The organism is Phenylobacterium sp. J426, from assembly GCF_024699945.1.
Classification (GTDB): domain Bacteria; phylum Pseudomonadota; class Alphaproteobacteria; order Caulobacterales; family Caulobacteraceae; genus Phenylobacterium.
Window position 1 is genome coordinate 2,651,474 of record NZ_JAJOMY010000001.1, and the last position, 56,206, is coordinate 2,707,679.

General features: G+C 69.0%; 48 protein-coding genes, 1 tRNA gene and 6 pseudogenes (1 of these 55 only partly in view). 35 read left to right on the forward strand and 20 right to left on the reverse strand.

The window, feature by feature from the left end; genetic code table 11:
- The first annotated feature begins 64 nt into the window (after positions 1–64).
- The gene (locus LRS10_RS13995; RefSeq protein WP_257839168.1) at positions 65–2,416 is read left to right on the forward strand and encodes an acyltransferase; all 2,352 of its coding nucleotides are present in this window, start codon (positions 65–67) and stop codon (positions 2,414–2,416) included.
- 241 nt (positions 2,417–2,657) lie between these two features.
- On the opposite strand, the gene LRS10_RS14000 is transcribed toward LRS10_RS13995, so the two are convergent.
- Positions 2,658–2,897: a hypothetical protein gene (locus LRS10_RS14000; RefSeq protein WP_257837814.1), complete on the reverse strand. Its 240-nt coding sequence runs from the start codon at positions 2,895–2,897 to the stop codon at positions 2,658–2,660.
- Between the two features lie 402 nt (positions 2,898–3,299).
- Here LRS10_RS14000 and LRS10_RS14005 point away from each other — a divergent pair, with 402 nt between their 5' ends.
- From LRS10_RS14005 to LRS10_RS14025, 5 genes are all read left to right on the forward strand, one after another.
- The gene (locus LRS10_RS14005; RefSeq protein ID WP_257837815.1) at positions 3,300–3,788 is read left to right on the forward strand and encodes a hypothetical protein; all 489 of its coding nucleotides are present in this window, start codon (positions 3,300–3,302) and stop codon (positions 3,786–3,788) included.
- Entirely contained in the window at positions 3,785–4,135 is a 351-nt protein-coding gene (locus tag LRS10_RS14010; protein WP_257837816.1) for a hypothetical protein, read from the forward strand. The genes LRS10_RS14005 and LRS10_RS14010 overlap by 4 nt, the downstream gene beginning before the upstream one ends.
- A 328-nt stretch (positions 4,136–4,463) precedes the next feature.
- Positions 4,464–4,961, forward strand: a complete 498-nt coding sequence (locus tag LRS10_RS14015; protein ID WP_257837817.1) for a hypothetical protein — start codon at positions 4,464–4,466, stop codon at positions 4,959–4,961.
- Positions 4,962–5,037: 76 nt separating this feature from the next.
- The gene (locus tag LRS10_RS14020; RefSeq protein ID WP_257837818.1) at positions 5,038–5,451 is read left to right on the forward strand and encodes a hypothetical protein; all 414 of its coding nucleotides are present in this window, start codon (positions 5,038–5,040) and stop codon (positions 5,449–5,451) included.
- Positions 5,420–5,599, forward strand: a complete 180-nt coding sequence (locus tag LRS10_RS14025) for a hypothetical protein (protein WP_257837819.1) — start codon at positions 5,420–5,422, stop codon at positions 5,597–5,599. Before LRS10_RS14020 ends, LRS10_RS14025 begins: the two co-directional genes overlap by 32 nt.
- 37 nt (positions 5,600–5,636) lie before the next feature.
- Here the strand turns inward: LRS10_RS14025 and LRS10_RS14030 are convergent, their stop codons facing one another.
- The 7 genes and pseudogenes from LRS10_RS14030 to map all read right to left on the reverse strand — a co-directional run bounded on the left by LRS10_RS14030 (position 5,637) and on the right by map (position 13,044).
- Positions 5,637–5,957 carry a hypothetical protein gene (locus LRS10_RS14030; RefSeq protein ID WP_257837820.1) on the reverse strand — a complete coding sequence of 107 codons (321 nt, stop codon included), beginning with the start codon at positions 5,955–5,957 and terminating at the stop codon, positions 5,637–5,639.
- Positions 5,958–6,051: 94 nt separating this feature from the next.
- Positions 6,052–6,534 (reverse strand): annotated as a pseudogene (locus LRS10_RS14035) (RadC family protein); the annotation flags it as partial.
- Between the two features lie 38 nt (positions 6,535–6,572).
- Complete coding sequence (locus LRS10_RS14040) at positions 6,573–7,109, reverse strand: DUF4402 domain-containing protein (RefSeq protein ID WP_257837821.1); 537 nt, start codon at positions 7,107–7,109, stop codon at positions 6,573–6,575.
- A gap of 215 nt (positions 7,110–7,324) precedes the next feature.
- A complete protein-coding gene (locus LRS10_RS14045; protein ID WP_257837822.1) occupies positions 7,325–10,912 on the reverse strand; it encodes an ABC transporter permease subunit in 3,588 nt (1,195 codons plus the stop codon).
- 19 nt (positions 10,913–10,931) lie between these two features.
- Positions 10,932–11,811: pseudogene (locus LRS10_RS14050) on the reverse strand (ABC transporter ATP-binding protein).
- A gap of 83 nt (positions 11,812–11,894) precedes the next feature.
- Complete coding sequence (locus LRS10_RS14055; RefSeq protein ID WP_257837823.1) at positions 11,895–12,218, reverse strand: hypothetical protein; 324 nt, start codon at positions 12,216–12,218, stop codon at positions 11,895–11,897.
- Between the two features lie 4 nt (positions 12,219–12,222).
- On the reverse strand, positions 12,223–13,044 hold the full coding sequence (map, locus tag LRS10_RS14060; protein ID WP_257837824.1) for a type I methionyl aminopeptidase: 822 nt from the start codon (positions 13,042–13,044) through the stop codon (positions 12,223–12,225).
- Positions 13,045–13,181: 137 nt separating this feature from the next.
- Here map and LRS10_RS14065 point away from each other — a divergent pair, with 137 nt between their 5' ends.
- Both LRS10_RS14065 and LRS10_RS14070 read left to right on the forward strand, forming a co-directional pair.
- Positions 13,182–15,284, forward strand: coding sequence for a S9 family peptidase (locus LRS10_RS14065; RefSeq protein ID WP_257837825.1), 2,103 nt, complete (start codon positions 13,182–13,184; stop codon positions 15,282–15,284).
- On the forward strand, positions 15,281–15,982 hold the full coding sequence (locus LRS10_RS14070) for a DUF4336 domain-containing protein (protein WP_257837826.1): 702 nt from the start codon (positions 15,281–15,283) through the stop codon (positions 15,980–15,982). Before LRS10_RS14065 ends, LRS10_RS14070 begins: the two co-directional genes overlap by 4 nt.
- Here the strand turns inward: LRS10_RS14070 and sfsA are convergent.
- Entirely contained in the window at positions 15,963–16,682 is a 720-nt protein-coding gene (gene sfsA / locus LRS10_RS14075) for a DNA/RNA nuclease SfsA (protein WP_257837827.1), read from the reverse strand. The two genes, LRS10_RS14070 and sfsA, sit on opposite strands and share 20 nt — an antisense overlap.
- Positions 16,683–16,742: 60 nt before the next feature.
- Here sfsA and LRS10_RS14080 point away from each other — a divergent pair, with 60 nt between their 5' ends.
- From LRS10_RS14080 to LRS10_RS14125, 10 genes and pseudogenes are all read left to right on the forward strand, one after another.
- Positions 16,743–17,507 carry a competence/damage-inducible protein A gene (locus tag LRS10_RS14080; RefSeq protein ID WP_257837828.1) on the forward strand — a complete coding sequence of 255 codons (765 nt, stop codon included), beginning with the start codon at positions 16,743–16,745 and terminating at the stop codon, positions 17,505–17,507.
- 100 nt (positions 17,508–17,607) lie between these two features.
- On the forward strand, positions 17,608–17,826 hold the full coding sequence (locus LRS10_RS14085) for a hypothetical protein (protein ID WP_257837829.1): 219 nt from the start codon (positions 17,608–17,610) through the stop codon (positions 17,824–17,826).
- A 164-nt stretch (positions 17,827–17,990) separates the two neighbouring features.
- Positions 17,991–18,701, forward strand: a complete 711-nt coding sequence (locus LRS10_RS14090) for a ParA family protein (protein WP_257837830.1) — start codon at positions 17,991–17,993, stop codon at positions 18,699–18,701.
- A 164-nt stretch (positions 18,702–18,865) separates the two neighbouring features.
- Complete coding sequence (locus LRS10_RS14095) at positions 18,866–20,080, forward strand: efflux RND transporter periplasmic adaptor subunit (RefSeq protein ID WP_257837831.1); 1,215 nt, start codon at positions 18,866–18,868, stop codon at positions 20,078–20,080.
- Positions 20,081–20,084: 4 nt separating this feature from the next.
- Positions 20,085–23,257, forward strand: a pseudogene (locus tag LRS10_RS14100) (efflux RND transporter permease subunit).
- 66 nt (positions 23,258–23,323) lie between these two features.
- Entirely contained in the window at positions 23,324–24,103 is a 780-nt protein-coding gene (locus LRS10_RS14105) for an SDR family NAD(P)-dependent oxidoreductase (protein WP_257837832.1), read from the forward strand.
- Complete coding sequence (locus tag LRS10_RS14110) at positions 24,103–24,486, forward strand: enoyl-CoA hydratase-related protein (protein WP_257837833.1); 384 nt, start codon at positions 24,103–24,105, stop codon at positions 24,484–24,486. Before LRS10_RS14105 ends, LRS10_RS14110 begins: the two co-directional genes overlap by 1 nt.
- A gap of 7 nt (positions 24,487–24,493) precedes the next feature.
- Positions 24,494–24,901, forward strand: coding sequence for an enoyl-CoA hydratase-related protein (locus tag LRS10_RS14115; RefSeq protein WP_257839169.1), 408 nt, complete (start codon positions 24,494–24,496; stop codon positions 24,899–24,901).
- A gap of 236 nt (positions 24,902–25,137) precedes the next feature.
- Positions 25,138–25,632, forward strand: coding sequence for a rhomboid family intramembrane serine protease (locus LRS10_RS14120; RefSeq protein ID WP_257839170.1), 495 nt, complete (start codon positions 25,138–25,140; stop codon positions 25,630–25,632).
- On the forward strand, positions 25,626–26,378 hold the full coding sequence (locus LRS10_RS14125) for a sulfite exporter TauE/SafE family protein (protein WP_257837834.1): 753 nt from the start codon (positions 25,626–25,628) through the stop codon (positions 26,376–26,378). The genes LRS10_RS14120 and LRS10_RS14125 overlap by 7 nt, the downstream gene beginning before the upstream one ends.
- Here LRS10_RS14125 and purU read toward each other — a convergent pair.
- Complete coding sequence (purU, locus tag LRS10_RS14130) at positions 26,375–27,217, reverse strand: formyltetrahydrofolate deformylase (RefSeq protein ID WP_257837835.1); 843 nt, start codon at positions 27,215–27,217, stop codon at positions 26,375–26,377. The two genes, LRS10_RS14125 and purU, sit on opposite strands and share 4 nt — an antisense overlap.
- A gap of 77 nt (positions 27,218–27,294) precedes the next feature.
- Here purU and LRS10_RS14135 point away from each other — a divergent pair, with 77 nt between their 5' ends.
- The gene (locus LRS10_RS14135; protein WP_257837836.1) at positions 27,295–27,675 is read left to right on the forward strand and encodes a hypothetical protein; all 381 of its coding nucleotides are present in this window, start codon (positions 27,295–27,297) and stop codon (positions 27,673–27,675) included.
- Positions 27,676–27,763: 88 nt separating this feature from the next.
- Positions 27,764–27,849: transfer RNA gene (locus LRS10_RS14140), tRNA-Leu, on the forward strand.
- A 3-nt stretch (positions 27,850–27,852) separates the two neighbouring features.
- Here LRS10_RS14140 and LRS10_RS14145 read toward each other — a convergent pair.
- The gene (locus LRS10_RS14145) at positions 27,853–29,211 is read right to left on the reverse strand and encodes a PLP-dependent aminotransferase family protein (protein WP_257837837.1); all 1,359 of its coding nucleotides are present in this window, start codon (positions 29,209–29,211) and stop codon (positions 27,853–27,855) included.
- A gap of 29 nt (positions 29,212–29,240) precedes the next feature.
- On the opposite strand from LRS10_RS14145, the gene LRS10_RS14150 reads away from it, so the two are divergent.
- On the forward strand, positions 29,241–29,693 hold the full coding sequence (locus LRS10_RS14150; protein WP_257837838.1) for a DUF983 domain-containing protein: 453 nt from the start codon (positions 29,241–29,243) through the stop codon (positions 29,691–29,693).
- A gap of 3 nt (positions 29,694–29,696) precedes the next feature.
- Here the strand turns inward: LRS10_RS14150 and LRS10_RS14155 are convergent, their stop codons facing one another.
- Positions 29,697–30,287, reverse strand: a complete 591-nt coding sequence (locus tag LRS10_RS14155; protein WP_257837839.1) for an FKBP-type peptidyl-prolyl cis-trans isomerase — start codon at positions 30,285–30,287, stop codon at positions 29,697–29,699.
- 490 nt (positions 30,288–30,777) lie between these two features.
- Here LRS10_RS14155 and LRS10_RS14160 point away from each other — a divergent pair, with 490 nt between their 5' ends.
- The 3 genes from LRS10_RS14160 (at position 30,778) to LRS10_RS14170 (ending at position 34,748) form a co-directional block, all read left to right on the forward strand.
- The gene (locus tag LRS10_RS14160; protein WP_257837840.1) at positions 30,778–31,221 is read left to right on the forward strand and encodes a hypothetical protein; all 444 of its coding nucleotides are present in this window, start codon (positions 30,778–30,780) and stop codon (positions 31,219–31,221) included.
- Between the two features lie 2,162 nt (positions 31,222–33,383).
- Entirely contained in the window at positions 33,384–33,635 is a 252-nt protein-coding gene (locus LRS10_RS14165; protein ID WP_257839171.1) for an amidohydrolase family protein, read from the forward strand.
- A gap of 84 nt (positions 33,636–33,719) precedes the next feature.
- On the forward strand, positions 33,720–34,748 hold the full coding sequence (locus LRS10_RS14170) for a hypothetical protein (RefSeq protein WP_257837841.1): 1,029 nt from the start codon (positions 33,720–33,722) through the stop codon (positions 34,746–34,748).
- On the opposite strand, the gene LRS10_RS14175 is transcribed toward LRS10_RS14170, so the two are convergent.
- A complete protein-coding gene (locus LRS10_RS14175; protein ID WP_257837842.1) occupies positions 34,745–35,464 on the reverse strand; it encodes an N-formylglutamate amidohydrolase in 720 nt (239 codons plus the stop codon). The two genes, LRS10_RS14170 and LRS10_RS14175, sit on opposite strands and share 4 nt — an antisense overlap.
- A gap of 68 nt (positions 35,465–35,532) precedes the next feature.
- On the opposite strand from LRS10_RS14175, the gene LRS10_RS14180 reads away from it, so the two are divergent.
- Both LRS10_RS14180 and LRS10_RS14185 read left to right on the forward strand, forming a co-directional pair.
- A complete protein-coding gene (locus tag LRS10_RS14180) occupies positions 35,533–36,450 on the forward strand; it encodes a transglutaminase family protein (protein WP_257837843.1) in 918 nt (305 codons plus the stop codon).
- Between the two features lie 15 nt (positions 36,451–36,465).
- Positions 36,466–37,272 carry a transglutaminase family protein gene (locus tag LRS10_RS14185; protein WP_257837844.1) on the forward strand — a complete coding sequence of 269 codons (807 nt, stop codon included), beginning with the start codon at positions 36,466–36,468 and terminating at the stop codon, positions 37,270–37,272.
- Here LRS10_RS14185 and LRS10_RS14190 read toward each other — a convergent pair.
- Together LRS10_RS14190 and LRS10_RS14195 are read right to left on the reverse strand one after the other, a co-directional pair.
- Positions 37,269–38,234, reverse strand: a complete 966-nt coding sequence (locus LRS10_RS14190; protein ID WP_257837845.1) for a TonB-dependent receptor domain-containing protein — start codon at positions 38,232–38,234, stop codon at positions 37,269–37,271. The two genes, LRS10_RS14185 and LRS10_RS14190, sit on opposite strands and share 4 nt — an antisense overlap.
- Positions 38,192–39,172 (reverse strand): hypothetical protein, encoded by a 981-nt coding sequence (locus tag LRS10_RS14195; protein ID WP_257837846.1) that lies wholly within the window; start codon positions 39,170–39,172, stop codon positions 38,192–38,194. The genes LRS10_RS14190 and LRS10_RS14195 overlap by 43 nt, the downstream gene beginning before the upstream one ends.
- A gap of 104 nt (positions 39,173–39,276) precedes the next feature.
- On the opposite strand from LRS10_RS14195, the pseudogene LRS10_RS25190 reads away from it, so the two are divergent.
- Positions 39,277–39,594: pseudogene (locus LRS10_RS25190) on the forward strand (transcriptional regulator); the annotation flags it as partial.
- 715 nt (positions 39,595–40,309) lie between these two features.
- On the forward strand, positions 40,310–41,371 hold the full coding sequence (locus LRS10_RS14200) for a hypothetical protein (RefSeq protein WP_257837847.1): 1,062 nt from the start codon (positions 40,310–40,312) through the stop codon (positions 41,369–41,371).
- Here LRS10_RS14200 and LRS10_RS14205 read toward each other — a convergent pair.
- Together LRS10_RS14205 and LRS10_RS14210 are read right to left on the reverse strand one after the other, a co-directional pair.
- A complete protein-coding gene (locus LRS10_RS14205; RefSeq protein WP_257837848.1) occupies positions 41,368–41,877 on the reverse strand; it encodes a superoxide dismutase in 510 nt (169 codons plus the stop codon). The genes LRS10_RS14200 and LRS10_RS14205 overlap by 4 nt on opposite strands.
- 91 nt (positions 41,878–41,968) lie before the next feature.
- A pseudogene (locus tag LRS10_RS14210) lies at positions 41,969–42,085 on the reverse strand (hypothetical protein); the annotation flags it as partial.
- Positions 42,086–42,223: 138 nt separating this feature from the next.
- Here LRS10_RS14210 and LRS10_RS14215 point away from each other — a divergent pair.
- Genes LRS10_RS14215 through LRS10_RS14225 form a run of 3 tightly spaced genes read left to right on the forward strand, consistent with a single transcriptional unit; the run spans position 42,224 to position 45,424 of the window.
- Positions 42,224–44,347 carry a TonB-dependent receptor gene (locus LRS10_RS14215; protein WP_257839172.1) on the forward strand — a complete coding sequence of 708 codons (2,124 nt, stop codon included), beginning with the start codon at positions 42,224–42,226 and terminating at the stop codon, positions 44,345–44,347.
- Positions 44,347–44,721, forward strand: coding sequence for a PepSY domain-containing protein (locus LRS10_RS25195; protein ID WP_374570007.1), 375 nt, complete (start codon positions 44,347–44,349; stop codon positions 44,719–44,721). Before LRS10_RS14215 ends, LRS10_RS25195 begins: the two co-directional genes overlap by 1 nt.
- Positions 44,648–45,424, forward strand: coding sequence for a PepSY domain-containing protein (locus tag LRS10_RS14225; protein WP_257839173.1), 777 nt, complete (start codon positions 44,648–44,650; stop codon positions 45,422–45,424). Before LRS10_RS25195 ends, LRS10_RS14225 begins: the two co-directional genes overlap by 74 nt.
- Before the next feature lie 15 nt (positions 45,425–45,439).
- Here LRS10_RS14225 and scpA read toward each other — a convergent pair whose 3' ends face one another.
- Positions 45,440–47,599: a methylmalonyl-CoA mutase gene (scpA, locus tag LRS10_RS14230; RefSeq protein WP_257839174.1), complete on the reverse strand. Its 2,160-nt coding sequence runs from the start codon at positions 47,597–47,599 to the stop codon at positions 45,440–45,442.
- 159 nt (positions 47,600–47,758) lie between these two features.
- Positions 47,759–49,018: pseudogene (locus LRS10_RS14235) on the reverse strand (methylmalonyl-CoA mutase family protein); the annotation flags it as partial.
- A 104-nt stretch (positions 49,019–49,122) separates the two neighbouring features.
- Between LRS10_RS14235 and LRS10_RS14240 the strand changes: the two are divergent.
- Complete coding sequence (locus LRS10_RS14240; RefSeq protein WP_257837850.1) at positions 49,123–50,370, forward strand: mechanosensitive ion channel; 1,248 nt, start codon at positions 49,123–49,125, stop codon at positions 50,368–50,370.
- A gap of 3 nt (positions 50,371–50,373) precedes the next feature.
- Here the strand turns inward: LRS10_RS14240 and LRS10_RS14245 are convergent, their stop codons facing one another.
- Complete coding sequence (locus tag LRS10_RS14245; protein ID WP_257837851.1) at positions 50,374–51,624, reverse strand: acetyl-CoA C-acetyltransferase; 1,251 nt, start codon at positions 51,622–51,624, stop codon at positions 50,374–50,376.
- A 132-nt stretch (positions 51,625–51,756) separates the two neighbouring features.
- Here LRS10_RS14245 and LRS10_RS14250 point away from each other — a divergent pair, with 132 nt between their 5' ends.
- The 3 genes from LRS10_RS14250 to LRS10_RS14260 form a co-directional block, all read left to right on the forward strand.
- Positions 51,757–52,761: a nitronate monooxygenase family protein gene (locus LRS10_RS14250; RefSeq protein WP_257837852.1), complete on the forward strand. Its 1,005-nt coding sequence runs from the start codon at positions 51,757–51,759 to the stop codon at positions 52,759–52,761.
- A gap of 97 nt (positions 52,762–52,858) precedes the next feature.
- Positions 52,859–55,237, forward strand: coding sequence for a TonB-dependent receptor (locus tag LRS10_RS14255; protein WP_257837853.1), 2,379 nt, complete (start codon positions 52,859–52,861; stop codon positions 55,235–55,237).
- Positions 55,238–55,429: 192 nt separating this feature from the next.
- Positions 55,430–56,206: the 5' portion of a sulfate ABC transporter substrate-binding protein gene (locus tag LRS10_RS14260; RefSeq protein ID WP_257837854.1), read on the forward strand. It continues 288 nt past the right edge of the window; the window shows 777 of its 1,065 coding nt (coding positions 1–777); its start codon is at positions 55,430–55,432; the stop codon falls past the right edge of the window.

Below are 56,206 nucleotides of genomic sequence, written 5' to 3' on the forward strand. Positions count from 1 at the left end.
GCGGATGAGCTATTTCAGTCCAGCGAAGGCGCGGCCTCGCGTCGGTCGAGATGTAGGCTTGACCGTGGCCGCTGGGCGTCCGCTTGAGCTCGGCGCCTACGCGTTGGGCGCCTTCTTCCTGGCGGCGTTCATGTTGACCCGCCCTACGGTGTTCGGTGAAGTTTACGCCAGCGTGGGCATCCCGCTGTTGTTCATGGGCGCTGCTGCCGCTGCTTTAGCTGCCACTCGGGGTGCTGGCGGATCCCGTGATGCACTTCCGCAGCTCGCGATCTACCTTGCCGCAGGGTTCTACTACTTCGCATCTCGGCTCCTACGAGCAGACCAGAACACCGGGTTCGCTATCGGGGAGTTCGTGGTGGTCGGGGTCGCTGTCGCCGCCATCGCAGCCCTATCATTGTCACCGCGGAACCTTAGGGTCTTCTTCGACTGCTTCTATGGCCTGATGTTCGTGATGGCGGCCTCGATGGTCGCCACCTTCGCCCTTCAGATGAGCGGGCGAACGCCGAGCCAGCTCGTGGTCGGCAACTTCGACTACAATTATCTTCCTGGTACCGGCCGCATCTTCGCTCCATTCACATTCGCCTACGGCAGCACGGTGGAGATCTACGGCCGCAACATCGTGAGGCTTTGCGGGCTCTTCCGAGAGCCCGGAATTGCGCCGGCGTTCCTCTGCTGGGCTGCCGGCTGGGCCGCGGCGCGGCGTTGGTCGTGGTTGTTTATTGTGACGCCCCTTCTAGGAGCAGTCGCGTCGCTATCCAGCCTAGGGCTGGTGCTCGCCGTGATCGCACTTGCCGGTGTCGTCCTGCTAAGGGTGCGGGCGAGCTGGCGCGTCTATCTCGCAGCGATGCCCGTCGGCGCCATCCTGATCTGGGCTGCTTACTACGCCCCGTACATCGGGCTAGCCGTAAAGACCGAAGGCGACACGGAATCGGCGCGAGAGCGCGCATTCCTGATGCGAGACGTTTTCGAGACGCAGAACTGGCTACTCGGCGATGGGCTAACCGGGTATCGCAACGAGACGATCAATCTCATCACCTCGATCTCTCACAGTGGGCTGGTGTTCGTTGGGCTCTACTTGGCGTTCGCCGCCTTCGCGCTGTGGAAGAACCATAGGTTCTTCATTCCCGCCCTTCTTCCGGCAGTCGTGACAGCGGTGGCGTCCCAGCCAATCGCCATGACCGCGCCGATGGCGGTAATCTTCGTGTCGTGGGCTGCGTTGACCCCGCTCGCAGCGCCACCATTGGCAAGGCGCGAGACTCGGGAGAGACCGCCGTTGCAACCCCGCAAGGCCTGTCGCAGCCGCGACCGCAGCAAGGCACCAGCGGGTGCGGCGAGGCCCCAAGTGAGCAATCAGCAGTCGCAAGCCAATTCCCATGTCGTGGAACTACAAAGTCTCCGGGGTATCGCGGCGACTATCGTCATGCTGCACCATTGCCTGCGGGCCATTGAGTGGGGGCCAGTCGGCCACTTCGTCGGCGACATCCTCCTCAACGCGCATGCCGCTGTGGTTATCTTCTTCGTTCTAAGCGGATACGTGCTCGTAAGGTCCCTGGCTGCCCGCTCCTTGACCACAGCCGGCGTCCTCGAGTTTTACATTCGCCGGATATTCCGCATCTACCCCGCCCTCTGGATCGGCGTGTCGCTCGGCCTGCTCTATTTCGTGAGCCTCGCAACCTGGCCTGCGCCGAATACGACGGACTGGTTCCGGACCCTCTATGTGCCTGAACAGGGAAGCGCCGTTGCGTTGGTCGCGACCTTTACGGCGGCATCGGTATTCCTGCTCCCCACGCTCTGGACCATAAAGGTCGAGCTGGCAGCCTCTGTCCTGCTCCCACTCTTCGCTTGGGTTGTCCGGTCGTGGGCTGCGCTCGCCGCCTTGTTGCTCATTACCGTCGGCCTGAGCTTCGCGATCGATAGCAGGGCGGTCATTGTTTACCTGCCGGCGTTTGTGGTGGGAGCGGCTTTGACAAGGCTCCCACCATTGACGGGTACGACGGCCGTCTGGGCCGGGACAGCGGCAGCGCTAGTACTGATGTTTGGGAGGTATGTTGCTTCCTTCGACTACCATCATCCGCTGCCGGCCTTTGTGGAGGCGGTTGCGGCCGGCGTAGTGATCTTGGCGATCTTGGGCGCACGTCCGGCATGGATGAGGTGGAGCGCCTTCACTCTCATCGGGGATTGGTCATACAGCATCTACCTCCTGCATCTGCCGATCCTTTATTTCTTCACAAAGCTCGCCGTGAACCTATGGAGCGGGCCACTATGGGTGCTCGCCCTGCTAGTCACCGTCGCAACGTGTGGCGTGACGATCCTGCTGGCGAGGACCGTTTACGAACGGGTCGAACTACCGGGCAGTCACCTCGGAAAGCGCTTCAGCCGAGCGGCGACTGATAACTTGCGCCTGCGTACCGCCTAACGTCCCTCGCTCCCGGCAGCCGACGCGGAGCCGTTCCTGATCCCGCGCCGGCCTATCGAGCAGTGTACGCACGGGGGGTGTTTCCTACCCGACGGCGCACCTAAGCTGAACGGCGGTCCGGGAGCAAGGTGGCCGGCGCGGGCCTTGGTGCTCGCCCGCGCCGGCCTGCCGAGCGGGCTTCCAGTGACGGGGATAACTCGGCGTGCTCAGCAGGCTCACCGTACACCTGCCTGGTCAAGCGTCAGTCCTCGACCGCCGTGTTCCGGAAGTAGTCCTCGCCGGGCCCGTCCGGTCCGACCATCCGTACGACCGGCTGTCCCGGCTCATCAGGGTAGGTGAGCTGTAGCCGTCCGCCTTCAGGCGCGGCCCAGTCCAACAGCACCTGGTCGAGCACTTCCACGTTCTCGGCCTGGCCCGGGATCATCACCAGGAACTCCGGATCGAACGCCGAGAGCGCTTCGATCAGTTCGCGCACCTTCATAGATCGCTCCCGTTCCGGCCCGGCGTCGGGCGCTTCACCCGCACAGTATCAACACCATCGGAGGGGGATGATGTGGACGCATCCGCACTGCTGCCTGCCTTTTGGGGCGGTTGTGGCGCCTTCATCTACGCTGGCCCTCGCTGGGTCGCCTGCCTCGTAGCGTCTCGTGAGAAAGGCGTCGGCAGTTGGGTCTGCCTCATTGAGCTGACAGTCGCCATCGGTGTGGGTGCGGTTGCGGCCTCAGCCTTCTCAGCGCTCGCGCATCGGCTGACCGGCATCCCGGACGCCAACGCCATCTCGGCCATGATCGGCCTGCTGGCCAACCCGCTCACCCCCCACCATCGTCAAGCGCGCCACGGACCTTGCCGGAAGCGCGCGCGTCGGAAAGATCGGAGACGGTCCATGATCCTGGACATGGTCGCAGGGGCGCTCTGCGGCGCTGTCGCGCTGGGCGCTTTCAGCATTCACGTCATCTCCAGCCGCCACCGACGCAACTGGATGACGATACCGCAGTACGTCCGTCGAGGCGTCCTGCTCTGCGGGGTCATGTTCACCTGGAGGTCGGTGAATTTCTTCAGCATCGCGGAGAGCGCCGAAGGTCTGGGCCACATCAACGCCGAGGGGATGATGGCTCTGGTGGTCATCACCTACACGATCTGGGCGCTGGCGGTCTGGCTCTTCCGCGCCACGTTGCCGACGCCCGGCTGGGATCGGGTGGAAGACACGCAGCACAAGCTGCGCGAGGAGCCGGGTCTGGCTCCCGTGATGATGACGCTGCCAGACGTGGTGAAGGTGGCGCAGGCGAGCGGCTTGCCGGCCGTTGGTCCAGGCGAGCCGCCTGAGGCGGTAATCCGCGAGGGTAAGCGCCGGTCGATGAGGGCGAAGCCATGAACCTGCCTCGCCCTCAGATGCAGTCCATTCTTGCTCTGCTGTCGCTCCTGATGTTCGGCCTGCTCGTGGCGGCTCTGATGTTCAGGGTCGTGCCAGACCAGAACCGCGAACTCGTCTCCACCGCGCTCGGCTTCCTCGCCGGGAACATGGTTGGCCCCGCATTCCAGTGGTTCTTCGGGTCGACGGCTGGCAGCGAGCGGAAGACGCAGGCGCTGGTCGCCGCCGCTCACCCAGCCCCCGCCGCCGGCACAGCCCAGATCACCGCCGCACCTGACGTGAAGGTCGAGGCCAAGGTGACCGAAGCCGAGGACGGCGAGCTTCCGCTCGGCCAGCGGGTGCAACCGTGAGCGAGGCCCTCGACCACCTCCAGGCCGCAGAGGACGCTCACAGGGCCGCCGGAGAGGCCCTCGCGCGGCTCCGGGCTACCATAGTAGCCCCCCAAGGCCCCCGAGCCGCCCCCCTGCGCCGCCTCCGGCCGCTCCCGAGCCGCTGTATGGCCTGCAGAACCCCGCCGCGTTCTTCGACCACGTCCGCAAGCACCCGCCGCTCGGCCCGACGCTGAGCGAGGATGAGGTTCGGGGGTGCGAGAGCATCCTGTCGGCCGCCGCCGGCAAATGCCCCACGTCCTGGGCGGCTTACTGCCTCGCCACAGCCGCGCACGAGACCGGCGGGGCGATGATCCCGAACGTGGAGAACCTGAACTACACCACGGCCGAGCGCATCTGCGCCGTCTGGCCGAGCCGCTTCCCCACCGTCGCCAGCGCCGCGCCCTTCGTCCGCAACGCCAAGGGCCTCGCCAACCACGTCTACAACGGCCGCATGGGCAACCGCCCCGGCTCAAACGACGGCTGGGACTTCCGGGGCCGAGGGCAAGCCCACATCACCGGTCGGGAGATGTATGCCAAGCTCGACGCCGAGCTCGACCTGGGCGGCGAGCTGGTCCGCAACCCAGACCTGGCCCTGAGGCCCGACATCTCCGCCCGCATCCTCGTGATCGGCATGATCAAGGGCCTGTTCACCGGAAAGAGCCTGAACACCTACATCGCCGCGATCCCGACGACGCAGCAGTTCGTCAACGCCCGGAAGATCGTGAACCCCGACAGCAACGGACCCAAGGTCGCGACCCAGGCCGAGATGTTCTTCGCCGGGCTGAAAGCGGGCGGCTGGCGGTGATCCGCCGGGCCTTCCTCCTGCTGCTCCTGGCGCTGGTCTGGCCCTTCTACGTCCCTCTCGCACGAAAGGCTCTAGGATGCTCGCCACCGCGTTCCTCTGGATCCGCTCGAACCGCCTGATCGCGGGCCTGGCCGGGGTGGGCGTGGGCCTGCTGCTGCTCGCCCTGGCCTGGATGCTCGCCGTGCATGTCGGGGAGCGCCGTGAAGCCGCCCGCCAAGCCGAGCGCCGCGTCGCCGCAATCACTGACGCCGTGACGATCGACTCCGCCGCCAAGGAGGTCGCCGCCGAACAATGCCTCGCCGACGCCCGGCGAATGGCCGAACTGCAACGGGAGCTGGAGAAAGCCGATGACCAGGAAGACGACAACCGCCCTAGTGCTGCTCGCCTCGCTTACCTGTGCCGCGTGCGCGCACAGCAAGCCGGAGGTGCATCAGGCTTACCCCCCGCGTGCAGACCTCATGTCGGCGCCGGAGCCGCTGGTTCCCGATGAGGCCCTGACGTCGGAGAAGGCCGCCAACGACTACAGCGCCGCCGTGCTGACGTGGGGCAGGGGCCTCGAGGCCCAGGTCGACCGCATCTGCCGGTGGGCGGTGTCCGTAGGCATGCGCGACATCACCTGTCCCGCGCCGAACCGATGACCACGCCGGCGGGCCTACGCATCACACACCCGCGACGCTAGACGTCGCCCAGGAGCCCGCCCGGTCCAGCCGTGGCGGGCTCCTTCTTTTCCGCCTCAAGCATCGCCCGATAGCCTGCGTGCCGGGCGGACCTGTCGTCCAGGCCGTCGACGATGCCCTCTGAGCCGCCGCACTCGCTGCACTTCAGGCGCTCAGCGAAGGCGCCCACCGTGGCCGTCTGCGGCAGCTTCGGCAGCTCACCAGACGCCCACTCTGCGACGTGTCCGCAGGCGCACCTGGCGCGCAGTTTCCAGCCCCGTTCGGCCATGTAGCCGATGGTTCTATCGCGAAGGTGCATTCCGGGGATAGCGAAGGGCATGGCGGCCGTCAGACTCGGATGATCGCCCTAGGAGGCGACGGGTTGGCACAGATGGAGAACAGTTGGGCGGCCGCTAGTGTTTTCAACGGCATAGCATCACCTCGTCGGCGATGAGCTGGTTCTTCTTGTCGAGGAAAAGCACCCGGAACTGTTCGCGGCTCTCGTGGGCGAGCGCAGCCTTCACATAGGCAAGCAAGGCGTTCCACGAGGAGATCACCGGACGCCGGGCGACCTGCTCCTTGGCGGTGCGCAGGGTCGCCTCGTGCAACAGCTTGAGATCGAGCGCCAGCGTCTCCCCGACGCCTTTGACGGTGCGCAGTTCCTCGGGCGTCGCGCCCAGGACGGCGCCCAGCGAGCCGAAGCGGGCGAGCAGCTGCTTCGCCAGCGGCTTGACGTCCTTCTTCGGGATCGAGCGGAAGATGAACAGCTCGAGCAGTTCGTAGTCGGGCAGGGCGGCGAGGCCGCCGGCGAGGGCCCGCTGGCGCAGACGGTCGCGATGCCCGAGCACGTGTAGCGGCGGCCCCGCCCACAGATCAGGCGAGCCGAAGGCGTCCTCTGTCCCGGGCGCGTCGCGCATGAGGACGAATGTTCCTCATGTGTTCCAGATTGGCAAGCCTAGTTGTAGGCGACGGTGACGTTGAAGGTGCCGCTGTAGGCGCCGGTGGGCGTGCTGCTGCTGAGGCTGAGCTGGCCGCCCACGCCGAACGAGGCGGTCCCGGTGGAGCCGGACGGCCCGCTGAGCTGGCCGCCGCCCATGGTGGAGTTCAGGCTGACGGTGATCGGGTCCAGGCCGCCGCGCGTCATCGTCATCGAGCCGGGTACGGTGACGGTGATGTTCATGTTGCCCTCGCCGGTGACGGTGAAGGCTGCGCGGGTGGGCGTGGCGTTCGCACCACCGGTCACGCCCGTGGCGTTGCCCGTGACGGTGCGGACCCCGGTGGTGGCGTCGATGATGACGTTCCCAGAGCCGGAGGAGGGACGCATGATGGTGCCGAACGTCAGGTCGGTCGTCTTCGACAGCTGCAGCGGCTGGGTGACGTTCATCGTCCCGGTCACCGAGGTGCTGCTGCTGGTCTGCGCGAGCGCCGGCGCGGCCGCGAGCGAGAGCGCGACCGCGGCGGTGAACGGAACCAGGCGGACGAATTTCGACATCGGCATCAACTCCCGGGCGTCCCGGAATGAACCGGTCCGCAGCGTGGCCATACTTACCCGTAGAATTACGGGCAAGTTCCGGGCCAAGGAAACTCCGGGAAAACCCCAGTTTGGGTACGAAATGGAGCCTTCGCGGGGTCTCTAAGGTAGAGCTGTGGCGCTAGCAGCAACTTTCGGTAGGGAAAGGTTGGCACAGATCTTCCGCGCGACTCTTCCTAGCCGCCCGTCACGCGGATCGCGTTGTCGTCCGAGTTGCGATCGATCTGCTTGTTGTATGGATCGATGCCCGCGAACACTGGCTTGCGGTCGACGATGACGCGGACGGTCTGGACGCCGTCCTGCAGGGGCGTCAGCCGGAAGTAGGCCACGTCCCTGGACGAGAAGCCTGCCTTGCCCGGCTCGGCGGTGAAGACGCCCACGTCGAACAACTGGCCCGAAAGTGAGGCCGGCGTCTCCTTGCCCTGGCCGTCGGCGTACATCTTGCGGGCCTCGAGCGTCAGCGTGACGTCCCAGCGGCCGTCGGGGCGCTGGGCCGCCTCGGCCGTCTTGGTCTTGAGGTCGTAGACGGTGATCTTCTCGAAGAGGTCGGTGATCAGCTGCTGGGCGACGGGATCGCTTCCGGCCTGGCTGCGGAGGGCGTCGACCAGGTCCTGCGATCGCGGATAGGGCGCGCCCTTGAAGGCGTACTGCTGCAGGATCTGGCGCAAGGCGGCGTTGACCTTGGCCTCCCCGATGCGGTCGGCCAGGAGGTACATGACGATGCCGCCCTTCTGGTAGTGGATGTAGCCCTGGTCCTCGACGCGGATCAGCGGCAGTTCCTCGACCACCTCGCCGCCGCGGCTGCGAAGATAGGTGTCCAGTTCGCGCTTCAGGAAGCGCCGGATGCCGTCCGGGCCGTGGATCTTCTCCATCACCTTCAGCGCCGAGTAGGAGGCCAGGGTCTCGGAGAGCACGGTCGCGCCCTGCATGTCGGCGCCGATCACCTGGTGGGCCCACCATTGGTGGCCCAGTTCGTGAGCGGTGACGTAGGTGACGTAGTCGATCTTCTCCTTGTCGCGGTTGTCGGCGATGAACCCGATCGCTTCGGAGTAGGGCATGGTGTTGGCGAAGGCCTGGGCGAAGGTCGCGTAGCCCGGGAACTCGAGAATCCGCGCCTGGCGGAACTGGTAGGGACTGAACTCGGCCTGGAAGTAGTCGAGGCCGACTTCGAGGGCCTTCAGCATCCGGTCCACGTTATAGGGGTGCTGGGCGTCATAGTAGATCGCCAGCTCGACGCCCTTGTGGTCGACCTTCCGGATGGCGTAGCGCGCCGACTGCACCGAGAAGAAGTTCAGCACCGGCGCGTCGGTGCGATAGCGAACCGTGCGGCGATCGCCGGTCGTGACGTCGGAGACCTTGTAGCCAGGGGCGACCGGGGTCTGGTCGGCGACCGTGGTGACGGTGATGTCGGCGTTCACCCAATCGGCGTTGGCCAGGTAGTTGCGGGCCTGGGCCGAACGGTCCTCCAGCCTGGCGGGGCGCAGTTCGGGCGGCAGACCGTACTTCCGGCGCTTGGCCCGGTCGCGAAGCGTCTGCTGGCGGTCCATGCCGACGATGGGCGCGAACTCGAAGTTGTTCACGAAGGTCCCGTTGTCGACGAGCCGGGTCGTGTTCCCCCGGTTCTTGAAGCCCCTCTGCTGCATCACCGTGGTGAATTCGAGCGTGGCGGTCTGACCCGGCTGCAGCGGCTGGTCGAGGGTGAAGATCCGGTAGTTGAAGCGATCGAAAGCCTGCATCTTCGCCGGCGCCGAGAGCGTGAGCTGCTCGGCCCGCGTGTCGCGGTCGAGGCGGATGTGGATGTCGCGGATCGGGCCTCCGCTGTCGTTGACCAACGCATAGCGCCCCTTCGTCACCAGCCGCGGCGCGCCAGGATCCAGGTCGAGGTTCAGGACGACGTCCGTCAGGGACGGCTGCGGCAGGGTCTCGTACTTGAGGAAGGCCTTCTCGTAGTCGGCCTGCCATTTCTCCTGCTCGAGGGCGGTGCGATACTCGTTCCAGACGTTGGTGTTGAGGAAGATCCAGCCGCCGAGCCCGGCGAAGGCCGCGATGGCCACCGCCCCGACGACGCCGGCGGGGCCGGCGAGCCGGCGTGGCAGACGCTTCAACCGCGGCAGCAGCCGGGTCTCGGTCCCGCGCCGCCAGAGGCCGTAGGAGAGCACCAGGAGCACGATGGCGAAGGCGCTCCAGTAGGCGCGGAACCACGCGGCCGCCTTCCAGTAGTCGCCCTGGCCGTTCATGTCGGAAAGCGGCACCGCGGGCGAGCCGCCGTAGTTGTAGAGGTTGTGCTCGAGCCCGATGTTGCCGAACGTGATCGAGGCGATCAGGTAGAGCAGCATCAGTCCCCAGCCGATGAACTTGTGGGGCGTGACGGCCTGGAAGAAGATCGCCAGCACCGCCAGCAGGGTCCAGTCAACGGCGTTCGGCACGATGTACCAGGCCAGGTACTGCCAGAGTCCGATGTCGGTGTAGCCCTTGGAGAGCTGCACGATGACGCCGGCGACGGCGCTGACCGCCAGGGTGGCGAACAGGACCAGCGCCAGGGCCAGCGTCTTGGGGACGAGGAAGGCCCAGTCGGGCACGGCGGTGGCGTCGACGATCTCGTTGGTTCTGCGGTCGCGTTCGCGCCAGACCAGCTCGCCGGCGTAGTAGATGGCGATGATGATGATCACGAGGGTGAAGGCGCCGTTCAGCGTCTGGATCACCCAACTGGTCACCGGGAAGATGTCGGTCCCGCCGCGCTCGGCCCCGAGGAACAGGCTGCCCGCCGAGTTGAACAGGCCGAGCAGCAGCAGGACGACGAAGGCCGGGCTCTTGAACACCTGGCCCATTTCGAAGCGCGTCCGCTTTCGCAGCTGGGCCCAGGCCGAGGCGGCGCCGTAGGTCGGCGCGGGCAGCGGGCCCGCCGGCGCGGCGGGCGCCTCCGCCTCGGCGGCTGCGCGCAGCTTTTCCATCCGCCGCGCCTTCCGGCCCTTGGTCTCGAAGCGGAAGACGGCGTAGGCGACGACCAGGAAGACGACGGCCACGCCCAGCCAGATCAGGCGGTTGTAGAGCAGCGGGCCTTCGAAGGCGGGCAGGGTCGTGTTGGACTCCGCGGCCGTGAAGTAGCGGGTCGCAAGCTCGAAGGCGGCGAAGCCGAACGGCTCGACCAGGGCGGCGATCTGGCGGCGCTCGGGATCGCGCAGCGCCGCGTTCATCACGATGTACAGCACCAGGAACGCGGCGACGCCCACGTAGGTGGCCATCATCGAGCGCGTCGCCGTGGCGAGCGCGAAGAAGATCGCCGAGACCAGCAGCAGGCTGGGCAGACCGATCAGGAAGTAGGCGTAGGCGTAATAGGCCGGATTGTTCGGCCCGAGAGTCTCCGGGTCGACCCACGGCATTACCGAGCCCACCAGGATGCCCAGCGGCACGAAAAGGAAGCTCAGCGCGGTGGCCAGATAGGCGCCGGCGAAGCGGCCGAACAGGTAGTCGAACTTGCGGATCGGCGTGGACCGGATGATCGGCCCGTAACCGGTCTCGTCATCGCGCACGACGATGTTGGCCACGAAGGCGGTGGCCACGAACATGAAGAAGACCGACATGACGAAGACGGTCTCAGCGATGGCCTGAGGCGAGTTCTTGTGGACGTTGCCGCCGGAGCCGATCTGGATCTGGTCGATCGTCACCGACGCAAAGACCAGCAGGAAGAAGATCAGGCCGGCGATCCAGAAGATCGGCTGGCGGATCTGGTAGCGCAGCTCGAAGGCCGCGATCTTGCCGAACATGGCGCGGGTGTCCTTCGGATCAGGCCGCGCGCCGCGAGGCGGTCAGCGTCGAGAAATAGACGTCCTCCAGCCCGCCTTCGACGGGCGTGAAGCCGGGGCCGGGCGCGCTCTCGGAAAGCACGTGGACCACGGTGCGGCCGCCCGACAGCCGGGTGGAGATCACCTCGTGGCTCTGGCGCAGGGCGTCGAGGTCGTGGCGGTCGATGGTCCTGGTCCAGATGCGTCCCTTGAGGTCGGCCATAAGCTGGCTGGGCGCGCCTTCCTTGAGGATCCGGCCGCCGGCGAGGATGGCCATGCGGGGGGCAGAGGTCGGCCACGTCCTCGACGATGTGCGTGGACAGGATGACGACGACGTTTTCGCCGATCTCGGCCAGAAGGTTCAGGAAGCGGTTGCGCTCCTCGGGGTCGAGGCCGGCGGTGGGCTCATCGACGATGATCAGCTGGGGCCGGCCGATCAGCGCCTGGGCGATGCCGAAGCGCTGGCGCATGCCGCCGGAGTAACCGGCCACCGCCTTCTTGCGGACGTCCCAGAGGTTCACCTGATGCAGCAGGGCCTCGACGGTCTGCCTGCGCTCGGCCTTGCCGGAGACGCCCTTCAGCACCACCATGTGGTCGAGCATGTCGTAGGCGTTCACGCGCGGATAGACGCCGAAGTCCTGCGGCAGGTAGCCGAGGGTGCGGCGGAGCTTCTCGGGCTCCTGGATGACGTCGATGTCGCCGAAGCGGATTTCGCCGGAGGTCGGCGTCTGCAGGGTGGCGATGGAGCACATCAGCGTCGACTTGCCGGCGCCGTTCGGACCGAGCAGGCCGAACATCCCCTTGCCGATCTCCAGATCGACGCCGTCCAGCGCCCGCGTGCCGTTGCCGTAGACGTGCGTCAGGTTCTTGATCGTCAGCATGATTGCCACCCCTCGTTGCAAGCGAGGCTGCAACGGCGCTGTTACGGCGGCAAGTGAGGAGGTTGTAACCTTTGGTCGCTGTGTCAGCCGGCGGGCGGCGGGTCGCCCGCCACGACGCGGCGGTGTTCCACGTGGCGAGGCCGGTCGAGCAGGAAGCGGTCGTCCTCGGGATAGTAGACGGCGATCTCGGGGGTCGGGCCGGCGAAGCCGTGGATCGCGTCCATGTCCGTCCACCAGGAGAGGGTGGCGACCTCGCTGACGCCGTCGCCGAGGTCGCGGAAGACCATCTGCCAGCCGAGGTTGCCGGGCGTGGCGCGGTAGGCGGCGCCGCCTGTGGTCGCGATGTAGGCGGCGTACTCCGCCTCGTCGGCCGTACGGATGCGGCCGGTCCACATCCTGAGGATCATCGGGCTAGGCGGCGCCCTGGATCGGCGGCTTGAAGAGGCCGGCGGGCGAGGCGGTGAAGATCTCGTAGCCGTCCTCGGTGACGCCCACCGAGTGCTCGCACTGGGCGGACAGCGACTTGTCGCGGGTGACGGCGGTCCAGCCGTCGGAGAGCAGCTTCACCGGGTGCTTGCCCAGGTTCACCATCGGCTCGATCGTGAAGAACATGCCGGCCTTCAGCACCGCGCCCGCGCCGGGCTGGCCGAAGTGCAGGATGTTGGGCGCATCGTGGAACACGCGGCCCAGGCCGTGGCCGCAGAAGTCGCGGACGACCGAGCAGCGCATGCTTTCGACATAGGCCTGGATGGCGTGGCCGATATCGCCGGTGGTGGCGCCCGGCTTCACGACCGCCAGCCCACGCTCGAGGGCCTCGTAGGTGACGTCCACCAGGCGCCGCGCGCGTGGGGCTACGTCGCCGACGCCGTACATGCGCGACGTGTCGCCGTGCCAGCCGTCGACGATGACGGTGACGTCGATATTGGCGATGTCGCCTTCGCGCAGCACCCGCTCGCCCGGGATGCCGTGGCAGACGATGTGGTTGGGGCTGATGCAGGTGGTCTTGGTGTAGCCGCGGTAGCCGAGACAGGCCGGAATGGCCCCATGATCCAGGATGAACTCGCGCGCCAGATCGTCGAGCGTTTCAGTCAGCACGCCGGGGACGACGTGCGGCGTGAGCATGTCGAGGCATTCGGCGGCCAGGCGGCCGGCGCGGCGCATGCCTTCGAAGTCTTCGGCCTTGTGAAGCTTGATCTGGCCGGTGCGGTGCTCGGCGTCGAGGGTGTCGGTCATCGGATACTCAGGCTGGCGGTCGGGCCTATGTCGCTATCCTAGCACGGAAGTTCAACCATTCCCGATCCCGGCGGCGGCTTGCGAAACGGCGCCGCCTCGTGCCAGCGTCCGCGCCAGCTCGAGTTGGGGACTATCTGATGCGTATCGCGATGTTCGCCGCCGCCGCGGCGCTGCTGGCCGGAGCCGCGTGGGCGCAGCCGCCCGCGCCGCCGAAGGCCGCCAAGAAGCCGTTCGAGGTGACTGCGCCCGCGGGGACGCGCATCGACGAATACTACTGGCTGCGCGATGACACCCGGAAGAACCCGGAGATGCTCGCCTACCTGAACGCCGAGAACGCCTACGCCGACGCCGTGCTGGCCAAGAACAAGCCGCTGAAGGAGGCGCTGTACAAGGAGATCGTCGGCCGGGTGAAGCAGGACGACGCGTCCGTGCCCTACCGCGAGCGGGGCTACTGGTACTACACGCGCTTCGAGACCGGGAAGGACTATCCGATCCTGGCGCGGCGGAAGGGCGCCATGACGGCGCCCGAGGAAATCCTGCTCGAACAGAACGCCATGGCGGCGGGCAAGGGGTACTTCAACGTCGGCCAGGCGGTGGTCAGCCAGGACAACCGGCTTCTCGCCTGGGCCGAGGACACCGTCGGGCGGCGGCAGTACGTGCTGAAGGTGAAGGATCTCGCCACCGGCCAGGTGCTGACCGACACGGTCGAGAACATCGAGCCGGACATCGTCTGGGCCGACGACAACAGGACGATCTTCTACATCGAGAAGGATCCGGTGACCCTGCTCTCGAAGCGGGTGAAGGCGCACGTCCTGGGCACGCCGGCCAGCGCCGATAAGCTGGTCTATCAGGAAGCGGACGACAGCTTCTACATGGGCCTGGGCCGGACCCGGTCGGACAAGTACGTCTGCATATACCTGCAGAGCACGACGGCCACCGAGCAGCGCTGCACCTCGGCCGCCGCGCCAGGCGCATTGCAGGTGGTGGCGCCGCGGGAGCGAGACCACCTGTACCAGGCTGATCACCTGGGCGGGCGCTGGGTGATCCGGACGAACTGGGACGCCAAGAACTACCGGCTGATGCAGGCGCCGGACGGCCGGTTCGGCGACAAGCGCACCTGGACCGACTTCGTCCCCCACAAGCCGGATGTCTTCATCGCCGACTTCCGCCTGTTCGACACCTTCACGGCGATCGAGGAGCGCTCGAACGGGCTGAAGCGGCTGCGGCTGCTGAAGCCCGACGGCGGCTCGGACTTCGTGGCGGCGGACGAACCGGCCTACACCATGGGCTTCGGGACCAACGCCGAGGCCGATGCGAGGGCGCTGCGCTACACCTACACCTCGCTGACGACACCCCTCTCGACCTATGAGCTGGATCTGGCGAGCGGCAAGCGCACCCTGCTGAAGCAGACGCCGGTGATCGGCTACGATCCCAACCAGTACGTCACCGAGCGGGTCTGGGCGCCGGCCCGGGACGGGACGAGGATTCCGGTCTCGCTGGTCTACAGGAAGGGCTTCAAGCGCGACGGGACGGCGGCTTTGTTCCAGTACGCCTACGGCAGCTATGGGATCTCCAGCGATCCGGCGTTCAACCTGCCGGCGGTGAGCCTGCTGGATCGCGGTGTGGTCTACGCCATCGCTCACATCCGCGGCGGCCAGGACATGGGGCGGCAGTGGTACGACGACGGCAAGCTGCTCAAGAAGATCAACACCTTCACGGACTTCATCGACGTCACGCGCTACCTGGTTGCCGAGAAGTACGCCGCCAAGGACCGGGTGGGCGCGATGGGCGGCTCCGCTGGCGGCCTCCTGATGGGCGCGGTCAGCAATATGGCGCCACAGGACTACCGCGTGATCGTCACCCAGGTGCCGTTCGTCGACGTGGTCACCACCATGCTGGACGAGACGATCCCGCTCACCACGAACGAGTTCGACGAGTGGGGCAATCCCAAGGACCCGACCTACTACCGCTACATGCTGAGCTACTCGCCGTACGACAACCTGAAGGCCCAGCCCTATCCGGCGATGTTCGTGGGCACCGGCCTCTGGGATAGCCAGGTGCAGTACTACGAGCCCGCCAAGTACGTGGCGCGCCTGCGGGACAAGAAGACCGACGACAATCCGCTGGTCTTCCGCGTCAACATGGAAGCCGGCCATGGCGGCAAGTCCGGCCGCTTCCGCCGCTACGAGGAGGCGGCGGAGTACTACGCGTTCGTGCTGGATCAACTGGGGGCGAAGTGACCGCCCCGGCGCTCCGTCAGTTCGGTCCCGAGATCTGGCTGGCCGACGGAGCGCAGGTCGAGGTCGTCGGCTTCCACTATCCGACCCGGATGGCGGTGATCCGGCTGGCGGCCGGCGGCCTGCTGGTGTGGTCGCCGGTGGCGCTCTCAGACGGGCTCCGCAACGAACTCGCCGCGCTCGGCGAGGTGCGCCACCTGATCGCGCCGAACACGCTGCACGACAGGTGGCTCGCGGACTGGCAAGCGGCCTTCCCCAGCGCGACGCTGCATGCCGCCCCTGGGCTTGAGCGCCGGCGCCCCGATCTGCGGATCGACGCCGCCCTGGCCGACCTGCCGCCGCCCGCCTGGGCGGCCGAAATCGATCAGGTCGTGGTGCCGGGCAACCGGATCACGACGGAGGTGGTCTTCTTCCACCGGCCGAGCGGGACGGTGCTTTTCACCGACCTGCTGCAGCAGTTTCCCCGGCGCTGGTTCCGCGGATGGCGAGCCCTCGTCGCGCGGCTCGACCTCATGACCGGCGACGAGCCGGCCGTGCCGCGCAAGTTCAGGATGGCGTTCGTCGATCGGCCCGCCGCGCGGGCGGCGGTGCGGCGCATCCTGGAGTGGCCCTCGAGCAAGCTCCTCGTGGCGCATGGCGCGCCGGTGGTACATGACGTTGGCGCCGTCGTCGCGCGCGCCTTCAGGTGGCTCGCGGTCTGAGGTCGCGCCACGGCAGCCTACCGGCCAGCGTCACCCGGCTTTCATCGATCTCGCAGCCGTAGACGAGCACCTCGACGCCTTGGGCGGCGACCTCCTGCAGGGCGGCGTGGAACTTCGGGTCGCAGTCGGCGGCGGTGGCGAAGCGGTCGCAGTCGGTGCGCTGAACGACGAAGAGCACGACGGCGCGGTCGCCCTGCTGGGCCATTTCGGCCAGCTCTCGCAGGTGCTTGGTCGAGCGGGCGGCGACGCAGTCGGGGAACTCGGCCAGACCGGGCTCGCGCATCAGGTGGACGTTCTTGATCTCCAGCCAGCAGGGCGGGCGCTCTGGATGCTCCAGCAGGAAGTCGACGCGGCTGTTCTCGCCGTACTTCACCTCGCGGCGGTGCGTGGCGTAGCCGGAGACCTCCGGGATGGCGTCGGCCGCCAGCGCCTCGGCCACCAGCCGGTTCGGATGCAGGGTGTTGATGCCCACCACGCCGCCGTCGGCTTCCACCAGCTCGAGCGTGTGCGCCAGCTTGCGCTTCGGGTCGTCGGATCTCGACAGCCAGCAGGTGAGGCCTGGCGCGTTCAGGCCCAGCATCTTGCCCGGGTTCGGGCAGTGGGCGGTGAGCGCCGTGCCGTCGTCCAGCACCACGTCGGCGAAGAAGCGCTTGTAGCGCTGCACCAGGCGGCCGCGGACGAGCGGTTGCGGGAAGTCCATGGAAGGCTTTAGTCCGGTTCTCTGACGATGCGGGCAGGCATGTAGGACGAGGCGCGGCGGATGGCGAGCGACAGCGAGGAACAGGTCAGGGCCGCGGTGCTGATCATCGGCGACGAGATCCTCTCGGGCCGGACCCAGGACACCAACCTCCGCGACATCGCCCGGTACCTGGGCGTCCTGGGCGTTGACGTCGCCGAGGTGCGGGTCGTGCCCGACGTGCTGGAAGAGATCGTCGAAGCGCTGAACGCCCTGCGCCGCCGCTATGACTATGTGCTCACGACCGGCGGTATCGGCCCGACCCACGACGACATTACCGCAGACGCGGTGGCGGCGGCCTTCGGCGTCGAACTCTTCGAGCACCCCGAGATCATCGCCATGATGGAGGCCCGGTTCGGCGACCAGCTCAATGCGGCGCGACGGCGGATGGCGCGGGTGCCCGTGGGCGGGGACCTGGTGAAGAACCCGGTGCAGGGACCACCCGGCTTCACCATCGGCAACGTCTTCGTGCTGGCCGGCGTGCCGCAGATCATGCGCGGCATGCTGGAGGACGTCGGGCCGCGGCTGCGCGGCGGACGTCCGGTGGTGTCGCGCACCGTGCGGGTCGAAGGCTCCGGCGAGGGAGCCCTGGCGGCGCCGCTGGAGATCGTGGCCAAGGCGCACCCCAACATGTCGCTGGGCAGCTATCCGTTCTTCACGCCCGAGGGCTACGGTTCCAACCTGGTCCTGCGGGGGCGGGACCCGGCGGAGGTCGAGGCGGTGGTCGGCGAGCTTATCGCGACGCTTGAGGCCTCGGGGATCGCCGGAGCCCGAGAGGTGGAGGCCTAGAGGTCCGCCCTGCGACGACAGGTTGATTTGTTGCGCAACCTCCGTTCGACTATCGTGAAATCAGAGTTCCTGTTGTGGGGAAGGTGAGATGATCGTTTCGATGCTGGCCGCGAGCCTGCTGCTGGTCCAGGGCGCGCCCGCCGCGGCGAATACCGACACCGCCGAAAAGGATCCGGTGATCTGCAAGAACGAGGCGGCGGCGGGTTCGCGCCTGCCGAAGAAGGTGTGCGCCACCAAGAGCGAGTGGGAACGCCGCAAGCAGGAAGACCGCGACAATCTGGAAAAGAGCCAGCGCAACCGGCCGATGCTGGGGCAGTAGCGCCCGATCCGGCGCGACCTGTGATTGCGAGGGGCCATGAAGGCCCCTCTTTGCGCTGTGGATAACTTGTGCGCAAATGGCCGTGCTTGAGGGCGACGGCCGAGTAGATCGCCCCTGGCCGGACGGGCGCCCGCGGCGTCCCTGGGGTGGAATGGGGCGGCCCAGTGAAGACCCTCGCCGTGATGTCCCGCAAGGGCGGCGCCGGAAAGACGACGCTTGCCGTCAACCTGACGCTGGCCGCGCGCGCCATGGGCGTGAAAGCGGTGCTCGCCGACGCCGATCCGATGCGCAGCGCCTGCGAAGTGCTCAAGGGGCGTGAGGAGGCGGCCTCGGTGCTGTTCGAGACCAGCGCCGCGAAGCTGTTCGCCCTGACCCAGGCCTGCGCGCGGGCCGGCGTCGAGCTGCTGATCATCGACACCCCGGCGGCGCCGGAGGCCGACGTCGCCGAGGCGGTGAAGGTGGCGGACCTGTGCCTCGCGGTGGCGCGGCCGACGTACCTGGACCTCGCGGCCGCCGTGCTTTCGGTGGCGGTGATCCAGCGCCTCGGTCGCGAGGGGCTGATCGTGCTCAACCAGTGCGCCCCGGCGCGGAATGGCGTCGAGCCCCCCGGCGTGCTGAAGGCCTTCGAGGCCCTGCGGTTCGCCAGCCTGCCGGTGGCTCCCACGGCGCTCCGGGCGCGGGTGATCTACCAGACCGCGTTCGCCCAGGCCCGCTCGGTGCTGGAGATGGATCCCGACGGCGCGGCGGCGGCGGAGGTGCGGGAGTTGTTCGCCCATGTCTGGCGCCAGCTGAACGGCGAAGGCCGGGCTCCGATGCGAACGGCCAACGACGACCTTCGCCGAGCGGCCGGCTTGAAGCTGCTCCCGATCGGCTGACGCCGGCGGCCCGCGACGCGTTCTCTGAACGCCGGAAGATAAATTTCCGCCACGGAAGCGCCGGGGTCTGGACACAAAGGGTTCGGGCGCCCAGCTAAGCCACAACGAGCGCTGCCGCTGACGGGCGGGCGCCGAAAACAATCCTGCTTGGTGTTGAGGTTCGTATGTCGGGGACGGTCCGCACGGCCGTTGTGGCCTTGGTGTCTCTGGTGCTCGCAAGCTGCGGGCCCAAACAGGCGGAGCCGATCCAGGGTCCGCCGCCGGTGTCGGTCTCGGCGCCCCTCCAGCGGCAGGTCGTGGATTGGGACGAGTTCGTCGGCCGGTTCGAGGCGATGCAGGAGGTGGACGTCCGCCCGCGGGTCTCGGGCTACGTCCGCTCGATCCACTTCCGCGACGGCGATCTCGTGAAGCAGGGCCAATTGCTCTACGTCATCGATCCGCGTCCCTACGAGGCCGAGCTGGCGCAGGCCCGCGCCCAGACCCGTCAGGCCGAGGCGCAGGCGGCCCGCGCGAAGCTGGAGCTGGACCGGGCGCAGAAGCTGCTGGAGACGGGCTTCGTCTCGAAGTCGTCCTATGACGCGCGACTGGCCGAGAGCCGCGCCGCCGAGGCGGCCGTGGCCTCCGCCCGCGCGACCGAGCAGGCGCGCGCCCTGGACGTGCAGTTCACCCGCGTGACCGCGCCGATCGCCGGACGGGTCTCCGACCGCAGGGTGGACGTCGGCAACCTGGTGAGCGCCGCCGGCGCGGAGCCCAGCCTGCTGACCACCGTGGTCTCGCTGGACCCGATCCACTTCACCTTCTCGGGTTCGGAAGGCGTCTACCTGAAGTACCAGCGGCAGAACCGGGAGGGTACGCGGATCAGCTCGCGCATCGCCTCGAACCCGGTCGAGATCCAGCTGCAGGACGAGACCAGCTATGCCTGGCGCGGCCAGATGGACTTCGTCGACAATGCGCTGGACACCGGCTCGGGCACGATCCGCGGGCGGGCGGTGGTGCGCAATCCGGACCTGTTCCTGACGCCCGGCATGTACGGCCGCATGCGCCTGCTGGGCTCGGGGGCCTACAACGCCATGCTGGTGCCGGACGCCGCCGTCATGGCCGATCAGTCGGACAAGATCGTGCTGGTGGTGGGCGCCGGCAACGCGGTCCAGCCCCGCAAGGTCGAGCTCGGCCCCATCGTCGACGGCCTGCGCGTGATCCGCGCTGGGCTCACATCCGCCGACCGGGTGATCATCGAGGGCCAGCACCGCGTGCGCCCGGGCGACAAGGTCGTGCCGCAGCCCGGCCGGATCGTCGCCAGCGCGCCGACCGCGCCGAAGCCGCCCGGGGTGCTGACCCAGCCCGCGGCCCAGGCGACCGCCGCCGACGGCGCGGAGTAAGGGCATGCGGTTCTCCCGCTTCTTCATAGACCGGCCGATCTTCGCGGCCGTCATCTCGGTGATCATCGTGCTGGTGGGCCTGTTCGCCTACCCGACGCTGCCGATCGCCCAATATCCCGAGATCGCCCCGCCCACGATCACCGTGAACGCGGTCTATCCCGGCGCCTCGGCCGAGGTCATCGCCGACACGGTGGCCACGCCGCTGGAGCAGGAGATCAACGGCGTCGAGGACATGCTCTACATGTCCTCCTCGTCGACCTCGGACGGGCGGCTGACCGTCACCATCACCTTCAAGCTGGGGACGGACCTGAACGCCGCCCAGGTGCTGGTGCAGAACCGGGTGGCCTCGGCCGAGGCCCGGCTGCCGGAGGAGGTGCGCCGCCTGGGCGTCGTAACGCGCAAGGCCGCGCCCGACCTCTTGATGGTCATCCACCTGTTCTCGCCGGACGGCTCGCGCAGCCCCGAGTACATCTCCAACTATGCGACCCTGCAGCTGCGCAACCAGCTCGCCCGGCTGGAAGGCGTGGGCGACGCGCAGATCTTCGGCGCGCGCGACTATGCGATGCGGGTCTGGATCGACCCGGACAAGGCGGCCGCCCACAACCTGACCGGCGGCGAGATCGTCCAGGCGCTGCGGTCGCAGAACGTCCAGGTGGCGGCCGGGACGGTCGGCGCGCCGCCGTTCTCGGAGAACGGCGCAGCGTTCGAGCTGAACGTGTCCACACAAGGCCGCCTGATCGATCCGGCGCAGTTCGAAAACGTGATCATCAGCGCCAACGGCGGCCAGGTGGTGCGCGTGCGCGACGTGGCGCGGGTGGAGCTGGGCGCCCAGGACTACAACATCAACGCCTATCTCGACCGCGGCCAGAAGGCGGTTGTCATCGGGATCGCCCAGCGGCCGGGCTCCAACGCGCTGGCTACCGCCGAGGCGGTGAAGGCGACCATGGAGAAGGCCAGCGAGGGCTTCCCGCCGGGCCTCCAGTACACGATCATCTACAACCCCACGGAATACGTCGCCGAGAACATCAAGGAGGTCCGCAAGACCCTCATCGAGGCGGTGATCCTGGTGGTCCTCGTGGTCATCGTCTTCCTGCAGACCTGGCGAGCGGCGGTGATCCCGGTGATCGCGATCCCGGTGTCGCTGGTCGGCGCATTTTCGGTGATGGCCGGCTTCGGAGCCTCGCTGAACAGCCTCTCGCTGTTCGGCCTGGTGCTGGCCATCGGCATCGTCGTCGACGACGCCATCGTCGTGGTCGAGAACGTCGAGCGGAACCTCGCGGCCGGCATGAGCCCGAAGGAGGCCGCCTACAAGACCATGGAGGAGGTCGGCGGGGCGCTGATCGCCATCGCCCTCGTCCTGGTGGCGGTATTCGTGCCGACCGCCTTCATCACCGGCATCTCGGGCCAGTTCTACAAGCAGTTCGCACTGACCATCGCCAGCGCCACGGTGATCTCCTGCATCGTCTCGCTGACGCTGTCGCCGGCCATGGCGGCGCTGCTGCTGCGGCCGCACGACCACCACGCCCCGGAGCCGACCGGCTGGCGCAAGCCTTTCGTCCGCTTCGGAAAGTGGTTCAATCACACCTTCGACGTGCTCAGCGCGCGCTACGGCAAGCTGACCGCCCACACGGTGCGTCGCGTGGCGCTGATGCTGATCGTCTATGGCCTGCTTCTGCTGCTCACGGTCTGGCGGTTCGCCGCCACGCCGACGGGCTTCATCCCGGCGCAGGACCAGGGCTACTTCATCGCTGTGGTGCAGCTGCCGCCCGGCTCGTCGCTGTCCCGCACCGACGCCATCGTGCGGCGGGTGACGAACGAGGCGCTGGACACCAAGGGCGTCATCCACGCCGCGGCCTTCACGGGCCTCGACGGCGCGACGTTCACCAACGCGCCCAACGCCGGCACCATCTTCCTGACGCTGACCGACTTCCACGAGCGCGGGAGGCAGGGGATCGACGACGCCAAGGTGCTGGACGAGCTGCGGGCGAAGCTGGGGTCGATCCCGGGCGCGAACGTGCTGGTCATCCAGCCGCCGCCCGTCCAGGGCATCGGCACCGGCGGCGGCTGGAAACTGATCGTCCAGGATCGCGCGGGCATGGGCTATCGCGCGCTCGAGCAGGCCACCGTCGACCTGATGATGCAGGGCAACCAGAAGCCCGAGCTGACGAGCGTCTTCACCCTGTTCAACACCTCGACGCCCCGGCTCTGGGCCGAGATCGACCGCGACAAGGCGGAGCTGGCCGGCGTACCCCCGAGCGGGTGTTCGACACGCTGTCGACCTACCTGGGTTCGGCGTTCGTCAACGACTTCAACTATCTCGGCCGGACCTATCGCGTGACCGCCCAGGCTGATGCGCCGTTCCGCGACGAGGCCTCGGACATCATGCGGCTGCAGACGCGGTCGGACAGCGGGGCCATGGTGCCGCTGGGCGCCCTCGCCACCGTCCGGGACGACTCCGGCCCCTATCGCGTGGTCCGCTACAACCTCTATCCGGCCGCCGAGCTGCAGGGCGACACCAAGCCCGGCGCCTCGTCCGGACAGGCGCTGGCGGCCGTCGAGAAGATGGCCGAGGAGCGACTGCCGGAAGGCTTCGGCACCGAATGGACCGAACTCGCCTACGCGCAGAAGGAGGCCGGGAACACCGGGCCGATCGCGTTCGGCCTGGCGGTGGTGTTCGTCTTCCTGCTGCTGGCGGCGCAGTACGAGAGCGTGACCCTGCCGCTGGCGATCATCCTGATCGTGCCGATGTGCCTCTTGGCGGCGATCCTCGGCGTGAACCTCAGGGGCCAGGACAACAACATCCTGACCCAGATCGGATTGGTGGTGCTGATCGGCTTGGCCGCCAAGAACGCCATCCTGATCGTCGAGTTCGCCAAGCAGGCCGAGGACCGCGGGCTCGACCGCTGGAGCGCGGCCGTCGAGGCGGCGCGAACGCGCCTGCGGCCCATCCTGATGACCTCCTTCGCCTTCATCCTGGGCGTGCTGCCGCTGGTGATCGCCACGGGGCCCGGGGCGGAAATGCGTCAGGCCCTGGGGACGGCGGTGTTCTTCGGCATGGCGGGGGTCACCGCCTTCGGCCTGCTGTTCACCCCGGCCTTCTACGTGCTGTGCCGCGGGCTGTCGGAGCGGCTGATGCGCCGGCGCGGACACCAGGCGGTCGAGGCGCCCGCGGAGTAGGGCCGCTTGACCTCCCCTGGGTCGCCCGCGCAAGTGACGCGCAAACATCCAAGGGGAGAGACGAGCATGGCGTTCAAACCGTTCGACCTGACCGGCAAGGTGGCGCTGGTCACCGGCGGCAACGGCGGCATCGGCTTAGGCATGGCCGAGGGCCTGGCCGCGGCCGGGGCCAAGGTCGCCATCTGGGGCCAGAACCCGGAGAAGAACGCCAAGGCCGAAGCCACGCTGAAGGCCTACGGCGGCGAGGTGCTGGTGCAGCAGGTGGACGTGGCCGACGAGGCCGCCATCGTCGCCGGCGTCGCCGAGGTGCTGAAGACCTTCGGCCGGCTGGACTTCGTGTGCGCCAACGCCGGCATCGGCGGCGGCGCGCCGTTCGAGGAGATGACCACCGAGAAGTGGCGCCGGGTCACGACGGTGAACCTGGATGCGGTCTTCTGGACCTTCCGCGAGGCGGCCAAGCACATGGTCGAGCGCGCGAAGGCGGGCGACCCCGGCGGGTCGCTGGTGGTGACCTCGTCGACCTCTGCGATCCACGGCGCGCCCCGCAACCAGGCCTACGCCTCGACCAAGGGCGCCGTGCTGTCGATGGTCCGGGGCCTGGCTGTCGAATACGCCCGCTACGGCATCCGGGCGAATTCGATCCTGCCCGGCTGGATCGCCACCGACATGACCCAGGGCCTGCAGGCCAACGACAAGTTCAACGACAAGGCCATCGGCCGCGTGCCGATGCGGCGCTGGGGCGAAGGCGCGGACTTCTCGGGCATCGCGGTCTACCTGGCGTCCGACGCCTCGAAGTTCCACACCGGCGACAGCTTCGTCATCGACGGCGGCTATACGATCTTCTGATGGGCGGGGACCGCTACGCCCGCTACGTGCGGCTGAAGTTCGAGCGCCCGGCTGACGGCGTGCTGCGGATCGTCATGAGCAATCCCGGCAAGCTCAACGCCACCGATCAGCAGATGCACTGGGAGTTGGCCGAGATCTGGCGGACGATCGACGACGACCCCGAGGTGCGCTGCGCGATCCTGACCGGCGAGGGCGCCGCGTTCTCGGCCGGCGGCGACTTCGAGATGATCCAGAAGATCGTCGACGACTTCGAGATGCGGGTCCGGATCCTCAAGGAGGCCCGGGACATCGTCTACAACGTGATCAATTGCTCGAAGCCGGTGGTCAGCGCGATGCGCGGGCCGGCGGTGGGGGGCGGGGCTGGTCTGCGGGCTGCTGGCTGACGTCTCGATCGTCACGCCCGAGGCCAAGATCATCGACGGCCACACCCGGCTCGGCGTCGCGGCCGGCGATCATGCGGCGATCGTCTGGCCGCTGCTGTGCGGCATGGCCAAGGCCAAGTACTACCTGCTGACCTGCGATCCGCTGAGCGGCGCCGAGGCCGAGCGGATCGGGCTGGTGTCGCTGTGCGTGCCGGACGACGACCTCGACGCCAAGGCGCTGGAGGTGGCGACCAAGCTCGCCAACGGCGCCCAGCAGGCGATCCGCTGGACGAAGCTGTCGCTGAACAACTGGCTGCGGCAGGCCGGCCCGACCTTCGACGCCTCGGCGGCGCTCGAGATGCTCGGCTTCACCGGCCCCGAGGCAGCGGAAGGGCTCGCCTCGCACCGCGAGAAGCGGAAGCCGAAGTTCGTCTGAGGTTTGCCGTCTGGCGTCCGGCTCGCCGCTGCGCAAAGGTGCCGGAGTGGCTGATGTCGAAGATGGGAAGCAGAGTGGGGCGGCCCTGCAGAGGGTGACCGACGGCCGTCTGAGCTGGCTGCACGTTCACCGCAGCGAGCGGCCCGCTGCAGCCGTCGGCGTGCTGCTGGGGGTGACCTGGGGCGCAAGCCTGTTTACGGGCGGAGCGGCGGCCTGGGGCGTGTCGGGGGGCCGCGCTGGCCGAGGGGCGGTGCTACACCCTCCTCAGCCATATGGTCAGCCATGCTGGGGTCGGCCATCTCGTCCTGAACGTCCTCGCCCTGGCCGCGCTCAGCCCGCGGCTGGTCCGAGGTCTTGGGACCGACCGCAGCGGCTGGCTTCGTTATGCCGCGGCGCTTGTCCCGAGCGGGCTCTGCGGCGCGGCGCTGTATCTGCTGCTCCATCCGACCGGCGCGGTCCCCATGGTCGGGGCATCCGGCGCGATCTTCGGCGTCTGGGGCGCTGCGGCGCGCCTGCCGCCGGACGGGGGCGATGTCCTTCCGATCCGCTCGCGACAGGTCGTGCTGGAGGTCCGCAGCGCCGTGCTCGCCAACCTCATCCTCCTTGTGCCCGTGACGCTGCTCGATCTTGCCTTCGACATGACCGGCGGGCTGGCGTGGGAGGCTCACCTCGGCGGGTTCCTGTTCGGCCTGCTGGCGGCGCCGCACCTTGTTCGCCGGACCCCATGCTGACCGACCCGCTGTTCTACGCGCTCGCGGTCCCGGCGGTGGTGATGATGGGCCTGGCCAAGGGCGGGTTCGCGGGCGTGGGCGCGGTGGCCATGCCGCTGCTGGCGCTGGTGATCTCGCCGGTGCAGGCCGCCGCCATCCTCCTGCCGATCCTGATCGTGCAGGACCTGGTCGGCGTCTGGGCCTTCCGCAAGACCTGGGATCGCGGCGTGCTGGCGGTGATGCTGCCGAGCGCGGCGGTGGGGATCTTCCTGGGCTACCTGCTGGCGGCGCAGGTGTCGGCGGTGGTGGTGCTGGCGGTGCTGGGCGCGATCTCGATCCTGTTCGCCGCCCACCGGCTGTGGAGCGCCCGGGGCGGCCGGGTGACCGCGCCGTCAAACGCGCCCTGGCCGGTGGGCGCGGCGCTGGGTGTCGCCTCGGGCTTCACCAGTCAGATCGCCCACGCGGGCCAGCCGCCGTTCCAGATGTGGGTGCTGCCCAAGAACCTCTCGCCCGCGAGCCTCGTGGGCACCACGGCGATCTTCTTCGCGGTGGTGAACTGGGTGAAGGTCCCCGCCTATGTCGCGCTCGGCCAATTCACGCGCGAGAACCTGGCGACCTCGGCGGTGCTGGCACCGGTCGCCATCGCCTCGACCTTCGCCGGCGTCTGGCTGGTGCGGCGGGTGAAGCCCGACCGCTTCTATACGATCATCTATGTGCTGATGATCGTGGTCGGCGCCCAGCTCCTGTGGGAGGCCTGGCGGGCCTAGTCCGTGAACACCACCGTCTTGCGCCCGTTCAGCAGGACGCGGTCTTCCAGATGCCAGCGGACGGCGCGGGCCAGCACCCGGCGCTCGATGTCGCGACCCTTGCGGATCAGGTCGCGCGGATGGTCGCGGTGACTGATGCGCTCGACGTCCTGCTCGATGATCGGACCCTCGTCGAGATCGGCCGTGACATAATGGGCGGTGGCGCCGATCACCTTCACGCCGCGGGTGTGGGCCTGGTGGTAGGGCCGCGCGCCCTTGAAGCCCGGCAGGAACGAGTGGTGGATGTTGATGCAGCGCCCCTCGAGCTTGCCCGAAAGGTCGTCCGACAGGATCTGCATGTAGCGGGCGAGCACGACCAGCTCGGTGTCGGTCTCCTGGATCAGCTTCCAGAGCCGCGCCTCCTGCTGAGGCTTGGTCTCGGCGGTGATCGGCAGGTGGTGGAAGGCGATGCCGTGCAGGTCGGTGTGCGGATAGGTCGACGCCGGGTGGTTGGAGACCACTGCGGTGATGTCCATCGGCAGTTCGCCCTGGCGCCAGCGCCAGATGAGGTCGGCCAGGCAGTGGTCCTGCTGGGAGGCGAGGATCATCACCCGGCGGCGCTCGCCGCGGGCCCGCATCTGCCAGGTCATGCTGTACTGCTCGCCCAGCGGGGCGAAGGCTGCGCGCCAGCCCTCGACGCCGGTGTCGCCCGGATCGAAGACGACGCGCATGAAGAACCGGCCGGTCTCCTCGTCGTCGAACTGTTGGGCGTCGAGGATGTTCGCGCCGCGCTCGAAGAGCAGGGCGGAAACCCGGGCCACGATGCCGGGTTGGTCGGGACAGGACAGCGTCAGGATCATCGTGCGCGCGACCTCGCAAGCGAACGCAAGGCGGTCAAGCTCGTTGAGCCGTTGCGGGTGCGGCGAGCAGGCTTAAGGTGGCGGGCATGAGTTATGTGGAAGGCCGCTTCTCGGATCCCCGGAGCAAGCGCTGGGCGCTGACCGTCCTGGCGCTCCTGACCCTCGGCAGTTTCCTGCACGGCATGTTCCGGGACGTGGAGTTCCGTCCGCCCTGGGCGTCACGCCTTGTCGCCGCGCCGCAGCCCGCTGCGCCCCTGCCGCCTACGCCCCAGCCGGCCCCGGATACGGCTACCCAGGCGCCGGATCCGAAGGCTGAAGCGCCGGTCGCGGACGCTGGTGACGCGGGCGCCGGCGCCCGCCCCGAAGGCCCAGTCTGCGGAACCGGTCGCGCCGCCGCCGGTGGAGCCCGCTCCGCCGGCGATCGTTGTCGCGCCCGCGACGCCGGGCCCGGCCCCTGAACCGGCGCCCGCGGTGACCCCGCCGGAGGACCCGCCCACCTGAGGCCTATCGACCGCCGCGTCGATAGCGGCTAGGCCTGCGCCGGCCGGGGACATGGCGGAACTGGTAGACGCAAGCGACTTAAAATCGCTCGGGCCTCGCCCGTCTGGGTTCGATTCCCAGTGTCCCCACCACCTTCAGATCAGATCGCCGAGCCGCCGCAGCGCCGCCTCGAGCGCGCTGCGCCGCGCCGCCGCGCCGAGCGAGATGCGCACGCCGTTCGGCGCGTCCGGCGAAATCGCAAACGCCTGGCTGGTGATGAGGGAGAGGCCTCGATCCTGGGCCGCCCGTCGCAGACGGTCGGCGGAGGCGCCGGCCGGCAGCGGCAGCCAGACGTGCGGGCTCTCGGGGGCGCCGATCGCGGACGGCGCGGCCTCGGCGGCGAGGGCGCGACGGGCGATGGCCTCGGCCCGCACCGCCGCGAGCAGGGCGTCGGCGGTCCCCTCGCGGATCCAGGTTGTGGCGACCGCGGCCATCAGGGGCGCCGTCATCAGGGCGGTCGCCCGCAACGTATCCACCAGCCGGGCGGCTTTCGCAGGCGGGGCGGCGACATAGGCGATGCGCAAGCCGGGGGTCAGGCACTTCGCCAGGGTGCCGACATGGAACGTCCACTCAGGCGCGAGCGCTGCCAGGGCCGGCGAAGGGTCTGCGCGAAGGCGGCTGTAGGGGTCGTCTTCGACGATCCACACCCCTGCTGCGGCGCAGATGCGGGCCACGTCGGCGCGCCGACTGACGCCCATCGTCGTCGCGGTCGGATTCTGCATCGTCGGGACCAGGTAGACCGCCGCGGGACGGGCGGTCCGGCAGAGGCGCTCCAGGGCCTCGGGGCGTGGCCCCTCTTCGTCCGCCGGGCAGGGCAGGAGGTTCAGGCCGAGCTGCGCTGCGAGGCTGCGGAAGCCTGGATAGGTCAGAGCCTCGGCGACGATGGCGTCGCCCGGCCGCGCGATGCTGCCGAGGACCGCGGCGAGGGCCGCCTGGGCTCCGGGCGCGACGAGGATGCGGTCGGGAGCGACCTCGCCGACATGCGGCGCCAGCCATTGCGCGCCGGCGATCCGCTGGCCCAGCGCGCCCGCTCCGGGGTGGTAGGCCATCAGCGTCGCGGCGTCGGTGCGCTGGAGCAGCGCCGCCGAGGTGTCATGCAGCAGCCGCCCGAGCGACAGTCCCAGAGGCGGGGGCGGGAGGTTCATGGAGAGGTCGACCGCGCCGCCCTCCTCCTCCTGGCGGTGGGCCCGGACATAGGTGCCCCGGCCGACCGTGCCTTCCACAAGCCCGCGGTCGCGGGCGGCGGCATAGGCCCGCGTGACGGTCGTCAGGTCCACGCTCAGCTGTTCGGCGACGGTCCGCTGCGGCGGCAGGCGGTCGCCCGGCTGCAGCTCGCCGTCGCGGATCGCCTCGGCCAGCGCGGCCAGTATGGCTTGATATAGGGGGCCTTCGCGCCGCACCCGACCTAGCCAGGTGGTGGCGATCCTGTCGGCGGCGACGCTTGCTTTCGGCATGGGCGATCCATACATTATTCGGCGATTGTATGGATCGCAACGTCGATTGTATGGAGAGCCGTCCGGTGACCCAGTTCAACACGCCGTCCACCCTGGTTGCGGGCCTGCGCTGCCGCTGCCCGCGCTGCGGCGAGGGCAAGGTGTTCCAGGGCTTCCTGACCGTCGCGCCCGAGTGCGAGGTCTGCGGCCTTGATTTCAGCTTCGCCGATCCCGCCGACGGTCCGGCCTTCTTCGTGATGAGCGGCGTGGCCATCGTGGTGACGACGTTCTGGGCGATCTGGGCGGTGATGGCCCAGCCGCCGATCTGGGCGCAGTTCGCCGTCGTCTTTCCCGCGCTGATCGGCGGCTGCCTGGGCGCGCTCCGGCCGGTGAAGGCCTGGCTGGTCGCCGAGCAATACGTCCACAAGGCGGCCGAGGCCCAGTGGTCGAGCCTGGGCGCGCACGGCAAGGCGCCGAAGGGCTACAAGCCCAACGGCCGCTGAGGCTCAGTCCTCGCCCGGGATGTCGATCAGTTCGATGTCGAAGAGGAGCGCGCTGCCGTTCGGGATCGGATCGCGGTTGCGGTTTCCGTAGCCGAGGTCGGCGGGGATGGCGAACAGCCAGCGCTCGCCCTTGCGCATCATCGGCACGCCTTCCTGCCAGCCCTTGATCAGCCGGCCGAGCGGGAAGGTGGCGGGCTCGCCGCGATCGCGGGAGCTGTCGAACTTGCGCCCGTCGATGAACGTGCCGGTGTAATGGATGGTGACCGTGGCACCGGGCGCGGGCTTCGGCGCGGACTTCGGCGCGCGCCGGACGACCTTGTATTGGAGGCCGCTCTCCGCGGTCTTCCAGCCCGGCTGGCGCGCATTCCAGGCCAGGTAGGCCGCTTGGCCCTGTTCCCAGCGGACTTGCGGATCGGCGGACGGCGCGGGCGGCGGTCCGGACGGCGCCGTGGCGCAGGCCGCGAGCAACAGGCATCCCATGACTGCGGCGCTCAAGCGGATCATTCTTCCCCGACTCCCCTCGTCTTGAGCGAACACCGTCGTGTTTACGGCCGTTGCGCGCAAGGCCCGGCTTGATACCAATGACGCCGCCATAAGAGGGGGCGTCCATGAAGTCCAAGCTTGCGTTGTTCGTCGCGGCCTCGATCGCGGCTCTGCCGGCGGCGGCCCAGCAGCCCGTCCAGCCCACTCCGCCGGTCCAGGCGACGCAGGGGCCTGAGGACCAGGCGATCAATCCGGCCGCCGGGCGCGATCTCCCCCGCCACGAGCGGCGCCGCCGCTTCAGCCCCGTCCGGCGACGGCAAGGCCGCCAAGTGGGACGTGAACAATCCGCCGACCGTCGGTCAGCTCCGGCAGATCCCGATCGCGGTGGACGAGGGCACGTGGATGGACCTGGACGTCAGCCCCGACGGCCGGAGCATCGCCTTCGCCCTGCTGGGCGACATCTATGTCATGCCGATTACGGGCGGAACGCCGACGCGGATCGCCGAGGGACTGGCCTGGGAGGTGCAGCCGCGGTTTTCGCCGGACGGGCGGCGCATCGCCTTCACCTCGGACCGCGGGGGGCGGCGACAACATCTGGGTCATGAACGCCGACGGCTCGGACAAGCGTCAGGTGACCAAGGAGGAGTTCCGGCTGCTGAACCAGCCGAGCTGGAGCCCCGACGGCCGCTTCATCGCGGCGAAGAAGCACTTCACGACGGGACGCTCGCTGGGCACCGGAGAGGTGTGGCTGTATCACGTCTCGGGCGGGGGCGGCGTGCCGCTGGTCAAGCGGCCCAACGAGCAGCACCAGAAGGAACTGGGCGAGCCGACCTTCGCCCCCCGACGGCAAGGCGATCTATTTCAGCCGCAACATCACGCCGGGGCCGATCTTCGAATACGCCCAGGACTCCAACACCGACCTCTTCAACATCGAGCGCTACGAGCTCGCCACGGGCGAGACCTCCACGGCGGTGGCGGGCGCCGGCGGCGCCGTGCGGCCGCAGCCCTCGCCGGACGGCAAGAGCATCGCCTTTGTCCGTCGTGAACGCACCAGGTCGGGGCTCTATGTGAAGGACCTGACGTCCGGCGTGGAACGTCGCATCTACGCCGACCTGGACCCCGACATGCAGGAGACCTGGGCGGTCGTCGGCATCTATCCGAACCTTGCCTGGACCCCGGACTCCAAGAGCCTGGTCTTCTGGGCCGGTGGCAAGATCCGCCGGGTGAACGCCGACGGCTCGAATGCGCAGGTGATCCCGTTCCGGGTCAGCGACAGCCGCACGGTGATCTCGGCGCCGCACCCGAAGATCCCGGTGGCGCCGGACCGCTTCACGACGAAGATGACCCGCTTCGCCGCCGTCTCTCCCGATGGCCGCCAGGTGGTCTACGAAAGCCTTGGCAAGCTCTATGTGAAGCCCATGGCCGGCGGCGCGGCGAAGCGCCTGACGCGCACGAACGACGACAGTCTCGAACTGTGGCCGGCCTGGTCCCGGGACGGGCGCACCATCGCCTTCGTGAGCTGGACCGACCAGGGCCTGGGTCGGATCAAGACCGTCGCCGCCACGGGAGGCGCGTCCAGGGACGTGACGAGCCAGCCCGGCCATTACGCGCGGCCGCAGTTCTCGCCGGACGGCGGGACCCTCGTCTTCGAGAAGAACGAGGGCGGCTTCCTCACCTCGCGCGCCTGGTCGGAGAACCCCGGCGTCTATCGCGTGGCCGCGAGCGGAGGGCCGATCGAGCGCGTGGCCCGCGACATGGGCTCGCCGCACTTCGGGGCCGCCAGCGACCGGGTGTTCATGGTGGGCTCGGAGAAGGGCAAGCAGCAACTCGTCTCCACCAACCTCGACGGCGAGGCCAGGCGGGTCCACGCCCAGGGCGAGCTGGTGAACGACTACATGGTCTCGCCCGACGGACAGCACTTCGCCTTCCGGCAGAACTACGAAGTGAACGTCATGCCGCTGATGCCGGGCAGCCAGGAGGTGGCGGTCGACATCAAGGGCGGGCCGATGCCCGTCACCAAGGCGAGCTCGGGCGGCGCCCAGTGGATGCATTGGTCGCGGAACGGCGGGCAATTGCACTGGAGCATGGGGCCGACCGTCTACACGGTCGCGACGCCGACGCTCTTCCGCACGGCTCCGGCCGGCGAGGACGCGCCGAAGTTCGAGCCCCCGACCTCGGGCGTGTCGCTGGCGACCGAGGTGGCGGCGGTGAAGCCGACCGGGACCGTCGCGCTGACCGGCGCGCGGATCGTCACTATGGCCCGCGAGGACGGCGGGATCATCGAGGATGGTGTCGTCGTCATTCGCGGCGACCGCATCGCCGCCGTCGGCCGCCGAGGGGAGGTGCAGGTCCCGGCGGGCGCGAAGACCGTCGACGTCAGCGGGAAGACCATCATCCCAGGGCTGGTCGACGCCCATGCCCACGGCCCCTACGGCGTGGACGAACTGGTGCCGCAGCAGAACTGGTCGCTGATGGTGAACCTCGCACTCGGCACGACCACCATCCATGACCCCTCGAGCCGTGCGGCCGAGGTGTTCGCCGCCCAGGAGCTGCAGCGTGCGGGCCGGATCGTCGGTCCCCGGATCTTCTCGACCGGCGAGGTGGTCTATGGGGCCAAGTCGCCGCGCAACTACGCCGACATCAACAGCCTGGACGACGCGCTGGCCCATGTGCGGCGCCTCAAGGCCCAGGGCGCGCACAGCGTGAAGAACTACAACCAGCCGCGCCGCGACCAGCGGATGCTGGTGGTGGAGGCGGCGCGCCGCGAGAACATGCAGGTGGTGGCCGAGGGCGGGGCCCTGTTCGGCCAGGACATGACCATCGTCGCCGACGGCAATTCGACCCTCGAGCACAACATCCCGCAGATGCGCCTCTACGAGGACGTCCTGAGCTACATGGGCCAGGCCGACACGGAGTACACGCCCACGCTGGTGGTGACCTTCGGCGGCTTGGCGGGCGACCCCTACTGGCGGGCGCACACGGATGTGTTCAGCCAGCCGGTGGTGGCGGCCAACACGCCACCGGCTCAGCTCGCGGCCGAGACCGTGCGCCGGCCGATCGCGCCGGAAGGCGACTACGTCGACGACGACAGCGCCCGGGAGGCCCACAAGCTGGCCAAGCGCGGTGTGCTGGTCTCCATCGGCGCGCATGGGCAGCAGGCCGGGATCGGCCCCCCACTGGGAGCTCTGGTCGTTCGTCCGCGGCGGGATGAGCCCCGTCGAGGCGCTGCGGGCCGGCACGATCGTGCCGGCGCAGTCGCTCGGCATGGACGCCGACATCGGATCGCTCGAGGCCGGCAAGCTGGCCGACTTGGTGGTGCTGGACGCCGACCCGACGGCCGACATCCGCAACTCCGAGAAGGTTCACCGGGTGATGGTGGGCGGCCGGATGTACGATCCGCTGTCCATGAACGAGGTCGTGACGGGCGAGAAGGCGCGCGCGCCGTACTGGTGGGAGTGAGCTGAAATAAGCCTGCAAGCTTCCGCGCCCATCACTTCGCGCGGGCCGCCATACCGCAAACGGCGCCCGCGAGAGGAGACGGATATGCAGAAGGTTGGGTATGCTGCGGCGGTCGCCGCGCTCGGGCTCTGGGGTGCGCCGGCGCTCGCCAAGGACGTGGGCGGCGTCGCCTGCACGAATCCGCCGCCCGCACGCTGCATCGGCGAGGCCTGCGTAACCGGCGGCGCGCTGGCGGAGCTGGGGAACGTCACCGACGCCAAGACCGGCCGCCAGTTCTGGCTGGACTATCCGTGCGACCTGAAGCCGGGTGAGAAGGTGGTGTTCGTGCTGAACCTCCACGGCGCGGGCTCGTTCGGGAACTGGCAGCGCCACTACTTCCCGGCGGCCGACTACAAGGAGAAGTACCGACTGGTGGTGGCGACGCCGACCGCGGCGACGGCCACGCCGGTGCGGCGCTGGGACGGGGCGGCCGACGACGCTCACCTGCAGAACATCACGAACTGGGTGTTCGACACCTTCGGCCAGAAGAACATCAAGAGCTTCTGGCTCGCGGGCCACAGCCAGGGCGGCATGACCTCAAACCGCATCGTCTGCACCGACTTCTTCAAGGACAAGGTGGACGGCTGGCTCAGCCTCTCCGGCGGCCGGGTCGGCCAGGCGCCGTTCGTCACCCAGTTCGGGCCCCCGAAGGCCGACGGCTCGCCGCCGGACCCCCGGCCGCGCGGCTCGCTGCCGGCCCAGGCAGCGCCGGCCTGCGACTTCTCCCACATCTTCACCGTGGGTGAATACGAGATCGAAAGCCTCCCCGAGACCTCCCCGCTGGCCGAGCGGTTCGGCTGCACGGCCCGCGTTCGCCGCAAGGACATCGTGGACGAGAAGGCCGGCTACGTCTGGGATTACCAGCGGGCCGGCTACAAGGTCTGGGGCATGAAGGCGCGGCCGGGCGTGGCTCATGAGTGGGTGTTCGACAAGTGCCGCGACGGGCGGGTCGTCGCCGACGTTGTCCGGATCGACAAGGGGCACACCGAGGGGCTCGAGCCCCGCGTGACCGAGGAACTGGTGAAGCTGATGGTGCAGGCGAAGGGCGGCAAGGCCCAGGCCTCGGCCGACTAGTTCAGATCGGCGAGCGCCAGGGGCAGGAGCCGGGCGAGGCGCTCGGCCACCGCCTCCTGGCCTTTCGCCTCGGCCAGAAGGTCCTGGCGCACCTCGAGCTCCACATAGTCGAGGCCGCGGCCGTGGGCGTGGTGCGGCACGGTGAAGTCCGTCCCGTCCATGCGGTAGGGTTCGTTGTCGCCGACCGGGTGGAGGTCGGGCTCCGCACGCAACCGCGCCAGCATTGCGACCGACAGTGGGGAGTCCTCCAGATGCAGGACGCCATACCGCCAGGGGCGCACGAAGCCGTTCATCCGAGGGGTGAAGGAGTGAAGGGCGACGATCACCGGCCGGTCGGCCCGTTGGTCCAACTGGGCGGCGATCGCGTCGTGGTAGGGGCGGAACACCTCGTCGACACGAGCCTGCCGGTCCGCCGGGGCCAGGCCGATGTTGCCGGGGATCTCAGTGCCGTCACTGATCTCGGGGCAGGCGTCCGGCCGTGTGGGGTCGCGATTGCAGTCGATGACCAGCCGCGAGTAGCGCTGGGCGACGAACACGGCGTCCAGCCGCTCGGACAGCCGCGCGCCAAGGCCGGCGACGCCGATGTCCCAGGCGATGTGCCGATCCATCTCCGCCGCGGGAACGCCCAGTCCGTCCAGGGCGGGAGGTATTTCGCGGCCGGCGTGATCGCCCAGCAGCACGAACGGGGCGCGGCCGCCCGGATTCGTGACGATCACCGGCGAAGCGTCACCTGGGACGAGCCGTCGCGTCGACCGCGTCGTGGAATCGCGTCCACGCTTTTGCAATGCCGGTCGTCTCCATCCGCCATCTGACCACCTACCGGTACCGCAACCCGGTCTCGTTCGGCGAGCATCGGATGATGTTCCGCCCCCTGGAGGCGTTCGACCAGAGGGTGTTGTCGGCCGAACTCGAGATCTCACCCGAGCCTGGCCTGTTCCGGCACGTGCACGACGCCGGCGGCGCGAGCGTCGGTGTCGTGCGCTTCGATCGCCGTTCGGACCGGCTGAGCTTCGAGAGCCGCATCCTGTTGGAGCACGCGCCGCACGGCGGCTTCGACCTAGAGGCCGAAGGCGCCGTCCTGCGCGATGGGACCCCGCTCTACGACGGTCACGAGATGGCGGAGCTGGCCCGCTCACTGACCCGCTGGCGGCCCGATCGCGGGGAGGTTGCGGCCTGGGCGCGCAGCTTCCTGCGGCCGGTCGGGCCGACCCGCGTCTCCGAGGCGCTGACCGAGATGACGCATGCGATCCGCGAGGGGTTCGCCTACCGCCTGCGCCTCAGCGGCGCACCTCAGACGCCCGTGGAGACCCTGGAGAGCCGGACCGGGAGCTGTCGCGATTTCGCCGTGCTGATGATGGAGGCCGCCCGCAGTCTGGGTGTCGCGGCGCGGTTCGTGTCCGGCTACGTCTACTCGACCTCGCCCAAGGGCCGGACAGGCGGCGGGCACACGCACGCCTGGATCCGCGCGTATGTGCCCGGCTGCGGCTGGATCGACTTCGATCCCACCAACGGCATCATCGGCGGCGCCGATCTGATCCGGGTCGCGGTCGCGGCCGATCCGCGGGAAGCCCTGCCTCTGCACGGCACCTGGACCGGTGAGGCCGGTGACTACCTCGGCATGGATGTGGAGGTGGCCATCTCGACCCCGCCGGCGGTCGCCGCGAAACTTCAGGCCGTTTCGGGGGTTGCGCTAGCTCGTTGAGGCAAGGGTTCGTCGATGCGCATAAGGGCCGGCTACGAGATCAGCTACGACTGTCCGGCGCCGACGCCCATGCTGCTGATGCTGAACGTGCGGCCCGAGCGTGCGGCGGACCTGGAAACGCCCGACACGATCCAGACCGACCCGGTCGTGCCGGTGCGGCTGTACGTCGACACCTTCGGCAACGTTTGCGGCCGCCTCGTCGCGCCGGCCGGTCGGATCACCTTGCGGTCCGGTTTCGTGATCCGCGACGACGGGCAGCCGGACCCGCAATGTCCCGAGGCCATCCAGCACGCGGTCGAGGACCTACCCGACCAGCTCGTCGAATACCTGCTGCCCTCCCGCTACTGCGACACTGAGCTTCTGAGCGACCTGGCGTGGCGGACCTTCGGCGATACGCCGCCGGGGTGGGAGCGCGTGCAGGCGGTGGTCGACTACACCCATGCCCGGATCGCATTCGGCTATCACCATGCCCGGGCGACGCGGACCGCGCACGAGGCTCACGAGGAAGGCTGCGGCGTCTGTCGCGACTACGCACACCTGGCGATCACGCTCTGCCGCTGCCTCAATATCCCCGCGCGCTACTGCACCGGCTACCTCGGCGACATCGGGGTGCCCCCGGCCGACGCACCCATGGATTTCAGCGCCTGGTTCCAGGTGTGGCTCGGCGGGGAGTGGCGCACCTTCGACGCGCGTCACAACCGGCCGCGGATCGGGCGAATCCTGATGGCCGTCGGCCGGGACGCCACGGACGTGGCGATCACCACCCATTTCGGCCGGGCCGGGCTGGCCGGGTTCAAGGTGGTCACCGAGGAGGCGCCCTAGCCGCCGAAGTTGAGGCTCAGCATCGCCCGGACGGTGGGCGCGGTGACGGGCCAGATGAGACCGGACGGCGAGGCCCACCAGCCCTCTGCGCCGGTGACGTTGGACGCCAGCACCCGGAGCTGCGCGGGGCGGCCGCCAAGATCGAAGCGGCGGCGTGCGCCGATGTTGAGCTGCACCTGGGACGGAGTCTTGAAGGTGTTGCGGGTATCCGCCCACCGATCCGACCAGTAGCTGAGCTGCGCGTCGACCGACCAGCCCGCGCCGAGCTGCCGCTCGACGCTCGCATTGGCGACGAGGTCGGATATGCCGGCGGCGCGGTCGCCGACGACGCCGGCGTCCACCAGCGGGCCCGAAACCCGGGGCCGGAAGGCGACCGCGCCGAGCACGATGCTGGTCTTCTCGTCCAGCTGTCCGGCCAGCGACCCCTCTACGCCGCGATGCGAGACCTCGCCGACGAAGCCGAAGGAGCCATCAGCCCGCGAGCCGGTGGTGGGTTTCGAGACCTCGAACAGCGCGCCGATGAAGGTCAGGTCATCGGTCAGGGCGTGACGGACGCCCAACTCGTGCTGTTCGGCCTCGACGGGGGCGAGAACCTCGTTCGCATTGGTCGCGCTCTGCGGCGCGACGCCGGACTCCTCCAGGCCGGTGACCCAGCTGGCGAAGACCGAGGTGCGTGGGCCGAGGCTCCAGACCGCGGATGCGTTGTACAGCGTGGTCTCGTCCACGCCGCGCGTGCGCAAGCCCGAGAAGGTGCGGACGTCCTTCTCATAGCGGGTGCGGTGGGCGCCCAGGCGAACCTGCAGCCGATCGGCCCACACGAGGCCATAGCCGATGGAGGCGGTGACCTGATCGACGGTGTCGCGGCCGCGCTTGCCGCGCCAGACGGGCTCCACGGATGGCGCCACGTCGGTGGCGAGCGTCAGCGGGCCGAGGGGCACGGCGAGCGGGCTGGCGAGATCCACCTCGCTGTGGCGCCCCCCTGACCGAGGCGCTGACCAGGTGGCTCACCGCGCCAGCCCCGAACACCCGGCTGACACGCGCCTCCGCTGAATCGGCCGTGTTGGTCTTGCCCGGGCTCAGCATCAGCGTGCCGACGGCGGGCGCCGTCGGCGCGGGTCTCGATCAGCGTGAAGTCGGTTCGGTCGGCGTCGAACACCGAGTGGAACGCCGAGAGGTCCACCGACCAGGCTCCGAAGGCGCCCGCGTAGAGCACGCCCATGTTGGCGTTCAGCGCCTCGACCCGCGCCCAGTCGGGGGAATAGGCGTGCTGCGCGCGGGCGGGCGGCGGCGTCGCGCCATCCAGCGGCTTCATGGCGTAGTCGCCGTCATAGTGGCGCTTGTAGGCTGTGGCGAAGGCGCGGACGGTCTGGCTCCCGGTGACCCGCCAGCGACCCACGAGCCCTATGTCGACCGCTTCGCCCTCCGTGCCCGCGCCCCACCGCGCCACGGGCCGCCAGACGAGCCCGCCTGTCAGACCAAAACGATCCGCGCCGTCCTGCCACGAACCGTTGAACTCGACCGCCTGGGTCCCGTAGTCCCGAAAGCCTGCGCCGACGGAGAACGTGTTCGAAGCGCCGGGCTCCCTCAGGCGATAATTCACGACGCCCGACGGTGCGGGGTAGGCGAGGCGGGCGGCGTTCACGCCGACGCGGACGCTGACGCCCGCGAGCACAGGATCGTTCAGCCCGACGGCGCGGCTGAAGTAGGCGTCGTTGATCCGGTAGGCTCCCGAGTTGTTGAGGTCGAAGCCGCGGACCTGCCCCTCGTTGTAGAGGCCGATCTGCTCGATGCCCACGCGTTCGCCGAAGGCGTCGGCCGCCGAACGGAGGGCGTTGTCCTGGGCCGCCGCGGGACCCGCGACAGCGGCGCACGAAAGAAAGAGAACGCTGATACGTGACATCCGTGTAATTCCGGCGAACGGGGGTGTTCAGACCGGACGGTTTGTCGGATGTTGCCGCGGGGACGGCGTGGCTGCGGGCGTGATTTATTCGTGATGGTTTGGCGATGAACGAGCACGTCGCGGTATGGCCGAAGCTGACGCTGGCCCGCGAACTGCCCTTCAGTCTGGCCGGCACCCTGGTCCGCCCCGCGGCGCTCGAGGTCGAGACCGAGGGGCGAGTCGCCGCGCTGGAACCGCGGGTGATGAAGGTGCTCGTGGCGCTTCATCGTGCGCGCGGGCAGCCCGTCAGCCGCGATGAGCTGATCGACCTCTGCTGGCAAGGCCGCATCGTCACCGAGGGTGCGCTGAACCGCTGCGTCGCCCAACTTCGCAAGGCGCTGTCGGACAATCCGCGGATCAAGCTCGATACCATCCCGACGGTCGGCTACCGGCTGCAGGCCAGCGGCGAGGTGCGGCGGCTGGGAAGAGCGGAGGCGGCGTCGAGCCCGCCGGCCGAGCCGCCAGCAGCGGGCGCCGTTCCGTCGCGTCGCCGCTGGATGGTCGGCGGCGTCGTCGCGGCGGCCCTGGCTGCAATCCTTGGCGGGCTGGTGCTCTTACCGCGGCCGGTGGCCTGGGCGACCCAGGCCTATCATCCTCTCACCGCCGAACTGGGCATGGAGACGCACCCCGCGATCTCGCCCAACGGCCAGCAGCTGGTCTACGCCCAGCGGCCCGACTCCACGGTCGGCCGCGACCTCTACATCCGCGGCGTCGAGCAGGGCACGCCGGTGCGGATCACGACCGACCCTGCGGACGACCACAGCGCCTCGTGGTCGCCCGGCGGCGATCGGGTGGTGTTCGTGCGGAGCTATCCTGACGGCGCCTGCGCCCTGGTCGTCGTCCCCGTGCCGATCGGGCCGGAGCGCATCGCCGCGCGGTGCGAGTCCTCCACCTACACCCGGGTTGGCTGGCTCGACGCCAACACGCTGGCGATCGGCGACAAGCCCAAGCCTAGCCTGCTGTACCGCATCCGCTCGGTCGACCTCACCAGCGGCGCCGTGCGGGATCTGACAAGCCCGCCGGTGGAAACGCTGGGGGACTCCGATCCCAGCGTGTCGCCGAATGGCCGTTACATCGCCTTCCGCCGCAGCCGGCTTCATGGGCGCCGACGACCTCTACCTCAAGGATCTCAAGACCGGGCGCGAGCGGGCGCTGACGACCGATGGTTGGAAGGCGGCGGGCTATGTGTGGTCCGCCGACAGCCGCCACATCTTCTATTCCTCGAACCGCGGGGGCGAGTTCGGGCTCTGGACCATCGACACCGCGCGGCGGGAGCCGCCGAGGCGGATCGGCCTGGGCGTGGGCCAGCTCACCTTCAGCCGCATGTCGATCGACCGCCGCAACCGTCTGGCCGTCGAGGCGCCGCGGACGCGCACCAATCTCGCCGCGATCTCCGCCGACGGCTCGGTCCGGCCCATCACCGACGCCATGGGCGGCGACTGGGATCCGGAAGGGGCGACCGATGGAACCGTCGCCTATGCCTCGATGCGGAGCGGCGGCTCGGAGCTGTGGGTGACCCGGCCCGACGGGCAGTCGGTGCGCCTGACGAGCCTAGGCGGCTCCTATGTCCATTCGCCACACTGGTCGCCCGACGAGCAGAGCCTGGTGTTCGTCGGCGTGAAGGGCCGGCGGGCGGAGCTCTACACCATCGGCCGCGACGGCTCGCGACTGCGGGCGATCACGCAGGATGGTCAGGACAAGCTGGATCCCGTTTGGGGGCCGGACGGTCAGATCCGCTATCTCGAGCGCGTCGGGCCGCGCTACCGGGTGATGCAGCTCGATCCGAACGGCGCAAGCGGTCCCACGTTCACCGGCCGCGAGGGCTTCTGGGCGCTTCGGATGGCGCCCGACGGCCGGCTGTTCGGACAGCCTGTGAACATGGACGCGGCGGCGCCGCTGGACGGCCGCGGCCCCTCGGCGCCGGTAGGCCCCAACGACACGTGGACGGTCGGCCGCGACGGCGTCCTGGTGAAGCGCGCGCGGGGGGCGTCGCCGGCGGCCGTCTGGCTGCATCCGTGGAGCGGTCCGGCCCGTCGGCTGGCCGAGGTCCCGACGATCACCGGCGAGATCGGCGCCGGACCCGGGGGCCAGGTGCTGATCTCGCGCAGTCTCGACGAGCAGGTGGACCTGGGGCTCTTCGACCTCAGCGCGGGGCGCTAGGCGAGTCCCCCGAGGTCGGCGGCGCCGCCGGCCGTGTCTTGTTCGGGCGCCGGATAGCGGAACCCCTGGCCCTGGCCATTTGCGGCGGCGAACTGCTGCTCGACGAAGGCCCAGTTGATCGCCTGGTCGAACCAGCGCTCGAGGAAGCCCTTCCGGTCGTTCTTGTAGTCCAGGTAATAGGCGTGTTCCCACACGTCGCAGACCAGCAGCGGCGTGCCGTCCTCGTGCACGATGGGCGTGTCGCCGTCGTGGTACGAGGTGACCTTCAGCCCGTCGGCGCCGGCCACCAGCCAGGCCCAGCCCGAAGCGAAGTGGTTCACGCCCTCGTTGACGAAGGCGTCCTTCAGCTGCGCCAGACCGCCGAACGCCTGCTCGATGGCCGCCGCCAGCTCGCCGGACGGCGGCTGATAGTCGGGCGTCATGCACGCCCAGAAGAAGGCATGGTTCCAGGCCTGGCCCGCATTGTTGAAGAGCTTCTGGTCGCCCGTGCGCCGCGCCTCCCGCACCACCTCTTCCAGCGGACGGCCGGCGAGACCTGCCTTGGGGGGCGAGCTCGTTCGTCTTCTCCACATAGGCCTTGTGATGCTTGCCGTGGTGGGTGTGCAGGGTTTCGGCCGATACGACGGGTTCGAGCGCGTCGTGGGCGTACGGAAGCGGGGGGCAGGACGTACATGGCGGTTTTCCCTGGATCTGCTGAGGCGAAGATGCAGCCACGAGGCGCGGGGCGCCTGTCGACTGTCCAACACAGCTGGGGTGCAACCGTTCCGGCCTCAAGGTTTTGCAATTGACTTGCAACTGCGCAGGCTTATGAGGCTGCGAACCATTTGCAGGTTGGAGTAGGTCGGGGTGCGGATGAAGTCTCGGGTGTGGTTGGCCGGTGCGGCCCTGTCGGCTCTCGTCGCGGGCGCGGCGCGCGCGGACGATGCGGCCCCCACCGATATCTCCGAGGTGGTGATCACCGCCCTGCGCGTCGAGCAACCCCGCGCCGCCACGCCGGCCACCGTCCAGGTGATCGGCGAGCAGGAGCTGACCACCCAGCAGACCCTCTCCCATAGCGCCGTCGAGGCCGTGGCGGCGCTGGTGCCGTCGTTCTCGCCCACGCGCCAGAAACTGTCGGGGGCGGGCGAGACCCTGCGCGGGCGCTCGCCGCTCTATCTGGTCGACGGGATTCCGCAGTCGACGCCGCTGCGCGACGACAGCCGGGACGGCTTCACCATCGATCCGTTCTTCATCGACCGCGTGGAGGTGGTCTTCGGCTCGAACGCCATCCAGGGCATCGGCGCGACCGGAGGCGTCATCAACTACGTCACCGTGCCGACGCCCCAGGAGTCCGACGGCTGGGCCGGCAAGGTGATGGGCCAGACCACCTTCGACGACGAGGGGGAGGGCGACAGCTTTGGCTACAAGGTCGCCGGCTTGGTGGGCCGTGACTTTGGCCGGTGGGACTTCACCGCTGGGGCGGCCTACGAGACCCGCGGGGCGTTCTACGACGCCGACGGCCTGCGGATCGGGCCGGACAGCACCCAGGGCGACATCCAGGATTCCGACAGCTGGTCGCTGTTCGGCAAGGCCGGCGTCGATCTCACCGACAGCCGCCGCATCGAGGTGATGGCCAACCACTTCGAACTGCAGGGCGATGGCGACTACATCGTCGTCAACGGCAGCCGCGCGACCGGGCGGCCGACCAGCGGCTGGCGCGGCAAGCAGCTGGGCGAGGCGCCGCGCAACAAGGTGAGTTCGATCGCGATCGCCTACCGCGACGGCGAGTTGCTCGGCGGCGCGTTCTCGGCGCAGGCTTTCGCCCACGACTACAAGGGCACGTTCGGCGGCGGTCGCGAGGGCACCTTCCAGGATCCCCGCATCGCGCCGGTCGGGACGCTGTTCGACCAGTCGGAGAACAACTCCGAGAAGCTCGGCTTCAAGCTTGACTACGAACGCGGCATCGACGCCGTGCCGGGCTTCAGGTTCCTGATCGGCCTCGACGGTCTCAAGGACAAGACCTACCAGGCGCTGATCCTCACCGGCCGGAAATGGGTGCCGGAAACCACCTACGAGAGCCTCTCGCCGTTCGTGCAACTGCGCCAGGCGCTGTTCGACGATCGGGTGCACCTGTCGGCGGGCGTGCGCCAGGAGAACGCCACGCTGAAGGTCGACGACTACACCACCATCTTCGCCGCAGGCGGCGGCGTGGCGGTGGCCGGCGGCTCGCCGAGCTTCGAGGAGACCCTGTACAACGTCGGCGGGACGGTGACGCTGATCGACGGCGTCACGGCCTATGCGTCCTACGCCCAGGGCTTCACCATGCCCGACGTCGGGCGTGTGCTGCGTGCGATCAACACGCCGGGCCGGAACATCGACAGCTATCTCGATGTCGAGCCGGTGGTCTCGGACAACCTCGAACTGGGTGTCGAGGTGAATCGCGAACGGTGGCGGGCCTCGCTGGCCTATTTCGAGTCCAAGTCCGACCGCGGCGCCCTGCTGGTGTTGAACTCGGGCGGCACATTCGACGTGCAGCGCCAGAAGACCAAGATCGACGGCTTCGAAGCCACCCTGCGGGTCCGCGTCGCGGATTGGCTGACCCTGGGCGGCGCCTATTCGAAGCTGAACGGCCGCACCGACGGCAACGGCGACGGCGTGCTGGACCGTGACCTCAACGGCGCGAATATCTCGCCCGACCGTTTCACCGCGTTTGCGGAAGCTGCCTGGGGACCGGCCTCGCTGCGCCTCCAGGCGCAGACGTATGAGAGCCGCAGCTTCGAGGGCGAGCCTGCCGCCAACAGCTTCGAGGGCTACACCCTCGTCGACGCCGTCGGCACGTGGCGTTTCGCGGCGGCCGACGTGAGCCTGGGCGTCCAGAACCTGCTGGATGAGCAGTACATCACCTACTTCAGCGACACCCAGAACCCCACCGACAATGCGCGCTACTGGGCCGGCCGGGGCCGCACCGTGACGCTCACCGTGGCGAAGCGCTTCTGATGGCTGTCCTTCGGACCCTGCACGCCTGGGCCGGCGCGTTCCTCGCGCTGTTGCTGGTCGTGCTCGGTCTGAGCGGCAGCCTGCTGGTGCTGCGCGATCCGTGGGTCAAGCTGACGACGCCCGAGGCCCGGATGTCGGTCGAAGCCTCGCCGCAGGCGTTGGGCGCGGCCGTGCAGGCGCTGGAGCTGGGGGGCGCCGGGCGAGGTCCGCAACGTCGTCTTCGCCCGCGAGGATCTCGGCGTCCATCGCGTCTACTTCAGGGACAAGGATCAGGGCTATGCGGCCGCCGACGGGCGGCTGATCCGACGCTTCAAGCCAGTGGAGACGGTCGACGGCTGGCTGTTCGAGCTGCACCACTACCTGCTGGCCGGTGAAACCGGCATGAAGGTGGCCGGCGCGGCGGGGCTCGCGGGCGCGGCGCTGGTGATCACTGGGATCATCGTCTGGATCCCGGCCTGGCGCAGCTTCGGCGCGCGCGTCTGGCCCAAAACGGTGACCAGGCGCGCGGACCTCGTGAGCTCGCACCGCAACCTGGGCATGATCACAGCGCTGCCGGTGCTGGTCCTCTGCCTGACCGGCGGGGCCATCGTGTTCAACGAGACCACCCAGAAGTGGATGACGACCATCGCGCCGGGACCAGCCGCGCCGAAGCCGCCGAAGGCGGGCGAGGGCGAGGTGAACTGGATCAGGGCGCTGGCGGCGGCGCAGGCGCAGTTCCCGGACGCCACGCTGCGGATGGCGGCGAATCCCGCCAAGCCGGGGGCGCCCGCGAGCATCCGGATGAAGCAGCCCGGCGAATGGCATCCGAACGGCCGCACAGTCGTGTGGATCGACCCGGTCGACGAGCGCGTGCTGGGCGCGGTCGACGCCATGCGGCTGGGCTCTGGCCTGCGCGCCTACAATAGCTTCTATCCGCTGCACGCCGGCAAGGTCGGCGGGCTGGCGTACGAGGCGGTGGTCCTTCTGAGCGGCCTCGCACTCGCGGGTCTGGGCGGCTTCGGTCTCTGGGCGTTCCTGATCAAGCAGACGCGGCGCAGGCCTGCCCGCCGCACCCTCGCGGTGCAGCCGGCGGAATAGCGCCCACCGCCTGGCCTATTGAGCCGCCTGTTCCTGGGCGTAGCCGAGCTGCTCGTTCAGGCGGTCCAGAACCTCGATCGCGGCTTCGGGCACGACGGTGCCCGGCGGGAAGATCGCGGCGACGCCCATCTCCTCCAGCGCCTTGAAGTCCTCCGGCGGGATGACGCCGCCTACGAAGACCACGATGTCGGGCCGGCCGAGCTTGGCCAGTTCCGACTTCAGCTCCGGCACCAGGGTGAGGTGACCGGCGGCCAGCGAGCTTGCACCCACGGCATGGACGTTGTCGCGGACAGCCTGGGCGGCGGTTTCGGCGGGCGTCTGGAACAGGTCGCCGATGTCGACATCGAACCCGAGGTCGGCGAAGCCCGAGGCGATCACCTTCTGGCCGCGATCGTGGCCGTCCTGGCCCATCTTGGCGACCAGCACGCGCGGCTTGCGGCCGTCGGCCTGCTGGAAGGCCTGGGTCATGGCCTTGGCGCGCTGGCCGGCGGGGGTCTCGCCCGCTTCGCGCAGATACACGCCCTTCACCGCGTCGGCATGCGCCTTGTGACGGCCGAACACCTTTTCCAGCGCATAGGAGATCTCGCCGACTGTGGCCTTGGCGCGGGCGGCGTTGACCGACAGCTCCAGCAGGTTGCCGTTGCCGGCCGCGCCGGCGGTCAGGGCGTCGAGGGCGGCGGCGACCGCCTCGGGATCACGCTCGGCCTTGAGGCGGTTGAGCTTGGCGATCTGGGCGTTGCGGACCGCCGTGTTGTCCACCTTCAGAACAGGGATCTCGTCGGCGACCTCGGGCTTGTAGCGGTTCACGCCGACGACGGTCTGGTGGCCGCTGTCGATGCGGGCCTGGGTGCGGGCCGAGGCCTCCTCGATGCGGCGCTTGGGCAGGCCGTCCTCGATGGCCTTGGCCATGCCGCCCAGCGCCTCGACCTCGGCGATGTGCGCCAGGGCGCGCTCCGCGAGGGCCGCGGTCAGCGCCTCGACATAGTGGCTGCCGCCCCACGGGTCGACCACGCGGGTCTGGCCGCTCTCCAGCTGGATGAAGAGCTGGGTGTTGCGGGCGATGCGGGCCGAGAAGTCGGTCGGCAGCGCGAGCGCCTCGTCGAGCGAGTTGGTGTGCAGGCTCTGCGTCTGGCCGCTGGTGGCGGCGAGCGCCTCGATGGCGGTCCGCGCCACGTTGTTGAACACGTCCTGGGCGGCGAGCGACCAGCCCGAGGTCTGGGTGTGGGCGCGCAACGAGAGGGACCGGGAGTCCTTCGGGTCGAATTCCTGCTTCACGAGCTTGGCCCACAGCAGGCGGCCGGCGCGCTGCTTGGCGATCTCCATGAAGACGTTCATCCCGGCGTTCCAGAAGAACGAGAGGCGGGGCGCGAACTGGTCGACGGTCATGCCCGCGGCGACGCCGGCGCGGATGTACTCGATGCCGTCCGCCAGGGTGTAGGCGAGCTCCAGGTCGAGCGTCGCGCCCGCTTCCTGGATGTGATAGCCGCTGATCGAGATCGAATTGAACCGCGGCATCTCCTTCGACGTGTAGGCGAAGATGTCCGCGATGATCCGCATCGAGGGGCCCGGCGGGTAGATGTAGGTGTTCCGGACTAGGAACTCCTTCAGGATGTCGTTCTGGATCGTGCCGGTCAGCTTCTCGTGCGGCACGCCCTGTTCCTCGGCCGCCACCACATACAGCGCCAGAATCGGCAGCACCGCGCCGTTCATGGTCATCGACACGCTCATCTTGTCGAGCGGGATGCCGTCGAACAGCGTGCGCATGTCGAGGATGCTGTCGATCGCCACGCCGGCCATGCCGACGTCGCCCGGCACCCGCGGGTGGTCGCTGTCGTAGCCGCGGTGGGTGGCGAGGTCGAAGGCGATGGACAGCCCCATCTGACCGGCCGCCAGGTTGCGGCGATAGAAGGCGTTGGAGTCCTCGGCCGTGGAGAAACCCGCGTACTGGCGGATGGTCCACGGGTTGGTCGCGTACATCGTCGGGTAGGGACCACGGACGAAGGGGGCCAGGCCCGGATAGCCGCCGAGCCTGGCGAAATCCTCGCTGTCGGCCGCGCCATAGGCGGGCTTCACCGGGATGCCTTCCGGCGTATCCCAGGCGGCGCCCGTCGGCGGCTGAACCTCGGACGGACCGGCCTCGAAGGGCAGGACGGCGAAATCGGGGAAGCCGCTCATTGCGCCGCCTCGTACTTTTCGGACAGCCGCATGGGCTTGAGCGCCACGCACCGGCCGTCGGGGCCGGGCAGGCGGGCGTCGGGGGGCCTGGACGGGCCGTGCGGTCGGACGCTCGATCTCGACCGGGGCGTCCTCGGCGGGCGGGAAGGCGGTGACGCCCACGATCTTCAGCTCGCCCCGGGCGGCGTTGGCGGCCTCCACATCGCGAGCGACATCGCCCTTCTCAAGCGCGGCGATGATCCCGCCGGCGGCTTCGATGGCCTGGAACTTCGACCAGGCGGCGCGGGCGATCTGGTCGGTCAGACCCTCGATGTAGCCCGAGCCCGCGGCGGGGTCGGCGACGCGTCCGACGAAGGCCTCTTCCATGAGCACGAGCTGGGTGTTGCGGCTCTGGCGCCGCGCGAAGGCGGTGGGCAGGCCCAGCGCATCGGTGAAGTTACCGAGCTGGACGGCGTCGGCGCCGCCGACCGCCGCGCCGAAGCCCGCGGCGGTGAGGCGGATCATGTTGGTATAGGCGTCCTTCGCCGCCAGCATCCGCCGCGACGAGCGCGCCTCGATCCGCGCCTGGGGGCTTGCGCCGCAGGCCGTCGCAAGCCGCGCCCACACCACGCGCGCGGCGCGGAGCTTGGCGATCTGCAGGAAATAGTCGGCGTCGGCGGAGAGGCCCAGCGTGATGCGGGCGAAGGCCTCGTCGATCGGCAGACCGGCGCGCACCATGGCCTTGGCGTAGGCCACGGCGGCGGCCGCCGCGAACGCGATCTCGAGGGCTTCGCCGCCGCCGGCTTCGTGGGCCACGCGACCCGAGGCGAGGAACAGCTGGGCGTTGGGGTAGGGCTGAGCCAGGCGGGCGGCGACGGTCGCGGCGCTGACCAGGTGGCTCTCGATGGGGCCCGGGCTCGCGCCGGTCTCGGCGAAGCCGCTCAGCGGGTCGAGATTGAAGTTGAGCTTGGCGCCCGGCGACGACTTGGCCACCGCGTGCAGCCAGTCGGCCGCCTTGGCGCCCAGGAAGCCCGCATCCAGCCCGACCGGCGCCAACTCGACGATGACCTCCTTGAGCGCGCGGGCCAGGTGGTCGGCCGAGCCGATGGCCACGCCGGCCCCGCCGGTCGGGTCGATCTTGACCGTCACCGACGCCGCGCCGCCGTTCAGGTCGGCGAGCAGTTCGGCGTTGGCGCCCGCTGGATCCGGATGGGCGCTCAGCGTGCGGACGTCCCACGGCCGCTCGGCGTCAAAGGGCCGGGGCGGGAAGGCGGTCGGCTTCGCCGACTGGGCGTAAAGCGGTTGGATCTCGAGGCCTTCGGCCGTCGATTTCACCAGGTTCTCGAAGGGCTTGTCGCCAAGGGTCTTGGCGACGAGGCCGCGCCAGGCGTCCTCGCCCGCAGGGGTGAATCCGGGGTCCAGGAGGCTTGCGTCGGACATGGGCGCAGATGGGCCGTCACGCGCGTGCGCGTCAAGTTCACCCAGCGTGATCAAAAGCCCCGCGACTCGGCGCAAGTTCGGGCCGGAAGCTCCGGGAGGACCGCATGCCCGTCGACTATCGCACTCAGGACATCCTGATGGACTGGGGCCCGCGCATCGCCATCGCCATCGTCATCCTCATCGTCGCCCACTTCCTGGCGAAGGCGACGCAGTGGGGCTTGGCCAAGCTGATCGACCGGCTGCCCGGCGCCAAGCAGCACAATGAAGGCGTCGAGCCGAAGGAGACGGTGGGCTATCAGTTGGGGCAGCTGGCCTACTGGCTGGTGCTGCTGATCGGTCTTATCGCGGCCCTGACCATCCTCGAACTGACCAGCATCGTCGCCCCGCTGAACGGCCTTCTGCTGGAGGTGGCGGCGTTCATCCCCAACCTGATCGGCGCGGTGGTGATCTTTTTCGTCGGCTTTATCGTCGCGACGCTGGCGCGGAGGGTCGTCGAGGCCGGCCTCGCTGCGGCTCGGATGGACGCCTGGCTGGAACGGGCGGGGCTGTCGCGCGTCACCGGCGCGTCCGGCCTGTCACGCACGGTCGGCACGCTGGTGTTCGTGCTGATCATAATTCCTGTGACGATCGCGGCCCTGCAGCAGCTGGGCGTGAGCGCCATTTCGGATCCGGCGGTCTCGGTGCTGGCGACGGTGCTGGACGCGCTCCCGCGCATCGTGGCGGCGGCCATCGTCCTGGCCGTGGCCTTCGTCATCGGCCGCTGGGTGTCGAGCCTGCTGGAGCAGCTGCTGCCGTCGCTGGGCTTCGATCGCAGCCTGCAGGCGCTTGGCGTCGGTCAGCCCGAGCCCGTTGCGGAGGAGGCCGTCGAGCCCGTCGTGGTCGCGACCCCGGCGATCACGCCCTCGAAGGTGGTGGCCCGCCTGGCGCTCGTCGCCATCATGCTGTTCTCGGCCGTGGAAGCTGCGCGCCTGCTGGCCTTCGCAGCCATCGCGGTGATGCTGACGGAGATCCTCGAACTCGCGGGGCACGTGCTGTTCGGCGGAGTGATCATCGCCATCGGCGTGATGATCGCCAACTTCCTCTCGGGCCTCATCGACCGCTCGACGAATGGCGCGGACGGCTTCGCCTCCGACATCGTGAAATGGGCGACCATCGCGCTCGCCACCGCCATGGGGCTGCGCTTCATGGGGATCGCCGACGAGATCGTGGTCCTGGCGTTCGGTCTGATCCTAGGCTCGGCCGCCGTCGCAGCGGCGTTGGCGTTCGGGATCGGCGGCCGGGAGGCGGCGGCGAAGATGCTGGAAAAATGGACGAAGGGCGGCGGTTCGAAGCCGCCGCCCTCCAGCCTCTAGGATCTAGACCCGCTCGACGATGATCGCCGGCGCCATGCCGCCGGCGGCGCACATGGTGACCAGGCCGCGCTTGAGGTCCCGGCGCTCGAGTTCGTCGACGATCGTGCCGATCAGGATCGAGCCGGTGGCGCCGATCGGGTGACCCAGCGCCATGGCGCCGCCGTTCACATTGACCTTCTCGCGGTCCAGGTTCAGGTCGCGGATGAACTTCTCGGCGACGACCGAGAAGGCCTCGTTGATCTCCCAGAGGTCGATGTCGTCCGGCGTCAGGCCGGCCTTTTTCAGAACTTTCTTGGCGGCCGGAACCGGCGCGTTGAGCATCAGCGTGGGGCTATCCCCGACGTTGGCCATGGCGACCACGCGAGCGCGGGCCTTCAGCCCGTTCCTGGCCGCATACTCCGGCGAAGCCAGCAGGACGGCCGCCGCACCGTCCACGACGCCCGACGAGTTGCCGGCGTGGTGGAAGTGCTGGATCTTCAGGTCCGGATAGACCTGGTTGATCAGGCCCGCGAGCGTTGTGCCCCGGTCGTCGAGCGGGAAGTTGGCCATCGCCTCGAAGGACGGCTTCAAGGCGGCCAGCCCCTCGAGCGTCGTCTGCGGGCGGGGGAATTCCTCACGGTCCAGGGCGATCGAGCCGTCCTCGCGATAAACGGGCACCAGCGAACGGTCGAAACGGCCCTCCTTGATCGCCTTGTCGGCGCGCTGCTGGCTGACGTAGGCCAGCTCGTCCAGCGCCTCGCGGCTGATGCCTTCGAGCGTGGCGATGGCGTCGGCGCAGACGCCTTGGTGCGACTGCGGATGCTTGGCGCGCAGGCGGGTGTTGCCGGAATCGATCAGGGCCGGGCCGCCGTCCGGGCCGGTCTGGCTGGCGGTGGCGGCGGTGTAGCTCATCATCTCGGTGCCGCCGGCGATCACCAAGTCTTCCATGCCGGACATGATCTGAGCCGCGGCGAGGTTCACGGCGGTAATGCCCGAGCCGCAGAAGCGGTCCAGGGTCACGCCGCTGGCGCGCGTGTCGTAGCCGGCGTCGAGGGCGGCCATGCGGCCCATGTCGCCGCCTTGCTTGCCGCGCTGGGACGAGGTGCCCCAGATGATGTCGTCGACCTCTTCGGTCTTCAGGTGATTGCGCTCGGCCAGCGCCTTCAGGACCGTGGCGGCGAGGTGCTGGGGGTGGTGGTCGGCCAGCGCGCCTTTGCCAACCTTGCCGATGCCGCGCGGCGTGCGGCAGGCGTCGATAATCAGGGCTTCGGGCATCTGCTTGTCCTCCCTCCGAAAGCGGCCGAACATCCTTGGCGGACGCTGCGGCAGTCCAGAGGAAATGCAGGTTGCCGCCTGCGATCGATATACATACGCTGTAAATCCAAACGAACGTTCGAGGTTTGAGCCATGGCCCTGCCGCCCGTCCTGCGTGACCGTCTCCGCCTGCCGGTGATCGGCAGCCCGCTGTTCATCATCTCGGGGCCGGATCTCGTGATCGCCCAGTGCAAGGCGGGCATCGTCGGCTCCTTTCCGGCGCTGAACGCCCGGCCGGCATCGTTGCTGGACGAGTGGCTTCACCGGATCACCGAGGAACTCGCCGCCTGGGATCGCGACAACCCCGACCGGCCGTCGGCGCCGTTCGCCGTGAATCATATCGTCCACAAGACCAACGACCGGCTCGAGCACGACCTCGAGATGTCGACCAAGTGGAAGGCGCCGGTCGTCATCACGTCGCTGGGTGCGCGGGAGGATGTGAACGCCGCGGTGCACTCCTACGGCGGCGTCGTGCTGCACGACGTGATCAACGACCGCTTCGCCCGCAAAGCGGTTGAGAAGGGCGCCGACGGCCTCATCACGGTCGCGGCCGGCGCGGGCGGCCACGCGGGCAAGCTCTCGCCCTTCGCCTTGGTGCAGGAAGTCCGCGAGTGGTTCGACGGCCCGATCGCGCTGTCGGGCTCGATCGCCAACGGCCGCGCCATCCTGGGCGCCCAGGCCATGGGCGCGGATCTGGCCTACATCGGTTCGGCGTTCATCGCGACCCAGGAGGCCAACGCCGAGGCGGAGTACAAGGCGATGATCGTCCAGTCGTCGGCCGACGACATCGTCTATTCGAACCTGTTCACGGGCGTGCACGGCAACTATCTGGCGCCGTCCATCCGCGCCGCAGGAATGGACCCGGACAACCTGCCCGAAAGCGACCCCTCGCGCATGAACTTCGGCTCGGGCGGCAACCAGAAGTCCAAGGCCTGGCGCGATATCTGGGGATGCGGCCAGGGCATCGGGGCGATCAAGGACGTGCCGTCCGCCGCCGACCTCGTGGCCCGGCTGGCCGAAGAGTACGAGGAGGCGAAGGCAGAGCTGGCGGAGAAAACGTCCTTCACGGCCGGCCGCGCGCTGCTCGCCGCCGAGTAGCCTTCAGAAAAACTGGCGAGCGGCGCAGCTTATTCCGTGTGCGCCGATAGGATTTAGAGGCTTTATTCCTCCTCACCCTAAAGGATGGGGGGAATAGATGTCTCGTTTCGCGCTTCGCTCGGCCGCCGGTTCGGCTGCTTTGGCGGCTCTCCTCAGCAGCGTCGCGCCGGCCGCTCTGGCTCAGGCGACGGGAGAGGCGCGCGACGCCGCGGCCGTGGCCGACGCCGGATCGCCCGTCGGCCTAGCGGAGGTGACCGTCACGGCGCGCCGGCGCGAGGAGAACGTCCAGGACGTGCCGATCGCGGTGTCGGTGACCACCGGCGAGCAGCTGGCCGATACCGGCGTCAGCAGCATCCTTCAGCTCACCCAGTTGGTGCCGACCCTGCAGGTGCTGTCGCCGAACCCGCGGAACACCGCGCTGACGATCCGCGGCCTGGGCGCGTCCTACGGCCTGGCCAACGACGGCCTGGAGCAAGGCGTCGGCGTCTACGTCGACCAAGTCTACAATTCGCGTCCGGCTTCGGCCACGCTCGACTTCATCGACATCCAGCAGATCGAGGTGCTGCGCGGCCCGCAGGGCACGCTGTTCGGCAAGAACACCACGGCGGGTGCGCTGAACGTCACGACACGCGATGCGAGCCAGGCGTTCGAGGCTCAATTCGAGGGCACGGTCGGTACTTACGACTATCGGCAGGTCAAGGGCACGGTGTCGGGGCCCATCGTGCAGGACAAGGTGGCGGCTCGGCTGTCGTACGTCGGCACATGGCGTGACGGCACGATATACAATCCCGTCCAGCAGAAGGATCAGAACGCGGTCAACAATCAGGCCTTGCGCGCGCAGATCCTGCTGACGCCGACCCAAGCCCTGACCATCCGCCTGAACGCCGACTACTCCTGGCAGCAGCCCGAGTGCTGCACCCAGCTCTATTACACGGTGGGCACGACCCTGAAGCCGGCCAATCAGCAGTACCCGGCGCTGGCCGCCGGCCGAAACTACCGTCCGCCGAGCACCAATCCCTACGACCGCAAGGCCGTCATCGACGATCTGATCCAGGCCGACCAGTGGCTGAGCGGTCTGTCGGCGATCGTCGACTACGATCTGGGCTTCGCCACCCTGACCGGGGTGGCCGCCCATCGGGAGTGGGACTGGGAGCCGCGCAACGACCGCGACTACACGGCGCTGGACGTCACGCGCCGCTCGAACAACCCCTCGCATCAGAAGCAGGACAGCCTAGAACTGCGCCTGGCCTCCAGCGGGGCGAGCCGCGTGGACTGGACGGTCGGCCTCTACTACTTCGACCAGAACGTCACGACGAACGGCGTCACCGAGTACGGATCGGACGCTTCGTACTGGCTGCTGCCCGCCACCAACACGCCCGCGGCGCTGCTCGAGGGCTACACGGTCTTCAACGACTCCACGATCGACACCACCAGCTATGCGGTGTTCGGCCAGCTCACCTGGAACGTCACCGAGCGGCTGAAGATCACGCCGGGCCTGCGCTACACCGACGAGAAGAAGGACGGCGCGTACGCCCAGCGCGTCACCGGCGGCCTGGCCACCACCGACGCCACCCTCATCAGTCGCCGAAACGGCATCGCCCGGCCGCAGGCCTTCTCGGCGGAGACCGACGACGGCTCGCTGTCGGGACAGATCGCGGTCTCCTACGAGGTCAGCGACACGCTCAACGTCTACGCCAGCTATTCGCGCGGGCATAAGTCGGGCGGCATCAACATGACGGCGCTCCCGCTGACGGCGCAGAACGTACCCGCCCAGGAAGCGGCCGTCATCGACCCGGAGAAGGTCACGACCTACGAGGCCGGGGTGAAGAGCCAGCTGTTCGACCGGCTGCTCACCGCAAACCTGGCGGTCTTCGCGACCGACGTGAAGGACTTCCAGGCCAATGTCGTCGACAGCGGGCCGGGCGCGCTTCGCGGCTATCTCGCCAATGTGGAGAAGGTCACGGTGCGTGGCGCCGAACTCGACCTGGCGACGCGCCGCATCGGGGGCTTCAGCGGCTATTTCAACTTCGCCTACACGGACGCCAAGTACGACGACTTCAAGAACGGTCCGTGCCCGCTGGAGCGGGTCGGCACGTCCACCGCCGCCTGCGACCTGTCGGGCCGGCAGCTTCCGGGCGTGTCGAAATGGGCGGGCGCCTTCGGGGCCGACTACCGCCGGGAGTCGGCGCTGCTGGGCGGCGGCGAGTTCTACCTGGGCGTCGACGCCAGCTTCCGCTCGTCGTACTTCGCCGACGCGACCACCTCGATCTACACGCGCCTGAAGGCGCAGCAGATCGTCAACTTCCGGGCCGGCTTCGAGTCCGAGACCGGATGGGAAGGTTTCGTGTCGCTGAAGAACGCCTTCGACGAGAAGTACATGCAGAACCTGACCGTGGTGTCGGGCAACTCCGGCCTCGTCGTCGGCACGCCCGGCGACGACCGCACGATCAGCTTCACGCTGCGCGGCCGCTACTAGCCGCCAGGCCCGGATCGGCGGCCGGCGCAGGCAAAGCTGCGCCGGCCCCAGAAAATCTTGGGCGCCTTCGAGCAATTCCGACTTAGATGCTGGGAATAAGACTCCTATCAAGGCGTCCGCTATCTTCTCAGGATGTCGGGGGAAGCTGTGCGCCTGCGCGTTCTGACCGAAACTTCGAGGGACCCTCGGACGATGACCGACACGCTTCTCAACCGCCGCCGCCTGCTCTCGGCGGGCGCCGCCGGCACCGCCGCCGCCGGCGCCGCCGCCGCCGGGGCTTCGCCGCTGGTGCTGGCCGAGGCCGCGCACGCACAGTCCAAGGCGCGCGAGCTCACCCTGCTGAACGTCAGCTACGACCCGACCCGGGAGCTCTACAAGGAGATCAACGCGGCGTTCAGGGCTTACTGGAAGGGCCGCACGGGCCAGGCGCTGAACATCAACCAGAGCCATGGCGGCTCGGGCAAGCAGGCGCGGGCGGTGATCGACGGCCTCGACGCCGATGTGGTCACTCTCGCGCTGGCCTACGACATCGACGAGATCGCCGCGCGCGGCAAGCTGCTGCCGCCCAACTGGCAAAGCCGGTTGCCGCACAATTCGGCGCCCTACACCTCCACGATCGTGTTCCTCGTCCGGAAGGGCAATCCCAAGCAGATCCGCGACTGGCCGGATCTCGTGCGGCCGGGCGTCCAGGTGATCACCCCGAACCCGAAGACCTCGGGCGGCGCACGGTGGAACTACCTGGCCGCATACGCCTGGGCGCTGAAGCAGCCGGGCGGCGGCCCGCAGAAGGCGGAGGCCTATCTTCGGGCGCTGTTCCGCAACGTGCCCGTGCTGGACACCGGCGCGCGGGGCGCGACGACCACCTTCGCCGAACGCGGCATTGGCGACGTGCTGATCGCCTGGGAGAACGAGGCCTATCTCTCGCTGGAGGAGTTCGGGCCGAAATTCGACATCGTCTACCCCAGCCTT

Excerpts from the sequence above, each read along its gene's own strand:
- LRS10_RS14000 (WP_257837814.1), bottom strand. The coding sequence starts at position 2,897 with ATGAAGGTGCGCGAACTGATCGAAGCGCTCTCGGCGTTCGATCCGGAG.
- LRS10_RS14005 (WP_257837815.1), top strand. The coding sequence starts at position 3,300 with ATGATCCTGGACATGGTCGCAGGGGCGCTCTGCGGCGCTGTCGCGCTG.
- LRS10_RS14010 (WP_257837816.1), top strand. The coding sequence starts at position 3,785 with ATGAACCTGCCTCGCCCTCAGATGCAGTCCATTCTTGCTCTGCTGTCG.
- LRS10_RS14015 (WP_257837817.1), top strand. The coding sequence starts at position 4,464 with ATGATCCCGAACGTGGAGAACCTGAACTACACCACGGCCGAGCGCATC.
- LRS10_RS14020 (WP_257837818.1), top strand. The coding sequence starts at position 5,038 with ATGCTCGCCACCGCGTTCCTCTGGATCCGCTCGAACCGCCTGATCGCG.
- LRS10_RS14025 (WP_257837819.1), top strand. The coding sequence starts at position 5,420 with ATGTCGGCGCCGGAGCCGCTGGTTCCCGATGAGGCCCTGACGTCGGAG.
- LRS10_RS14030 (WP_257837820.1), bottom strand. The coding sequence starts at position 5,957 with ATGCCCTTCGCTATCCCCGGAATGCACCTTCGCGATAGAACCATCGGC.
- LRS10_RS14040 (WP_257837821.1), bottom strand. The coding sequence starts at position 7,109 with ATGTCGAAATTCGTCCGCCTGGTTCCGTTCACCGCCGCGGTCGCGCTC.
- LRS10_RS14045 (WP_257837822.1), bottom strand. The coding sequence starts at position 10,912 with ATGTTCGGCAAGATCGCGGCCTTCGAGCTGCGCTACCAGATCCGCCAG.
- LRS10_RS14055 (WP_257837823.1), bottom strand. The coding sequence starts at position 12,218 with ATGATCCTCAGGATGTGGACCGGCCGCATCCGTACGGCCGACGAGGCG.
- map (WP_257837824.1), bottom strand. The coding sequence starts at position 13,044 with ATGACCGACACCCTCGACGCCGAGCACCGCACCGGCCAGATCAAGCTT.
- LRS10_RS14065 (WP_257837825.1), top strand. The coding sequence starts at position 13,182 with ATGCGTATCGCGATGTTCGCCGCCGCCGCGGCGCTGCTGGCCGGAGCC.
- sfsA (WP_257837827.1), bottom strand. The coding sequence starts at position 16,682 with ATGGACTTCCCGCAACCGCTCGTCCGCGGCCGCCTGGTGCAGCGCTAC.
- LRS10_RS14080 (WP_257837828.1), top strand. The coding sequence starts at position 16,743 with ATGGCGAGCGACAGCGAGGAACAGGTCAGGGCCGCGGTGCTGATCATC.
- LRS10_RS14085 (WP_257837829.1), top strand. The coding sequence starts at position 17,608 with ATGCTGGCCGCGAGCCTGCTGCTGGTCCAGGGCGCGCCCGCCGCGGCG.
- LRS10_RS14095 (WP_257837831.1), top strand. The coding sequence starts at position 18,866 with ATGTCGGGGACGGTCCGCACGGCCGTTGTGGCCTTGGTGTCTCTGGTG.
- LRS10_RS14105 (WP_257837832.1), top strand. The coding sequence starts at position 23,324 with ATGGCGTTCAAACCGTTCGACCTGACCGGCAAGGTGGCGCTGGTCACC.
- LRS10_RS14110 (WP_257837833.1), top strand. The coding sequence starts at position 24,103 with ATGGGCGGGGACCGCTACGCCCGCTACGTGCGGCTGAAGTTCGAGCGC.
- LRS10_RS14125 (WP_257837834.1), top strand. The coding sequence starts at position 25,626 with ATGCTGACCGACCCGCTGTTCTACGCGCTCGCGGTCCCGGCGGTGGTG.
- purU (WP_257837835.1), bottom strand. The coding sequence starts at position 27,217 with ATGATCCTGACGCTGTCCTGTCCCGACCAACCCGGCATCGTGGCCCGG.
- LRS10_RS14145 (WP_257837837.1), bottom strand. The coding sequence starts at position 29,211 with ATGCCGAAAGCAAGCGTCGCCGCCGACAGGATCGCCACCACCTGGCTA.
- LRS10_RS14150 (WP_257837838.1), top strand. The coding sequence starts at position 29,241 with ATGGATCGCAACGTCGATTGTATGGAGAGCCGTCCGGTGACCCAGTTC.
- LRS10_RS14155 (WP_257837839.1), bottom strand. The coding sequence starts at position 30,287 with ATGGCGGCGTCATTGGTATCAAGCCGGGCCTTGCGCGCAACGGCCGTA.
- LRS10_RS14160 (WP_257837840.1), top strand. The coding sequence starts at position 30,778 with ATGAACGCCGACGGCTCGGACAAGCGTCAGGTGACCAAGGAGGAGTTC.
- LRS10_RS14165 (WP_257839171.1), top strand. The coding sequence starts at position 33,384 with ATGAGCCCCGTCGAGGCGCTGCGGGCCGGCACGATCGTGCCGGCGCAG.
- LRS10_RS14170 (WP_257837841.1), top strand. The coding sequence starts at position 33,720 with ATGCAGAAGGTTGGGTATGCTGCGGCGGTCGCCGCGCTCGGGCTCTGG.
- LRS10_RS14180 (WP_257837843.1), top strand. The coding sequence starts at position 35,533 with ATGCCGGTCGTCTCCATCCGCCATCTGACCACCTACCGGTACCGCAAC.
- LRS10_RS14185 (WP_257837844.1), top strand. The coding sequence starts at position 36,466 with ATGCGCATAAGGGCCGGCTACGAGATCAGCTACGACTGTCCGGCGCCG.
- LRS10_RS14195 (WP_257837846.1), bottom strand. The coding sequence starts at position 39,172 with ATGTCACGTATCAGCGTTCTCTTTCTTTCGTGCGCCGCTGTCGCGGGT.
- LRS10_RS14200 (WP_257837847.1), top strand. The coding sequence starts at position 40,310 with ATGGGCGCCGACGACCTCTACCTCAAGGATCTCAAGACCGGGCGCGAG.
- LRS10_RS14215 (WP_257839172.1), top strand. The coding sequence starts at position 42,224 with ATGAAGTCTCGGGTGTGGTTGGCCGGTGCGGCCCTGTCGGCTCTCGTC.
- LRS10_RS25195 (WP_374570007.1), top strand. The coding sequence starts at position 44,347 with ATGGCTGTCCTTCGGACCCTGCACGCCTGGGCCGGCGCGTTCCTCGCG.
- scpA (WP_257839174.1), bottom strand. The coding sequence starts at position 47,599 with ATGAGCGGCTTCCCCGATTTCGCCGTCCTGCCCTTCGAGGCCGGTCCG.
- LRS10_RS14240 (WP_257837850.1), top strand. The coding sequence starts at position 49,123 with ATGCCCGTCGACTATCGCACTCAGGACATCCTGATGGACTGGGGCCCG.
- LRS10_RS14245 (WP_257837851.1), bottom strand. The coding sequence starts at position 51,624 with ATGCCCGAAGCCCTGATTATCGACGCCTGCCGCACGCCGCGCGGCATC.
- LRS10_RS14250 (WP_257837852.1), top strand. The coding sequence starts at position 51,757 with ATGGCCCTGCCGCCCGTCCTGCGTGACCGTCTCCGCCTGCCGGTGATC.
- LRS10_RS14255 (WP_257837853.1), top strand. The coding sequence starts at position 52,859 with ATGTCTCGTTTCGCGCTTCGCTCGGCCGCCGGTTCGGCTGCTTTGGCG.